Genomic DNA, 43,817 nt, shown 5'->3' on the forward strand with positions numbered 1-43,817 from the left:
GGTCGAACGTTTTGAACTGACTGAATTTGAACGTGATGTTTTATTATTAGGTTTATTACCCCATTTCGATAGCCGTTATCATGCGTTATTTGCCGTTCTAAATGGTAGCAGTAAAAAACAGTGGCCCAGTTTTACTTTAGCCATAGAGTTATTTCTCCAATATCAAGGTGACCGGCAATTACTGCAAAACAGTCTTCTACCGCAAACACCGTTAATCAATAATCAATTATTACGACTCAATAATCACGAAGAATCTATCTGGTTACAAACACAATTTTTAACCCACAGTACTGTCTGGCATTTTTTATCGGGACAACGAACACTTTTACCGCCCCTAATAACCTGTGCTAACTGGCAAACGCCAGCCTCATATAATTGGTATCCACAAACTCTTTATCATGCATTTAAAAAGATATTATTGAATGAAACCAACGAAATACGCCCATTGATAATACTCAGAGGAAAAGAGGGTAGCGCCAGAGAATTAGCAATCAGTAATATTATGGGATCTCATGGCATTAATACCTTAACTCTTGATTTAGCCCTCCTGTCCGATGAAGAAAACATAACCCTAATATCCAGACTGCTCGCAGACGCAATCCGAGAAACCCGGCTACATAGCGCTTGTTTATTAATTCGCAATTTTTCTTTGCTTACAGAGACAAAGAAAACATTACAGCGCAATTTATCTATTTTGCTGAATCAGCCGAAATTACGTGTGGTTTGCTTGGTAGAACCGGGAGATGCATTAGTCTGGATTAAGCACCTGCCAATGGTGCAAATTAATATGCCCGTTGCGACATTGACGGATAAAGAAACCTTGCTGAAAGCAAGCTTACCGGAAAATATCGCGCAAAAAATTAATATTACTCAACTATGTCAACGCTTCTCTTTTACCGCGGAAACATTACCGCTGATTGTTGAAGAAGCTTATCAATATCAAATGATTCGGCAACCAGAAGGCCAACTGGAAGAAACTGATCTGCGTCAAGCATTAAGTTTCCGCGCCCAACAGAATTTTGGCAAACTGGCTCAACGAATTACCCCAAAACGCAGTTTTAACGATTTAGTGGTTTCAGACACATTAGCGCAACAATTAAAAGAAATTATCTCAGCGATTAATTACCGCGACCAAATGCTGAGCGTCGGCTTTGAGGAAAAAATCAATTATGGTACCGGTATTAGCGCCCTATTTTATGGAGAATCAGGTACCGGCAAAACAATGGCTGCTGAGGTGATTGCCGGTTATCTCGATGTTGATCTGATTAAAGTTGATCTCTCTACCGTGGTGAATAAATATATCGGTGAAACGGAAAAAAATATCTCCCGTATTTTCGATCTGGCCGAAGCGGATTCCGGAGTACTGTTTTTCGATGAAGCCGATGCCCTATTTGGCAAACGCAGCGAGACCAAAGATGCGCAAGACAGGCACGCAAATATTGAAGTCTCTTACCTGTTACAACGATTGGAAAATTATCCGGGGTTAGTGATTTTAGCCACCAATAATCGCAGTCATTTAGATAGTGCGTTTAACCGCCGTTTTACCTTTATTACCCGTTTTACTTATCCTGATGAAGAGTTACGTAAAAAAATGTGGCAAGTCATTTGGCCGGAACAATTGACACTATCCAATGAAATTGATTTTGCCCATCTGGCTAAACGAGCTGATTTAACCGGGGCTAATATCAGAAATATTGCTCTATTGTCATCAATATTATCAACAAATGATAACTGTGCACAAATCGAAAATAAACATATAGATCGAGCCGTGATACTTGAATTAAATAAAACTGGCCGATTAGCTTTTTAAATATTCAATAGAATAGGAATATAAACATGGCTACTATAATTGCTTCTGACAATGCGATTATCGAGATTAATCAAGCATTAAATACTATTTTATCTCAATATTTAGACATTTCCGGTCAAAAAATTGATATTCGTTTTGATCTACCCGAAATTAACTCCATTCAATCGGAACCGACAGTCAGTGTATTTCTTTATGAGATACACGAAGATCTACAATTACGATCTGCCGAATCAAGACGTTATAACCCGGCAACTAACACATTATTACCGGGATGGATCAATATCAATTGTAACTATTTAATTACCTACTGGGATGCCAGTAAACCCTCTAGTGACAGCTCCAGCCCAGACAGCCAACCTAATAATCAAGCTGCACAGGTGATGACACGGATTTTAAATGCATTAATCAATAATCGCCAATTAACCGGTATTCCCGGTGCTTATACCCGAGTTATTCCTCAACAGGAAAATTTAAATAGCTTAGGTAATTTTTGGCAAGCCCTGGGTAATCGCCCTCGCCTCTCTTTACTCTATTCCATTACTGTACCAATGAAACTGCAAGATATTAAAGACAATATGACACCAATTAGTCAAATATCCACTTCGATGGTTCAAAAACCCAGTCTGGACAATTCACAAATAAACCAAGCTCTGGCAGATAAATTATGTGCCGATTTAGGTGGTACAGAAGATATTCGCCTTGCCCTGGCTAAAGTGAATCTGATAACCGAACCCACAACAGATAATAATTATAATCAGGAAAATGAACATGTTGTTCTTGAAGTCTCCGGCATGACCCTTTCAACCTATTTACCTAAAATAAAAGATATTCTTTCTATCTGGGTAAATAGCCAAAAAGCCGTGGTTAAAGTAAATGGGATAGGTATTATTATCTCCAAAGAAAATTCTGATGATTTAATTTCAATATAAAATCATTAATAAAGAGAAAATTATACAGATTAATAGATCAAACTAATAACCAAGGATTTATCAACATGCCAAGATATTCTAACTCTCAGAGAATACCCACACAGAATAGTAAGAATAGCCGTAGAACATCTCCATCATCAATCCCCTCAGATGGACATCTTTCACTTTCAAATAATCTGACTAACGACTCCTCAGTTCGCCAAGAAGTTAAGAGACAATTTATCTGGGAGGGCCATATGGAGGCAATTGAAAAAGCGTCCAGACTTGGTAATTTTGCTGTCAGTTTTCGGGCAGCAGGTGAACCAACACTCAGAGCTTTAGGTAAAGGTGCTGCGGCCAAGGGGCATGATATTCTGGAAAAAACCATTAAACCCGGTTCAATTAACAAAGCTTATCCCAAAAATGAAGCCTCGGATGTCATAAAGAAAGTACAAGATGCAGGTATTGAAGGCTATGTAGGCCACTGGAATAAAGAAACGGGGCGTCTCGAAGGTATTTATATGAGCAGCAGTCACGGTTTATCAGATGAACAGGTCAATGGGAAAATTTATCCCATAGATTTAAACAACCTCGAAGCAAGTCTGGCTCCTTTAAAAGAAAAAAAGAACTGGGCCGCACTGCCTTTCACCGGTGATTATGATATGCATGACATGATTAGTTTCACCACTCAACCGCATTCAATGCCATCTAATTCATCAGCAGAAAAGAAAATCATCGACCGCATTAACAAATATATCGCTAAATCTGATTCAAACCGACCATTTGAAGATACAGAACATAATGTTATTAGGCATGGTCCTCAGGTAAGCTACCCTGCTTTTGCGATGGATAAAGAAAAAGAAGAGATAAAGAAACGCGGGGGAATTGTCAAAGCAGTTGCTGAACCCGGCGAATTTCCGGTGGCTATTGTCAGCAAAGGGCAATGGACAATTGCCAATAATATCGATGAACTGAATCAGTTTTATAATAGTATTGGCGCAAAAATGAAAACAAGCTGGAAACCGGGCGCTGGAAATCCCGGATTCGTTTCCAATCCACAAAAACCGGGCATGGCCAGATTTAGCCGGAAATCTCACTAATAATACTGGCAAGAAAGAATGACTAATCTGTATTAGCTCAGACTTATTAACACCGCAAAATGGTGTTCTTTCTATATCTTTAAGAAGCTCGTTAAGTGAATTAACGAGCTTCTTATCATTTTGTTGACTGCACGCGCTCCCCCCAGTCACATAGTTATCTATTCTCCCGGGGATTCACTCCCTTGCCGCTCCGATGCATCTTGGAATCCATAGGGTATAACTACAATATTATATTACTGACTCACAACTTGATCTTTAGGGTTAAATGTAAATACAGCATCTGTTGCCTGTTTTACATTTGTACCTTTAGGTAATTCGATTTGAACAATAGGTAAAAATTTACCTGTTGCATCTTTATAATCACGTTGATCTTTTTGTGCATTAATTAAACCTGCACCGTTTGAATAAAAAAGGGCTTCAATAGGTAATGTTTGTGGCTTATTCTCATCCCAAGGTTGAACCACTATCTCATTATAATTTAAACCATTACCATGATAAGGCATTGCAAGTAATGTTTGATAAAAAGCATCTGCTGGATCTTTAGCCGTCGGTCTAACATCAAATGCACAGACTCCCCATGCAGATTTTCTTACAATAGCTTTATTTAATTGATGAGCGGTGAAAACACCAAAATCTTGGCATGATTTTCCATCTGAGGGTTTAGGCGGTGCGCCACAATAATTTCCCTGACGCCCCCAAGTATTCGCATCAATAACATAGGAGCATAATACAGGAACTTTAATCTTATCCTCAGGGGCCATCTGTTCAGGAAAAAGAATAAAACCATTTACGCTAGCAAATGTATTGCCAAATTTAGCATCTTTTCTTAAATATGAAAAAGAAACTCCATTATTTTTTATAGAAGATGGATTTAACTTCCAAAAATTAAATCCAGGCCGAGTCCCTCTCATCAAAACTCCAGAGCAAAGAAAAGCGGGTGATTGAGCATCACCACAATCTTTGACGGTATTATTATATTGTTGAGTTAATATATTAGCAATATCACTTTGTACATCGGTTTCATTTCCCGTTTGCGTGAAAGCAAAAGTATTTGCTGAAAAAAAGACAATACTAAGGAGCAAACCTATGGCAGGCTTTTTCATAAAATCCTCACTTAATTTAAAGTGCGTTAATTGAAATTAAATTATTCTTCATTCACTTCCTAATGAAGTTTTTCACTGTTTTGCTTATATCACAACTATCAACTTTGATAGCAAAACAAGGCTTCATAATTCTATTTGACCATTCTCAATGGCTTTTATTATGGCTGCACCTCTAGAGTTAACATTAAATTTTTCTCTAATTTTTTTAAAATGAAAATTAATATTTGCTTCTGAGCAATTAAGTATGCGTGATATCTCCCATGTTGTTTTTCCAATTAAATACCAAGAGCAAACTTCTTTTTCTCTTTTACTTAATTTAATGTTGTTTTTTTTGTTTTTTAAAATAATTAAATAGTGTAGTATTATGTCTCTTAATGCTATTAATTGATTGAAATTTTTATTTATTGTCCTTATATAATCATCTTCTTTGCAATAAAAAGATAAAGTTAAAATTCCAAACTCATGATTAATACCATGCATAGGAAAAGATATGCCATGATTTATTCCATAATCTTTAATTTCATGGGAAAAAAGTGATTTTTTTTCTAGTTTATTGCAATCCCATATGAAAGGGATAGTGTTTTTTATGCAATATTCAAAAATTGGATTGTTATTGATATATTTATCTTTTTGATAGTTTAAGGCTAATTGATCATTATTGGTGATGAAATTTGATTCTTTAATATTACTTTTAGTTGAAGAGTAAAAGAGAGAATACCATTCTATATTAGTAATAGATTGAATGGTTTTAATAACAAAATGGAGATCATTAAACTCCTCAACAACACAATCCGAATAAAATTCATATAAGTCAATCATAATTTAACCTGGGTATTGTTAAATATTTCAAAACGTTAATACTAAGATTAGTCCAATAATTGACTAGAACAACTATCAAATCTGATAGTTGTGATATAAGCAAAACAATGAAAAACTTCATTAGGAAGTGAATGAAGAACAATTTAATTTCAATTAACGCACTTTAAATTAAGTGAGGATTTTATGAAAAAGCCTGCCATAGGTTTGCTCCTTAGTATTGTTTTTTTTTCAGAAAATACTTTTGCTTTCACGCAAACGGAAAATGAAATCGATGTACAAAATGATATTGCCAATATATTAACCCAACAATATAATAATACCGTCAAAGATTGTGGTGATGCTCAATCACCTGCTTTTCTTTGCTCTGGAGTTATATTGCGTGGCACCATACATTCAAATGATCATAAGTTTTGGCAACCTAGCCCATCATCTATAAAAAGTGGTGGTGTTTCTTTTTCATATTTAAGGAAAGACGCCAAGTTTAAACGCTTAGCTTATGGATATAAAAATGGATTTATTGTTTTCCCTGAACATATCGCACCTAAAGATAGAGTCGATTTTTCTGTATTATGTGCATTTCCTATTGATGGCTATACAAATGAGAGAGCGAATCAAGGTTGTGGTGAAAATATTACTAAGGCGAAAGGTAAAGGTAAATCTTGCCAAGAACAAAATGTGATGAATTCCGATGATTGGATAAAAAATTATAGGAAAGTAAACTCTCAAGATCTTTTTCAATGTGGATTTAATGTTACTAAAGATGTAAATAATCCAGCTATAGCTTTCTATCAAATGTTAGAAAGTATCAAAAAACTTCCACGTACTCCTAATACTCCACCAAAACAGAATGAAATCAGAATTTCAACCTGGGAAGAAAATGATCCTAACAAATTACCTATTGAAGCCCTTTTTTATTCAGAGAATTCAGGTTTAGCTGATGCCCAAAAAGATCAGCGTGATTATAAAAACGCAACAGGTAAATTTTTGCCTATTGTTAAAATGCTACTACCAAGAACTTTAAATGAGGATGCATTATTCAAATTTAATATTAGAGATCAGGTTATTAAGCCATAAACGATTATTGGATTACTTTAAGCTCTATTTTTCATACTGAGCTTACTGTAATCCACCTTCACTCTTCGTGATGAAACAAAACTCCACTTTAATATCCTCCTCACCCTAAAGAGGGTGTCGCAAAAGGCCAGCAATAAAAATAACCTTATTCATTACCACCGACTTATCATACTTAAAATTGAACAACTAGAGAAAATAGACATCCATTAACAATCTCTGTTATTAATTAATGTTGTATATAAAAATCCCCCGCCCATAATTGTTTTGTTTCATTGGAAATTATTTAAATAACCATTGGTTAAATTTTTAAATATAAACAATAACATCTATAAATCATGTTATTGCGGTAGCTATATTTTTCAATAAAAACCAAGTGATAAACGCTTTTTATATTTTAAATGCAAATAGTAAAGTCACCGAGAAAATAGTGGAGGCAAATATTTCGCAAACTGTAAAAGTATATATTGACGATCTTCTGGTAGATACATTAACCGGTAAAGGGCAAAATAATTTAATGGCGACTAAAGCCTACACATCAGGTACAGGCAAAATCTGTATTGAGATTGAAGGGGATAGCAAACCATGTAAGCTACATTATTTCGATAATATATTTGATGGAAAACCGGGAACAGCTATTATCAGCACTGAAAATGGTACCAATAGTCATTACAATGATAGCGTAGTGTTTTTAAATTGGCCTCTGACATAAACTAAAAATACTTGGTTTCGAATAATTATTGCGCCCTCCGTGGCGCATTTTTTCCCACTCATATGACTACCGTAAAATAAATAGTAGTATTTGGAAGAAATACAGTAATTTTGTCGGACATTTATTCAAGCTCACTCTGGCTCAGACCGGTGATTTTCATCACAGTTTCACGGTCAATTCCACTGTTCAGCAATGCATGAGCAATTTTTAACGTTGCTTCTTGACGTCCTTCTTGACGCCCTTCCTGACGTGCTTTATGTTCCAATCTTTGTGCTATTGTCATCAGTACCTCCTCATACCTCGGGGACTGTTCTGCCAGTCTCCGTAAGATCCTCTTCTCACACGAATCGTTGAATGCTGATTGAGAACTCTCAAGACGAGTTAGTGGCGTATTTGCTCCAGTTCGTTCTGGCTCAGACCGGTGGTTTTCATCACTGTTTCACAATCGATTCCGCTGTTCAGCAATGCATGAGCAATTTTTAACGTTGCTTCTTGACGTCCTTCCTGACGTCCTTCCTGACGCCCTTCCTGACGCCCTTCCTGACGTGCTTTATGTTCCAATCTTTGTGCTATTGTCATCAGTACCTCCTCATACCTCGGGGACTGTTCTGCCAGTCGCCGAATAAAACCCTCTGGATCGGCGGTATCTCCCACCTGTAATAAGTAGTTTAGCACGCTTTTTAGCTGTTCATCCGTATAGTAATCATACGTCAGCAGTATAACCAACTCTTGCAGCAGCTCTGCCATATCTCGCTGCCGGATATGCTTTTGCACCATTTCCAGTAGCGCGACCCGTTTGTGCGTCAAAATTTCATCATCCGGAATTACCGTCACATCTACCAGCGGGAATTTATTGGAATAGATTTCCTCCGCCAGGGCCGGATCATCGAAACAGTCGAGCCAATTGGTGCTCCAAGGATACGGCTGTATTTTACCGTGATAGAACAACACCGGAATGACCAGCGGCAATTTTTCATGTCCCTGCTCCAGATGCCGTTGCATGGCTGAAATACCGTAGCGCATTAATCGAAATGCCATCATTTTGTCCGGAGAACTTTGGTGCTCGATCACACAATACACATAACCGTCACCCTGAGCCGTTTTCAATGAATACAAAATGTCGGAATAATGCGCCCGCAGATTGTCTTCAATAAACGACCCTGATTCCAACCGCAGTGTATCCAGATCACAAACTGCCCGTAATGTCGCAGGCAAATGTATCTCCAAAAAGTCTCTGGCAGTATCAATATGACTTAAAAACTGTTTAAAAACAGCGTCATGTGGCGTTGGGGTATTTTTTCTCTTCATCGGTGAATGGTAGCATACTTTCTTTTATATTGAAGGAATATTAAGCAAGAAACCAAGCGGACTGAGATGTCTTGAATTTTCTTTGACAAAAACTTTGATCGTATCTCAGATACTTTAATTTCCTTCTTAAGCGAAGTTCAGGTTAGTTACCTTTCCTGCAAATTTCCGCTATTTACCTGCTCCAATGATTTAAGTAAATGTTTTGCATTAGCGGATGAACGTAGTAAATAAGCAGTTTCTTCAAGGCTTGCATATTCTGCACTTGAAATAATAACGCAATCGCCACCGTTTTGTCTGGTGATCAATATTGGTGTACAATCCTGAACAACTTGATCCATTATCGAAGCAAGATTTTCCTTTGCAACGCTATACCCTATGGATTTCAAGATGCATCGCGACGGCAAAGGAACGAATCCCCGGGAGCATAGCAAACTATGTGGCCGGGGTGATCGAGTGCAGCCAACAAAGAAGCAACTTGAAAAATGACGGGTATATATGTTGTCTTCCGCATAATATGTCCTTTTCTCGTATCAATAATACCGAATCTTAATAAGCAAAAAATAATGGTACAAATCTTTCAAGCTAAATATCTATTGCGCCATCCATTTTCCTCATTAACCCAGTTTAATCCCCCACTAGGGCGTTATTATTGTGGCAATACAACGAGGCAACTAATTCGCGGATAAATAAATTCGAAATCAATGGTGGCATCGATTTGACGGACCAAATGATTTTTAGGAACCATAAAGGGTTATGAGAAGGGAACCACAGCGGGAATTGTTGCCCACCATGCTAACAGGCTAGACCTGCTGTTAAACGCATTAGATTTAGCAAGCTGCCTGAATGATTTGAGTTTACCGAGTTTTCAACTTCACCCACTTACAGGAGATCGAAAGGGCATTTGGGCGGTAAACGTATCGGATAACTGGAGGTTAACTTTCGAATTTAACGATGGTGATGTTTATACCCTATGGATTTCAAGGTGCATCGCGACGGCAAGGGAGCGAATCCCCGGGAGCATAGCAAACTATGTGACCGGGGTGAGTGAGTGCAGCCAACAAAGAGGCAACTTGAAAGATAACGGGTATATATACTGAACTACGAGGACTATCATTAATGACTAAACGTATGCCACCCCATCCGGGGCGCTACATCTCTGACGAGATGGAGCACTTAAATATTAGTCTTAGAGCGCTTGCACGTGCGCTGGATGTCTCACCGTCAACTATTGGGCGTGTTGTTGAAGGTAGCGCGGCAGTAACGCCAGGAATGGCGGTTCGTTTAGCCAACGTGATCGGCAGTACGCCGGAAATGTGGCTGAGACTCCAGGAAGCGTATAGCTTGGCACAAGTTAAACAGGAAATAGATTTAACTCGTCTAACTCCCCTGTTTACGCCAGCACCTTAAATAGCAGCAAGCTCCGTCTGGTGAACGGAGCTGAATTAAAACAGAGTGCTGGATGAAAAAACCAGCACTTTGTCAATAATCTGTTGCACCATCCGTGGCGCAATCAATATCTTTATTTTTATGACTATCGCAAGCCATCCATTTGATTAAGCAGTAGCATCTGAAATCAATTGGGTTGTCGGCACATCCTGACCAAATCCTCGCAGCCCTACCACATGCACATGTTCGTGGTTTTTAAATACTTTACGCACCAATTTATAAGTGGTCCCTTTTTCAGGACTGATATTTTCCGGGGCAGCGATAATTAACTGCATTTGCAGTCGTTCGCATAGTTCAAATAGAGTGGCAATGGATTTAGCATCCAGACGCGCCGCTTCATCAAGGAATAACAATCGACAAGGGGAAATATCTTTACCACGCAGGCGGCGGGATTCTTCTTCCCAACTCTGCACCACCATCACCAGAATGGACATGCCGGTACCGATCGCTTCACCAGTAGACAACGCACCACTCTCTGCTTTTAACCAACCATCCGATCCACGGTTAACTTCAACATCCAGTTCCAGATAGTTGCGATAATCCAACAACTCTTCACCGATGGTTTGCGGCAAGCGCTGTCCCATATCTACTTGTGGATTTAGGCGCTGATAAAGTTTTGCCATTGCTTCCGAGAAGGTTAATCGCTGGCTGTTAAATAGATCCTGATGCTGTTCTTGCTGTTCAGAAAGCACATCCAGCAATATCGCATGGCTTTCACGCACGTTTACATTCAACCGCACACCACGGACTTGTCCGAAGGAAACAGCTTGCAGCCCTTGGTTTAGCATGCGGATGCGGTTCTGCTCGCGCTGAATGGTTTTGCGGATAATATTCGCCACACTCTTCGAACTGATGGCGAGTTTTTGCTCGCGGGCAGTCAGCTCTTCCGTCAAACGGGCCAGTTCAATTTCCATCTGTTCAATGGCATCAACCGGATCGTCAGTGCGGATAATATCTTGACGAATGCGTTCACGCAGGTGCTGATAAACGGCAATGAAAAACTGAATTTTACGTTCAGGGCGTTTTGGATCTTCGGACAAACGCAGCGCATCGCGTAGATGTTCGTTATCAGCCACTGCTAAACGCAACGCACCCAACGCCTTATCCGACATGGAACGTAATGCGCCACCCTCCATATACGCCAGTTCACGGCGATGCAGACGACGCTCAACGCCATTATCTTTCACCATCCTCATCACTGCACACCAGCCCGCCTTGGCAGAAACCACCTGTTCACGGATTTGATAGTAATCACGTTCCAGCTTACGCAGTTTTTTCTGCAAGCTATCCATTTCCGCTTCGCAAAAAGCGATCTGCTTCTCAAGCTGGTTGACTCTGGAACGGTTAGTGCTGAGTGCTTCATGGAGTCGATCACGGCGCTCGCGGGCGCGCATTTCAGCATTCGCGTCCGCCTGAACACCAATCTCTTTCATCTCTTGGTGCAACTCTTTCAGCATATCCTGTTTGGTTTCGTAAGAGCTTTTTAGCGATGCCAACACTTGGTTAAATTGGGAATACTGCGCTTGCTGTTGACGCAATTGTTCGCGGGCGCGACTGCGGTCCGATTCTGCATGTTCCAGACGCTGACGCAGTTTGTCATTCAGATCCGCATTTTCGTTGAGCATACCGGCAGAATCGCTGTAGCTAAAATGCGCACGGCGCTGTACCACTTCCACCAGCGCAAAAGCCCGCTGTTTAGCCTGATGCTGGCTCTGTTTGGCCGTTTCATAGTCCTGTTGCAACTGTTCATGCTGCTGTGGATCACTTTGCAGAACCGCAACCATCGGCTCCAATTTCGCCAGTGCCGAGCCATGTTGTTGCAGGAAACGGGCTGCTTCTTGCGCTTCATCCAATTCTTCGCGTATCTCTTCTACGCGATCGATTAAGGTTTCATCCAGCAATAACGTGATTTGAGGAAGCAGGCGATTTAATGCCGTCAGGCTCTCTTTAGCCTGAGTATATTGCTGACGCTGCTGTTGAGTCTGTTCTTCAAACCGGGATAGTTCACGCTCCAGTTCCGTGTGACGCTGCCTCAGTTCGCGGATTTCCGCTTCCGGATCGGTATCAAATGCCACAGAGAGGTGTTTACCCACAAACTGGCTGAATGCCTGATGCGCACGCTGAATTTTCTGCACATCAAAAGAGAGCGTGGCATAACGCTCTGCCAAGGTATCGCGCTCCAGATTCAAAGCTTCCAGACGGTTTTCTCTGGCGGCACGACCAAACAACGGCAATTCAGGATAACGGGAATAACGCCATTGACGATCAGACGATTTGACCAGTACCGCATTTGCCTGCTCTTCGGCGTTAAATACGCTGTCATCAAAGGATTGCGGATCACCTTCAATTAAGTAGAGATCTTCCGGGCAATCTTCCAGCGTTTCAAGATGTGGACGCACCAAGGAGAGATCGGGCACCACAATGCCATGTCGCGCAGGCCCATACAAGGCAGAGAAGTACGGTGCATCATCAATGGTGATATCGTCATAAATTTCTGACAGCAAAACCCCACCGAAACGTTCCGCCAGCGCAATCATCCGGCTATCTTCCGCTCCGCTCGGTTGACTGAGGCGCTCGATCTGCTTTTCCAGTTCACGTTTTTGCGCCGCAACTTCATCACGCTCTACCGTGGCTTCACGCTCACGTTCAAGTAGTTGCTGCATATATTCAGTCACGTCATTACTGCTTGTCAGTGTTTCACCGCTCTGTTCGCATAGCTGATGCAGGGTATCCTGCGCAGCTAGCCAAACTGGGGCGCGGGCAGTCAGTGACTGAATTTTCTGTTTCAGTTGTTCAAGCGCCTGGCGCATCTCCATACGGCGTTCACCGCTTTCATTGACACTCAGACTTAACGCATCCTGCCGGGCTTCAAGTTCATTTTGTAATCCTTCCAGCTCTTCGGCCTGATACTGCCGTCCCTGACGTTTGCAAAATTCGCTTAATAAACGTTCCGCATTTTGTTGGTTGTTCAGGCGCTGCTCCAATTCAGCCAACTGCATGCGTAACGGCTGAACTCGATCCGCCAGATGTCGCTGTGACGACCAATCACGCAGCAATTCCCGGGCGCTCTGCCACGCTTCGCTACGGCTGATTTCACCAACCATACTTTTGACTAATTGATACGCTTGTTCGAACTGATTATGTGCCGCATCAGCAACACTTAATTTCTGTTCCAATGCCAACAAGGCTTCTGTCGCCTGCTGCTCTTTAGCCTGAAAAGTTTCCAACCATATTTCTGCATTATCAGCGGCAAGATCCGGTAACCGACAAAGCTCACGAGCACGTTCCAGCGCTTGTAGCGCCTGTTGATACTGAATAGCGCGGGTTTGCTGAACGTCCAGCGCCTGCTGGTAATCCGCCAACTGGCTTTTCAGCTCATCGACTTCCTGCTCTGCCGCTTCCGCTCTGGCTTCATATTCAGACTGAATTTCCGCTGCTTCTTCAACAACCTCAGTCTGCTCTTCCAAACGGTAAGAGAGTTCTTCCAGATCTCCCTGATAACGGTCAATTTTTTCCTGCTGGCGCATGGCGGTTTGCACCAGATTCAGGTGATCACTGGCCGCCTGATGATCAGCTTCTAAATCAACAGAAGCTCCACTCTGTTCCTCCAGTTCCCGCGCCATTTCGACATGGCGATACTGCTCGGTTGCCAGTTGCCTATGGCTGCTAAATAGCTCTCCACGCAATGCCAGTGCTTGATCCAGATGGGTACGCCGTTCATTAGCATGGCGCATATAATCAGCGGAAACGTAAGAAGTTGCTTCGGTGATCAAGTGCTTGAACAGATCGCGATCAGATTGGGTTACCCGGATAGCTTCCAGCGTTATACGGTTTTCACGCAGTGCTGCTTCCATATCCTGAAATGCCTTGCGAACACCACTGTTTTCCGGCAACAGATAATCACGCAGGGAACGGGTAATGGCGCTGGAAATACCGCCGTACAGGGAAGCTTCGATCAGACGATAAAATTTACTGCGATCACTGGCCGAACGCAGGCGTTTGGGTATCACTCCCAAATCAAACATCAGCGCATGATAATCGGTGATGGAGTTAAATTGTTTGAACTGCACGCCTTCCATCTCATCAAGACGATCTTTCAGTTCATTCAGTGGCAATACACGCGCCTGTCTTTCACCCACATTTTCAGTTAATAGCTGCGTAGGTTGAATAGCGGTTGGCAAGCCTTGGATCATAAAGGGTTTGATGTCAACCTTACGGTCACGCCCTGCAACCTGTTGCAGCCTCACCCCAACGATGACACGCTGATGCCGAGAGTTAATCACATCCAGCGTTGAGTAACAGACCCCCGCACGCAATTTACCGTGCAAACCTTTATCACGGGAACCGGAAGTGGCACCGGCTTCGGTGGTGTTACGGAAATGCAACAAGGTTAAATCAGGGATCAGCGCGGTGACAAAAGCCGCCATCGTGGTGGATTTACCCGCACCATTACCGCCTGATAAGGTTGTGACTAATTCATCAAGATCAAATGTTCTGGCAAAAAAGCCATTCCAGTTAACCAGCGTCAGTGAACGAAATTTACCGCGTTCAATCATGGTTGTTCATCTCCCGCATCTTCTGCTGAGTTATCCGGTGTTTCATCATTTTCACTATCATCAAGCGACAAGCCGCCTTCAATCGGCATTGCCTCACCATCACGGATCATCCTCAGTTGTACTTCACGAGGATCGTCGCCACTGCGCACATCCGCACCAAAACGGAATACCGCCTCAGTAATGGTAAATTTGTTGTTGTCATTCGGCAGGATATAGACCATACCCAGACGACGCAGACGGTTCAGTGTCGTGCGCACTTTTTCCTGCAATTTCTGTTTATCTAAATCGGAACCGGAGGAGCGCTGGTTGACAAATTTCATCAACTTGCCCTCATCGGCCAGCGAGATCAGCTCTTCGTACAGCTCTTGAGCAGTAAAAATCCCCTGATTAGCCAGGCGTTCCGGGCTGAGATAGAGATAACAGAGAATTTTTCCTACCATCATATCCAGCTCTGATAATACCGAGCGCGGGATCAAGGTCGTCGAACGGGGACGCAGATAGAAGAAACCTTCTGGCGCACGGATCAGTTCCACATTATAGCGGGCGTAAAATTCCTCCAGTTGCTCCTGAAAATCCATCAGATAAGCATGATTATCAAGATCATCTATCCCGATATGACGACCCGCACGAAGTTGGCTATCCAGTTCCGGGAAAAGTGAATTGGCTAACGCCTGTGCCAGTTTAACTGACATAAATTGTTCAATATGTGTCGATGACATGTGCCTGTACCTTGGCTCCGTAATCATTAATCGCTAACCATTCCGCTGGCAACCCAGAGAAATCCGCTTCTGCCACACCCAATCGTACAGCCTGATCCACCAAAATACGCGCCACATCAAAGTGACGAGAGAGCGGATGCTGAGCGAGGTAATCCCTTAACACTGCACCTAAATCCAGTGGGCGCTGTTCCTGCCGATATATCAACAGCGCTTTTTCAATCATTTCTGCCAGTTGTTCGTTTATTTCACTGAATTCTTCATATTCCAGCGCTAATGGCAGTTCACCGGTCACCTCTTCATTACGTAACGTCAATTCTTCGTCCCGCATATCGAGCAAACGTTCAGCGTTAGCAATGGTGAGAGTCCACGGGTTATCAAAATAGTGTTGAACTGATTGACGTAAACGCTGAGAGAAAATACGGTTTTTATCCATATCAATCGCCGTACGGATAAATTTGTGAACGTGACGATCATAGCCAATCCATAAATCAATCGCCTGCTGACCCCAACTGATAATACGGTCCAGTTTGCTTTGCAGATCAAATACCAGTTTATCAACCAGTTCTGAGCCGCCACTGTCCATGTTGGCTTCTTGAATACGCAGCAAATTAGCCTGTAGTTTATCTCCAGCCGCTTCTAGTGTGTCCTGGAGTTCCCGCAACGTGCCTGATGTTTCGGATAACAGTTGCTCACAGTTGGCAATCGCTGCTTGCCAATCTTGATTCAACAACGCCGCAATATCTTCTTTCACCGAGCTTTGCTGCTCGTCCATTACGCGCTGAGACATGTCGATGCTGTCGAAGATTTCTGCAACAGAATATTTCAGCGGCGCAAAAACATTACGGTGCCAGTGAAATTCATCTCCCCCTTCTTCTGCCGCTTCCGCTGCCCGATGCAACTCACTCGCCACTACCGAAAGTTGCATCGAAAGACGTAAGGTAGAAAATTCCCGCTGACGAATGTAGTAGTCACTGATACCCATCCCAAGCGGGGTTAAGCGATAAATTGCATTGCTCTCGGCCAATTCACTGGTAAAACGATTAAGAATTTTCTGACGCACCATATCATTGATGGCATTGTTGGCCCGCACAGCAACAGATTCTGTGGTCTGCTCAAATCCTTTGCAAACTTCACGAAAGGCATCAACCAGCTCCCCTTCACTCATCTCGCCATCCAGACGCTCGCTGTTCAACACCGCAATTGCCATCAGAAAAGCCAATCTTTCTGCGGGCAAGGAGATGGAAAAATCGTTTTTCCTGGCCCAAGACACCAGTTCCGGGACAGTCTGGGAATATTCACTCATAATTTGTCCTTTAAACTGTTAAAGCGGGTTTGCGTGCCATGACATGAATGTAGCGCCCCAGGCTGATATAAGGTTCCTGTCGGCAATAACGCTGTTCCAATTCCAGCAACGCCGGAAAGTTTTCGCTCTGTAATTGGCGATTTTGCAAATAATCGTGAAAAACACGCACGCCGGTTTTGCCGGTAATCGTCATATTTAATTCATCAAGCCATTGATATACCTGTTCAGGCACCAATGGATTCTGAGGCGATAGTGAACGTTTTCTGCGACGCTGTATATTGGGTGTCGCCAAATGAAAATTTCCTAAAATAGCATTACGCATTACCAAACCATTGGCATTGTAAAACATTAAAGATAGAGCGCCACCCGGATTAATGATATTCATTAGCACTTCTATTACATATTTCTGATCGGTAATCCATTCCAGTACTGCATGAAATAATACCAAATCTACCGGCTGCTCTATATATTGGCTAATTTCCTGTACCGGACTTTGTATAAATTGCATATTTTGGCTGACCCCTTTCTCTTCGGCGGCCAGCCTTGCCCGCTGGATCATCTCTTCTGATAAATCACACAATATCACTTGATGACCCAATTCAGCTAATTGGCATGCCATATTTCCCTCTCCGCCACCCGCATCTAAAATACGCAGTGGACGTTGAGGTAATTGAGCCAGTAATTCGCTGATATCCTGCCAGACAACGGCTTGCCTGATTTTACCTTTGGTTGTGCCGTAAATATTACGAGAGAATTTGTCTGCAATATCATCGAAATTGCGATCCCGCATGAAAAACTGCCTCACTAATGGAATAGATTTGATTTATCTGTTGAGATTTCATTACGCTGGCTGCTATTTTGGCACAGCATTCGTTGATATAACCACTTTTGACAACAAACTGTGAACCACATGGCTATAATTCAACCAAATTAAGGTAAATAAATGCAATTTTTATTTAAAAAGTACCTCGGTGCAATGGTGATGCCTCTGCCATTAATATTGCTAATTTCACTTGCTGCTTTATTACTATTGTGGTTTACCCGTTGGCAAAAAACAGGAAAAACAGTTCTCACATTCAGTTGGCTCACGCTACTTCTGCTAAGTTTACAACCTGTTGCCGATAAGCTGCTGTTACCGGTGGAATCGGTTTATGCTAACAGCGACCAATCTGATCCCAATCACATCAATCCACCGGTTGATTATATCGTCGTTCTTGGTGGTGGCTTCACTTATAACCCAAATTGGGCACCCAGTTCAAACTTACTTAACAACAGTTTGCCACGAGTGACAGAAGGTATTCGCTTATATCGCCTGAACCCCGGCTCTAAAATGGTCTTTACCGGTGGTAAAGGAGCAAATGTTAAAAGCAGCGCCGAAGTCGCCGCTATCGTAGCCCAATCGCTCGGCGTGCCCGCAGAAGATACGATCGCACTGACAAAGCCAATGGATACTGAGCAGGAAGCCAATGAGGTTGAGAAACTGATTGGTAAACAACCCTTTATTTTAGTGACTTCCGCCAATCATATGCAGCGAGCGATAACTTTCTTTCAACAGCATGGGTTGAACCCTATTCCCGGCCCGGCTAACCAATTAGCGATCACTTCACCATTACATCCTTGGGAAAAATATCTGCCCTCGGCTTACTTTCTGTCTCATTCAGAGCGGGTATGGTATGAAACTTTAGGTACCCTCTGGCAACGCATTAAATCATCGAAAGATCCAGAACACCCACAAAAATCAGAGCATCCTCAGCCGCTAAATAATCCTCAAGCGACTTCTTGAAGCAAGATAGATAGAGAAACGAAAGCGCAATAGAAATAAATAGCAATAAATGAAGCGCTTTCGTTAAACCCAAAATAAATTCAAGCTGCTAATCAGTCTCAGTAAACATTTTTCTGACTGCGACCAAATCTTCCGGGGTATCAACGCCTACTCCCGGCGCTTTTAGTGCAATCCCCACGTGAATTTTCTCGCCGTACCAAAGTACCCGTAGTTGTTCCAGCATTTCAATCTGTTCCAACGGACTCGGCTCCCATTGTACATAGCGACGAATAAAACCCGCTCGGTAGGCGTAAATACCAATATGACGCAGGAAATTATCCCCAATCATTTCCCGTGATTGAATAAAGCGGTCACGCTCCCAAGGAATAGTTGCCCTAGAGAAATAGAGCGCATAACCCTGTTTATCCATAACGACTTTCACAGCATTAGGGTTAAAAGCTTCCTCCGCATCATGAATCTGTACGGCCAACGTCGCCATTCCCGCTTTGCAGCCCGCCAAATTCTCTGCAACCTGTTTAATAATCTCTTCGGGAATCAGGGGTTCATCACCCTGAACATTAACGATAATTTCATCATCAGAAAATTGATATTTGTTGATAACCTCAGCTAACCGTTCAGTACCAGAATGGTGATTTTCGTTGGTCAAACAAGCCTCTCCACCGGCAGCCACAACTGCATCAACAACGTCGTGATGATCTGTTGCTACAATGACACGTGCAGCACCTGAACGCTTCGCCCGCTCCATAACACGAACAATCATTGGCTTGCCGTGAATATCAGCCAAAGGTTTACCGGGTAAACGGGTTGAAGCAAAGCGGGCTGGAATAATAACGGTGAACATGCCTTATTTTTCCTCATCCAGAGGTAACTCACGGGCTTCGTGATCTAACAGGACGGGAATACCATCACGCACAGGAAACGCAAGTCGATCCAACTTACAAATGAGTTCAAAATTCTCTTTATCGTAACTGAGTTTTCCGTTACATACAGGACAGGCAATAATTTCAAGTAAACGGTGATCCATACATCCTCCAATTATGGAGCTTTAATTTAGTGCAATTTAATGCGACCCAGAATAACATAAGCTTGGTATCATCGTTAACTCTTGTTATTTGATCTTTCGATCCCTTTCCCAACATCACCCACTGAAAAATCAGGTATCAGGTAAGTTGGTGAAAGTCCAAAACCATCTCGGTAGACGTAATTGGCACAATCCCTAATTGCCAATAAATCATCAATATAGACAATAAACAAAAACCGGAGAGTAAACGCCGTCGTCAAAAATGACTCACTTCGCTACCCTCCGGGTTTTACCAAAGGTACGTTTAAATAAACGATTACCTTTGTTTGCATATGGTTCAATGCTTCCTCTTTACCATTTAAAGAATGGCAATAAAATAGCTTGATTTTGATAGGGTTTTAAAATGCTATCACATCTGCTGCGGTTAAATCATAACCTTTGCGAATAATTGAAAATTCCACATCCTGCCCTTCTGTAAGTGACTTGTTTCTTGTATTCGCAATCGCTTTTCTACTGACGAATATGTCTTGTCCCCCATCCTGTGGAGAAATAAAACCATATCCTTTATGCTCATCAAACCATTTCACTCTACCCATCTTTAATTGTAATGTCATAATAACTCCCCCGTTTGCCCATCTCACAATAATTTAATTTATTGTTTTTGATGTCTTTTTACCCTTTATTCAATTTTCGAATAGAACCTCATCTCAGTTTCAATGCCTTGATCTTGAAATACATTTCATTCGACTAGTGTATTGTTTAAGTAACAGATACGAGCGGATATCCTACCAGAATCGTACATGTCTGCCCCAAAAACACACAATCATTGTTTATCCAGAATGGATAATTTTAATATCAGTCAACAGTAGAGAAAAATCAAATAAATCTGGAAAAATTACTGAAATTGTACGAATTGGTAAGGCGAGAACCACTTTGGTAAGGAGCAGAAGGGCAATCTCCCTGTTGACTATCATCGGCTTACTACCGGCTCACAGCCGCTTTGATTAAAACATAAAATTTACTTAATATTTTTATTCATCTCCAATAACGAACAAATCTTGTTTAGCATTATCTCTCCCTTTTCCTGGGGTAACCGAGCATCTACGGGTAAATACCACCAATTTGGCTGAGCAAAACTAAAACACTTAACCGCATCTTTTTCTGTCATCAGTAAATTCTGGTTGGTATCAGCCAGATAACACAATTGATCTTCGGTGTACGTTTGATGGTCGGCAAATGCATACTCCTTTTGTAGGTCAGCGCCTAACTGTTGCAAGGTCGCAAAAAACCGCGGTGGATGGCCGATTCCAGCCATAGCAACAGCGTGAGGTATCAGATTCACGGCTCGTTTTTCACCGCTCACCATATTCACAGCTAATTCGCCAGCCAATGTCATAGATAATTCTCCTGACTGAGGCGTACCACCGTTGGTGATAATGGCATTAACCCTGTTCAACCGCCCAGATAGTTCACGCATTGGGCCAGCCGGAAGCCACCAACCATTCCCAAAACGGCGCATGCCATCAATAACCGCAATTTCAAAATCCCGCTGCAAAGCATAATGCTGTAAACCATCGTCAGTCACGATGATATCCAACGGCGTGTCTGCCAGTAATGCTTTCACTGCTGCAACCCGTTTTGGCGCAACAGCCACTGGTACGCCAGTACGACGATGAATTAATACCGGTTCATCACCAGCTTGAGCCGTAGTGATATTTTCAGTCACCAACAGAGGATAATTTTCTGCTTTACCCCCATAACCACGGGAAACAACACCAATCCGATAACCTTTTTTCTGCAACTGCTCCACCAGCCAAATAACCACCGGCGTTTTACCATTACCACCGGCAGTTAGATTACCCACTACCACAACAGGTACAGGCGCTTTCCAGGATTGCCTCAACCCTGCTTTATAACTCAACCACCGTAAGCCACTTATCAGCCCATAAAGGGCTGAAAAAGGTAATAACAGTAAATAAAGCCATGAGCGGCCTGACCATATGCGCTCAATCATTGTCCAAATTGCATCCGATGTAATTGTGAGTAGACACCATTTTGCTCCAGCAGAGAGAGATGATTACCTCGTTCAACAATATGCCCATCTTCAATAACCAGAATTTCATCCGCTTTTTCAATGGTTGAAAGACGGTGCGCAATAACCAGCGAGGTTCTGTTTTTCTGCAATTCATCCAGTGCTGCCTGAATTGCCCGTTCAGATTCCGTATCCAACGCCGAGGTTGCCTCATCAAGAATCAGAACCGGAGAATCACGCAATAAGGCACGCGCGATAGCAATACGCTGACGCTGACCACCAGAAAGCAGTACACCATTTTCACCGATCACGGTATCCAGGCCGTTATCCAGCTTCCTGATAAAATCCATTGCATAAGCCATCTCAGCCGCCCTCTCAATCTCTTCACGGCTATATTGGTTTTCACTGGCGTAAGCAATATTGTTCGCTACCGTGTCATTAAATAAATGCACATTCTGCGATACCAGAGCAACCTGTCCACGCAAAGAGGAGAGCGTATATTCCCGTAAATCATGGTTATCAAGCAGAATACTGCCTTCATTGACATCATAAAAACGGGTCAGCAAATTCGCTATTGTGGATTTACCCGAGCCAGAACGCCCAACTAAAGCAACTATTTTCCCCGCCGGGATATGCATGGAAATATTTTGTAGCGCCGACAGTTCCTTGGTCGGGTAGCAAAAAGTTACATTACGGAATTCAATGTTACCGTCCGCTTTTTTAAGCTCCAATTTGCCGTCATCTTTTTCCTGTTCCATATCCAGAATAGCAAACAAAGTCTGACAGGCCGCCATACCACGCTGGAATTGCGCGTTAACATTAGTCAAAGATTTTAACGGGCGCATTAGCGCAATCATTGATGAGAATACCACGGTAATTTTACCCGCGGTCAGTGTGTCCATAATCTCCGGAAAACTTGCTGCATAGAGAACAAAAGCTAAAGCAAATGAAGCAATAAGCTGAATAATTGGATCAGAAATTGAGGACGCAGAAACCATTTTCATGCCTTGCTGACGCATATGGTTACTAACTTTATTAAAGCGCTCAGTTTCTACTTTCTGCCCACCGAAAATCAGCACCTCCTTGTGACCTTTCAGCATCTGCTCCGCGCTGGAAGTAACCTGCCCCATGCTGTTTTGCATATTTTTACTGATATCACGAAATCGCTTCGATACCATACGAATCACTAATGACACGATCGGCGCAATCACAATCAGGATCAGAGATAATTGCCAGCTATAGTAGAACATCAAAACAAACAGGCCGATAATTGACGCCCCTTCCCTGACAACAGTAATCAGTGCGCTGGAAGAGGAAGAGGCCACCTGTTCAGAATCATAAGTAATACGGGAAAGCAGAGTCCCTGTAGATTGCTGATCAAAAAATGATACCGGCATCCCCATCATATGGCTGAACAGACGACGACGCATCTGCATTACCACTTTACCGGAGACCCAAGAGATACAATAACTTGATACAAACCCGGATAGCCCTCGCATAATCATCAAAGCAATCACAATCAGTGGCATCCATTTCAGTACATCACTGCTTGCTTTGCCGAAACCTTCATCAAGTAAAGGCTTAAGCAATGAAAGCATTAACGTATCACCGGCAGCATTAAGGATCAGTGCAACCGCCGCAACTATTAGCCCAATCCTAAACGGAGAGATAATTGGCCATAGTCGGCAAAACGTCTGCCAGGTAGAAAGGTCTTTATCATTCATTATTGAGTTACCAACACCAAAAGAAATAGCGGGTTATTCTACTCATGATCACCACGAATACCAAACCACTGATGATACCAACGTGACATAATTTGTTGCCTATAGCTCATCATTTCAACATGATCGCCATAAAAATAACCCGTTATCTGCCCGGATACTGCGGTGCTACGCCATTCTGCCCCAGTTTTGCGATAACGTCGCTTCACTTTAACCGAAGGGAGTCGCCACGGGCTATAACGTGCAACAGAGGCCAATGCATATTGTGGTGAAACGGTATGAATAAAAGCGGCTGTAGATGACGTATTACTACCATGATGTGGAACTTGCAATATGGTCGATCTTAAATTCTCTTTTTCTATTCCCAATAGCTTATATTCCCCTTGCTTTTCCAGATCTCCGGTTAAAAGCAAGCTATATTTGCCATCATCTACCCGAATGACACAGGATTCGTCATTGCCTGCGTGTAATGATCTTACCGGCGGCCATAATACACGGAAGCTCAACCCTTGCCAGCGCCATTGTTCACCGCGTATACATGGAAGATGTTGCTGATTGATCAAAGAACTTCTCACAGCAATACCCGGATATTTCCGCTGTAAGAATTCTAATCCGCCTGTATGATCAAGATGATCATGACTGATAATAATCTGTTCTGGCATTAATCGATGCCAACGCAAATAAGGGATAATCACCCTTTCAGCCATACTGCCGGTTTCCCAACGATTGCCGGTATCAAAAATCAGCGCCTTGCCCTCTTTTTCAATGATAATCGCAAGCCCATGCCCAACATCTAGCATAGAAAATCTCCACAGATATTCTTCGTTGCGCCTCATATAGCAGAGCATTATCCCTAAAAAAATAGTAATCAGTAATTTATATGATTGCCACCAAGCGAATCGCCAAATAATGACAACAAACCAACCAATAAACGTTATTAAAAAGGGAAAACGGCCAGTTTCACTCCATGACTGTTGCAAAACTGGCAAAGGGATTAGAGAAAAGGTTACAGAGTAATCGACTAATTGCCATAATAAATCGTGAATAAAAGAACAAAAATAGCTTATTAATGCCAGCATAATCAACGGAACAGTAACAAAAGAGATGATTGGCACGGCCCAGAAGTTAGCAAATAAAGCGGCAAAATTGACACCATGAAATAATAATAGCTGGAGGGGAATAAGCATCAACATCATACCCATTTGCATATATAACCCACGCAGCCATAGCCATTTCCAACCATAACGAAATGGCTCGATTAATGGTGCCCAAAAGAACCAGAACATTAACGCCATTACAGCAAAGAAAGAGAGCCAGAAGCTGTCAGAAAGCACAGTCAGGGGATCAAATAAGAGAATCATTGCGGCTGTCCACAATGCCCACTGCCAGGGGAAACAGAGAATATTTCTGTAACGTAAATATAGCCAGAGCGTTAAACCCAGTAATGCACGAATAGCCGGAATGCCCCAACCCGATAACCAGACATAATTTATTGCCACTACCCAACCAGTAATCAGTGGGAATCTGTGCCCTATCCAATGCACGGGAAAGAAGAGCTGTAATAATCTTGCCATCCACCAACCAAACATACTGGCAACAGTAATATGCAACCCAGAAATAGCCATAAGGTGAGCCGTACCTGTTTGTTGCAATAATAAATTATCCTCCTGACTTAACCACCGACGCTCACCGAATGCTAACGCCATCGCAATGCCACTATGCTTCAATTCACGAATATCCGGTGCAATATGACTGACCAATCGCTGACGTAAATTACATTTTCCGTCAATTAATTCAGCGTGAATGACTTTCCCTGTTAAAGGTTGGCGGATAGCTAATGCCCTACGCTGGCTATCATATCCCCCCTGATTTAGCTGACTATGAACTGGCCGTAATTTCATTTTCAGTAACCATTTTTGACCAGCACACAGAGATTCAGGCGAAATATCCCAAGAAACGGAAACATACAGTGGCGGAAAAACAACTTTGTTTTCATTCTCAATAATACGCAGGGTAACCCTGCCTTTCTCTTCATTATCTAATGATAAACTTTCAATAATAACCCGTGATAAATGCACTTTCTCACTAAAATAGATTATCTGTTCCAGCAGATGATTTCCCTGCCAGCACCCAATAAGAAATGCTAGTAACGAAATTGAAACCATCCGGCAAAGACAAAATGGTAAGAATAAGCAAAATAGAGCCAGTAGTAGCAATGTAATAATCTGCCATTTCCGTGGTAACTCCGGTAGAAAAAGCAAGGGTAAAATACCGATAATAATAGCTATTGCAGCCTGATTCACGCTAATGATTGGTATAGGTTGTTTCCAATTTGTCGTTATCTTGTTTATCAAAACTGAAAACCACATCCTTATTCATCCTTACCCTTTTATTTTTCCAACAGAGTATTCCTTATTTTTTACAATGCAGCCAGAAGCACAAGAAAAATCATCAAACACCTTCGCAAATTAACTCCAGATTAACAATCATTTCAAAAATATATGCGAACAGCTTCGCAAATATAGAAATTACCACCTGATAATTACTCAACAAATGTTATATTGGTGACAAATCCAATATTGCCACACTGATATCAAATGAAATATTCCGTAAGGTTTTGTCTGTATCCTCATTACAGACATAAATAAACATTCTCAGCCATCATGAATTCACAAGAAGTTACATTATCCACTTATTATTATAATTAAATATTAAATTCATTTTTGAGATTATTAATCAAGCCTATAAATTAATAGAGAAATCAATCCAACTATATGTAAAACAATAAAAATCATTATTATCAGACATTATCTCAGTTATTGAACATTAAATTAGCAAAACTACTTAAATGACTGTTTACTTTTTGTTTTGTGATTAAGATCGCATTGATTAAATTTAAATAATATTAAATTAATATTTCCATTCTATTTTTATATGGAAAATAATCAAAAAATCATGTTAAATACAATAAGGTGGTTTTTATGAAAAACAAAATAATTGTATCTGACTCTCTGCAAGAACATCATCTTACTAAATTATTTAATGATGAAGTGTTAGCAATCCATATAAAGAAATATGTTGATATCCCTCTTGCAAACAAGCTCTCTGATTTTTTCCTCTCCCACGAAAATCTAGAATGTCACCCTCATGATTTGAAAAAAGGAGATGAAGTTGTTTTAGTTGATTATGGTGTTGATAGAATTGGTCCGTCTTACAACACAACGTTTGGCAAATCCAAAGATAGCGATAGCTATAAAAAATATTTTGAAAATGCGTTACCTGCCATCAGAAACGTCAGAAATTTCTGTGCTCCAATGCTAGCCCCTTTCGATAAATTTCGTTTGGAACTGGATGAAATATGGTCCGCTGGAGCCAGTATCGCCAACTTTGAAGGTAAAAAGATGCATGCGGGTATTGCCAGAGTGATGAACAGGCCAGAACGATCTTTCATGGTTGAAAAGCAACCTCATTTTGATGGCCTTCAACAACAATCGGTCAATTTGTTGGGGCAATTCTCGGTGAATATCTATATAAAAATGCCTGCAACTGGAGGAGAGCTAGAGCTGTGGGATGTTCCTGAAATCCCTATCACCAAATTAATCGAAGATAATGCAGAAAATGATTGGCGAGGCACACTTCCGCCATCTGTCCTTATTAAACCAGAACAAGGAGATTTAATCATAATAAACACCAGAAAACCCCATGCGATTCGTAGTTTTCCCGAGGGATGCAGAATATCATTACAAAGCTTCATTGGATTATCACTAAATAAACATCTCATGTTATGGAATTAATTATATGGTTGATGTAATCAGTACATTAGGAACATTTTTTCTTTTAGGATTGGGAGCTGCGGCTCCCGTTGGCCCTATAAATATTGAAATTATGCGTAGACACTTGAATATCAGTTGTCTTCACGCAGTAGTTTTTGGTTTAGGTGCCTGTTTTGCCGATATAATTTATTTATTACTTTTAGGTTTTGGTATATTGCAATTGTTTTCCAATACTATTTTCATGCCTATTTTAGGTTTTTTAGGGGCATTAATGGTCATTTGGTTTGGTATTACCAGCTTCATAAATAAGAAAAACGAGGAAAATATCAATATCATCGCCAAACCCTATCATAGGCAATTTTTTGATGGTGTATTGTTAACACTATTAAATCCATACAATGTTATTTTCTGGCTGTCTGTCAGCGCACAACTCAACAATATTGCATCAGGTAAATATAGTTTAGCTATTGGTGCAACAGGAACAATTATTGGCGTTATTGTTTGGGTTGCCTTTATTAATATTGTGATATTCTTCTCCAGGAAAATGCTCAGTCACCGTGTTATCAAGTTTATTAATTATACCAGCGGTGTTGTTCTTATTATGCTTGGAATCTATTTCTTCTCATATTCAATAACATTATTCAATATGAAATTTCCTTAAGTCAGGAAATGCTATGCCTAAGGGTCGAACCACGTTCTTAATCAAACGAAATTTCGTCGATATCCTTAGGCATTACTGCTAAAACTTGTTGGTAAAGCCTTGGTAGATCGCTGTGGATCGTTTTCCAGACAATCTCAAAATCCACCTTAAAGTAGCCATGAGACAAAGCATTACGCATCTGGTAAGCGAATGACAATGGCAATTCAGGGTTAACAACAGAGAAATTGGGATAATGCTTCCCAATGTTATTACTGGCCTCGCCGATGATTTCGAAATTACGGATCACAGCTCATACAGGCACCGCCTCAGCAAGAACGGTCGCCCTGAATTTCTCTGGTAATGCTTTCGGGGTCAGCACATCTACTGGTACACCGAGCAGTTGTAACAACTCGTGCCGGATTGCGCCAATGTCAAAGAGGGTAGTTTCCGGCGTCTGGTCAATCAGGATATCCAAGTCACTATCCTCGGTGTCATCACCGTGTATAACAGACCCGAAAACACGGGCATTACAAGCACGATGAGACTCCACTACGCGACGGATGGCCTCCCGATTGGCCGCTAAGGCTACTGATGGTTTCATGCCATTAACTCCACAAAAAAATCTGGTTTTATAATATGGTGGCACTAATAGGAAAGCAACATTGACAGCTCCCCGCCGTAAAAAACGGCGAGGCTTCCCACTTTTCAGGCCGCCACAAGTTGTTTTATCACCAACCAGCAGGAAATATCCTATTGCCATCTATTCACTTCCCCATTGATTTATATACCCGTTATCTTTCAAGTTGCCTCTTTGTTGGCTGCACTCTCTCACCCCGGTCACATAGTTTCCTATGCTCCCGAGGATTCGCTCTCTTGTCGTCGCGATGCATCTTGAAATCTATAAGGTATAGCATGAAGAGTGGTTCTAACTGAAATCATCATGTTTTCACCACTTATGGATTAATAAGCGTTCAATGATGCAATGAATTTAACTTAAAAATACATAGGAATATTCCGAAATTTATCGAAATTAAGTTGCTTAAGGCCGGTATTACCTCATGTTTTGTAACAATTTTGATGTAATTTTTTATCAAAAGCGAATATCACGAATAAATTTGAAACCAATGACGATATTGGTTTTGCATGCAAATGATTTCTGGGGACACAGGAGACACAACGTCAGATTGACAAAATTATGGAAAAGGTTTTATCAGTATAAAAATTTAGCTCTTTTTATATGAGCCTTGATTAGATCAAAAAAGTGCTGACCCAAAGGCCAGCACTTTATTATGAATCTAAAACAGCATCGAAACACCGTTTAGAATAAGTAATAACTTGTTATCTTCAAACTTAATCGTAGATATTCACGCGATCACGCAACTCTTTGCCAGGTTTAAAATGGGGAACATATTTACCTTCCAGCTCCACTTTATCACCGGTTTTAGGGTTACGGCCTACGCGCGGAGCACGGTAGTGAAGAGAAAAACTGCCGAATCCGCGCACCTCTATACGTTCACCATCTGCCAATGTTATTGTCATATGGTCGAGTATTTCTTTCACTGCATCTTCAACGGTTTTGGCCGAAATATGAGATTGCTGGCCAGCAAGTCTTTCAATTAATTCAGACTTGGTCATGAGTACCCCCCTAAACTACCGCACCTGGATAACACTTACGTGTTATCCACCGTTATTCACTTGAATTATTCGCCTTTCGCTGCTTTGAAAGCTTCAGCCATCGCATTGTTTGCAAAGTTTGCGTCTTCTTGTTTGTTCACAGAAGCGATAGCGTCTTTTTCGTCAGCTTCGTCTTTGGCGCGAACAGACAGGTTGATAACGCGGTTTTTGCGATCAACACCAGTATATTTAGCTTCAACTGCATCACCCACGTTCAGAACCAGTGTTGCATCTTCAACACGGTCACGAGAAGCTTCTGATGCACGCAGGTAACCTTCAACGCCGTCGGCCAGTTCTACTATCGCACCTTTAGCATCAACTGCGGTAACTTTACCATTAACAATAGCACCTTTCTTGTTCACAGACAGGTAGTTATTGAATGGATCTTCTGCCAGTTGTTTAATGCCCAGAGAGATACGCTCACGCTCTGCATCTACTTGCAGAACAACAGCCGCGATTTCATCGCCTTTTTTGTATTCACGAACTGCTTCTTCTCCAGCAACGTTCCAGGAGATGTCAGACAGGTGAACCAGGCCATCAATGCCGCCATCCAGACCAATGAAGATACCGAAGTCAGTAATAGACTTGATCTTACCTTCAACACGGTCATTTTTGTTGTGAGTTTCAGCAAATAGCTGCCAAGGGTTAGCTTTACACTGTTTCAGACCCAGAGAGATACGACGACGTTCTTCGTCGATATCCAGAACCATAACTTCCACAACGTCACCAACGTTAACCACTTTGGATGGGTGAATGTTTTTGTTGGTCCAATCCATTTCTGAAACGTGTACCAGACCTTCAACGCCTTCTTCGATTTCTACGAAGCAGCCGTAATCAGTCAGATTAGTTACGCGACCAGTCAGTTTAGTGCTTTCTGGATAACGCTTAGCGATTGCCACCCAAGGATCTTCGCCCAGTTGTTTCAGGCCCAGAGATACACGGGTACGCTCGCGGTCAAATTTCAGTACTTTAACTGCGATTTCATCGCCCACATTGACGATTTCACTTGGATGTTTAACACGTTTCCAAGCCATATCAGTAATGTGCAGCAAGCCATCAACGCCGCCCAAATCAACAAATGCACCGTAGTCAGTCAGGTTCTTAACGATACCTTTAACTTCCATACCTTCTTGCAGGTTTTCCAGCAGTTGATCACGTTCTGCACTATTTTCAGATTCGATAACAGCACGACGAGAAACTACGACATTGTTGCGTTTCTGATCCAGTTTGATGACTTTAAACTCAAGCTCTTTACCTTCCAGGTGAGTTGTATCACGAACTGGACGAACATCAACCAGAGAACCAGGCAGGAATGCACGGATACCGTTCAGTTCAACAGTAAAGCCGCCTTTAACTTTGCCGTTGATGATGCCGGTAACAGTTTCTGCATCTTCGTAAGCTTTTTCCAGCATCAGCCACGCTTCATGGCGTTTTGCTTTCTCACGAGACAGAACAGTTTCACCGAAACCATCTTCAACAGCGTCTAGCGCAACATCAATTTCATCACCAACCTGGATTTCCAGCTCACCCTGAACATTTTTAAACTGTTCTACAGGGATAGCGGATTCTGATTTCAGACCTGCATCCACCAATACAACGTCTTTATCAATAGCAACAACGATGCCGCGAACAATGGCACCTGGACGAGTTTCAATAGATTGCAGGGATTCTTCAAAGAGTTGAGCAAAAGATTCTGTCATGTTAATGATCTTCAAGATTTTAATTTAACGTCCATTTAGCTTCCCGCCGAATGGGGTTGTTTTACATGCCCCGCTACGATTCCTGTAACAGGGTTATTTAGTTTGCGGAAAAATTCTCTACCCGCGTACCCAATTTTTAGTACATCGTCACCAATTATAAGCTAAAAACTTAAAATCGTTCAGGTAATTGAGAGAATTTTTTTCGCATAATTTAGCGCCTTGTCGATAACTTCCTCGATAGACATACTGGTTGAATCCAATATTAATGCATCTTCAGCCGGCGCTAATGGTGCAACTGCCCGGTTACGATCGCGGTAATCACGCTCCTGTATCTCGGACAAAAGACATTCAAAGTTAACACTAAAGCCTTTTTCCTGCAACTGTAGCATACGTCTGTGCGCACGTTCTTCTGCGCTGGCATCAAGGAATATTTTCACCGGAGCATCAGAAAACACCACGGTTCCCATATCACGGCCATCAGCAATCAAGCCCGGTGCAACCCGAAAAGCACGCTGACGCCGTAACAACGCTTCACGAACCCGAGGGAAAGCAGCCGCTTGCGAGGCAGTATTACCGACTGTTTCAGTACGGATCTCGTTACTGACATCCTCGCCTTCAAGCATCACACTTAGCTTCCCTTTGCCAGGGACAAAACGTACATCAAGATTAGCAGCCAGAGGAACTAACGCGTCTTCAGACTGGATATCCACCTGATGATGAATCGCGGCCAGTGCCAATACTCGATAAATAGCGCCTGAATCAAGCAGTTGCCAGCCTAAAGCCTCTGCCAGTGCCTGGCATAACGTTCCTTTACCTGCGCCGCTTGGCCCATCAACAGTTATTACTGGGGCTATCGCCACCATTATTGTTCTCCTTTAGCATGGCAAGTTAACACTTCACCAGATGCTGAATATTTACTCAATGAAATAATCAATATCTGCCGTTTATTATATGCACTCACAGAGTGAACGAAATAAGCGCATGCCATGTATACCCATTATCTTTCAAGTTGCCTCTTTGTTGGCTGCACTCGCTCACCCCAGTCACATAGTTCTCTATGCTCTCGGGGATTCACTCCCTTGCCGTCGCGATCCATCTTGAAATCCATAGGGTATAGATAGATTTTAATCAAAGAAATACGCTTTATTAGATCATAATAATCGATAATTATGACTTTCGCTGGCTTAATCTCTCCAATTGATTGAAATAATCAGGGAAGGTCTTTGCTGTACAACCTGGATCAAGAATGATAACCGGTGTATCGGACAACGCCACCAACGAAAAACACATCGCCATTCGATGATCATTATAAGTGCCAATTTCAGCAGGTAATAATCTTGGTGGCGGTGTGATGCGAATATAATCAACCCCCTCTTCCACCTCTGCGCCAACTTTACGTAATTCAGTTGCCATCGCACGGAGCCGATCCGTCTCTTTTACCCGCCAGTTGTATATATTGCGAATGACGGTCTCCCCTGCCGCAAACAACGCAGTAGTTGCAATGGTCATAGCCGCGTCAGGGATCTCATTCATATCCATATCAATGCCAATGAGGGTGCCGCGCTCACATTCAACAAAGTCGTCACCCCAACGGATTTTCGCCCCCATTTTCTCCAGTACATTGGCAAATTTGGTGTCCCCTTGCAGGCTATGTTTACCAATTCCAGTCACCCGCACAGTGCCGCCTTTAATTGCCGCGGCCGCCAGAAAATAGGAAGCAGAAGAGGCATCACCTTCAACCAAATAGTGACCAGGAGAAACGTATTGCTGCCGGCCTTTAATATGGAAAATCTGATATTGATCATGATCTACGGTAATACCAAAACTTTTCATCAATGCCAGAGTGATATCAATATAAGGTTTGGAAACCAATTCTCCTTGAATATGAATCTCAGAATCATTTTCTGCCAATGGCGCAGCCATCAGCAATGCGGTCAGAAATTGGCTGGAAACACGGCCATCTACCGTCACTTTGCCGCCAACAAAACCCCCTTTGATGTGTAACGGTGGATAATTTTCCTGCTCCAGATAATCAATTTCCGCCCCCCCCTGACGCAAAGCATCCACCAGATGACCAATCGGACGCTCTTTCATCCTAGGTTCGCCGGTAAGAACGACGTTATTTTCACCCAAGCATAACGCGGCAGTTAAGGGGCGCATTGCCGTACCGGCATTACCCAGAAACAGTTCTAGCGGGCTTTTATAGGTAATCAACCCACCAATACCGTCAACTTCACAACGGGTACGATCATCAGATAAACGATAACTGACACCCAACGCAGCCAAGGCATTGAGCATATGGCGAATATCATCACTATCCAACAAATTAGTTAAGCAGGTAGTACCTTTGGCAAAAGCCGCCAGTAATAGCGCACGGTTAGAAACACTTTTTGACCCTGGCAGATTAATAGTTCCACTAATGAAGGAAATAGGTTGTAGCATCAAGGATTGCATAAATAACAGGCTCTCCGATTCTCGATTAGATTATTTTAATTATTGAGTCATTTTTGCGTTTGAGGAAATATTTTTTACCTTGAATAAGCCGGGAACCGTTGTTCCCGGTAATGGTTAGCAAATTAGCCGTTACGACGCTCAAAATCAGCCATAAAATCAACTAAAGCCTGAACCCCTTCTATCGGCATCGCATTATAAATAGAAGCACGCATACCGCCGGAAATCCGGTGTCCTTTCAGTGCCTGCAACCCTCGTGCATCAGCTTCTGCCAGAAATTTGCTGTCCAGTGAGGCATCTGCCATCTGGAACGGTACATTCATCAGAGAACGATTTTCAGGTGCGACCTGATTGCGATAAAAATCACTCTTATCAATCGCACGATAAAGCAGTTCAGCCTTAGTCCGATTACGTTTTGCCATCTCTTGTACCCCGCCTTGCTCTTTCAGCCATTTAAAGACCAAGCCAGAGAGATACCAGGCAAACGTCGGCGGTGTGTTGAACATAGAGTCATTCTCTGCCAAAACCGCATAGTCAAAAATAGACGGAGTTTCTTTACGGGCTTTGCCTAATAAATCTTCACGTACAATAACCAATGTGATACCCGCCGGACCAATATTTTTCTGCGCTCCCGCATAAATCATACCGTAACGGCTCACATCCAATGGCCCGGAAAGAATAGAAGAAGAGTAGTCGGCAATAATAACTTTATTATCATCAAAATCTGGCTGTTCATGAATTGCGATACCATCAATAGTTTCATTCGGGCAATAATGAACATAAGCCGCATCATCGCTCAATGACCATTCACGCATTGGCTTAACGCTTTTCAAACCATGAACTTCGGTTTTGATATTAATCACATTTGGCGTGCAATATTTTGTGGCCTCTTTAACTGCACATGCCGCCCAATAACCGCCATCAATATAATCGGCTTTAACATTGTTACCCAGTAAGTTCATTGGGATAGCGGCAAATTGACCGCGGGCACCGCCATGACAGAACAATACTTTATAGTTTTCAGGCACTGATAATAAATCCCGCAGATCATTTTCAGCTTCCTTTGCTACCGCGACGAATTCCTTACCGCGGTGACTGACCTCCATAATTGACGTCCCAATACCATGCCAATTACAAAGCTCCTGTTCAGCTCTACGCAATACTTCAACCGGTAACATCGCGGGACCTGAACTAAAATTATATACCTGATTCATTTACCTCACCTTATCCTGACGAAATAACAATGATTGATAACAATAAATAATCTGATATATCGGTTGTACCATTCCCATTTCATTGCTGCAATGGTTATTCAAACGTTGAACAAAACTATCGCAAAAATAGCCAATAAACTTGTTCATTCAGCGCTATTACAGGTGAGCCGCTTATTTTTTACCTTTTTTATCTACAGCCATGAGAGGAAGGAATAATGTGAATGGCGAATCGGGTAAAGCAATAAAACCATGATGTCGGTAAAACCGCACTGCATTATCATCTTTTGCGTCAACAAGCAGCGCATAAGATGCAATTTCGGCACGAATGGTCCTCTCAATAGCATCAGCTAACAATGCTCCACCGAGTCCCTGATTTCTAAATGCCTGATCAACGGCCAACCTCCCCATCCGTACTGCCGGCACTGTTGGGTATCGTGGCAATCTCTTAATAGTAGCCGTCGGGAGGTTGGTCAACTGAATACCGGCAGCAGCCAGAGTATAATATCCCGCTACACGGTGATCATGAAGCGCAACAAAACAAGCTGCTACGCGGCACCTAACATCCTGACCAACCTGTCTCTGAAAGTAACCATCTAGAAATTCTGAACCACTGTATACCCGTCATCTTTCAAGTTGCCTCTTTGTTGGCTGCACTCTCTCACCCCGGTCACATAGTTATCTATACTCCCGGGGATTCGCTCCCTTGCCGCCGCGATGCATCTTGAAATCAATAGGATATAGAACGAATCACGATCGTGTTCTTCGTTAAGTTGTATAACATCAAACATCGTGGAACTCATTCTGATCGTAACAAAGAGCAGTGCCGTGCGAATGCACGTTCAAGCGCTGGAGTCGATTCCGGTGGATTCAGCAATGCCTGCGCAAAACATTGCTGATCGGCCAGAGACAAACGGAATACTTCTGACTGCTCAATCGCGCGTTGCGCCGCATCCTGTGCAGAAGACACAACAAAATCAGTCATAGTACGTCCTTGAATTTCAGCGGCCCGTTTAATCAGGGCATGTAGTTCAGGATTCATACGCACCTCAAAACGCGCGGTGGAAGTAGCCATAATAGACCTCGACTAAAATTATCCGGCAAATTTCCGTACAAATAATATCCAGACTGCTTTTTGAGCACAACACCACTTTCAACGGCTAGTTTTAATCAGCACGTTCCCTCGCTATAGCGCGCGGAACTCCGTCACCCGCGCGCCCTATTTGTTATCTCTAAATCACGAATCAATATTTCACAAACATCTCGTGAATTTTTACCGGATCATGCGTTTCAGTCAGCGCTAATTGTAAAAGTACTCTGGCCTTTTGCGGGTTCAGTCGTTCAGAAGCGACAAAGCCGTGCTTACTATCATCCACCTCCGCATCCTGAGTGACATATCCTACCGGCACACGGCTTGATCTGACGACCACAACCCCATCTTTAGCCGCCTGAGCCAAAGTATCGAAAATCGCCTTATACATATTACCGTTGCCCACACCGGCGCTGACAATACCTTGATAACCATCTTTCAGCAGAGCTTTCGCCGGTAGATCAGACGCATTGGCGTAGTTGTAAACAATACCGACTTTCGGCAGTTTATCGAGTTTACTGACATCAAAAATAGCTTTGTTGGCTCTCGGCTTCGCGTCAGCGTAATAATTGACTTTGCCATTATGAACAAAGCCCTCAGCACCCGCATTAATTGACTGGAATGCCTGAACTTCAGTGGTGCTCATTTTCACCACGGTGCGCCCACTGATAACCGCATCATTCATTGCCATCAACACACCACGTTTGGCTGATGCTGTATCACCGGCAACAACCACAGCGTTATACAGATTTAACGGGCCATCGGCACCAAGCGCCGTAGATGGGCGCATCGCACCAACCATGACAATCGGTTTCTGACAGTGGGTAGTGAGATCGAGGAAGTAAGCAGTTTCTTCCATCGTGTCAGTACCGTGGGTGATAACAAAACCATCGGTCTTGTCACAATCAGCGTTAATTCTTTTCGCTAGCGTCAACCACACTTGATCATTCATATCCTGCGAACCAATACTAACTACCTGCTCGCCTTTCAGGTTGGCGATATTTTTGATCTCAGGAACAGCATTGACTAATTCATCAATAGCAACTCTTCCAGCAACATAGCTGGATTGGATTGCAGACTTCCCGCCTCCAGCAATCGTCCCTCCCGTCGCCAAAAGTGTAATATTTGGTAAAGCAAAAGCAGAACCACTAATTAATGCCAATAAACTGGCTAAAGCTGTGTGTTTCATCTTTTTCATGCTTCTTCCTTAATAAAAAATATCCTGTTAGATTATGGATGATGATAACAATAAATCTGTGATAGATACCAGACTTTAGCTACTGAAAAAAAACTCGTATGATGAGCGCCCCATAACAAGCACTCATAAGTGAATACCATGACGCAAACCTTTATCCCCGGCAAAGACGCCGCACTGGAAGACTCAATCAACTGTTTTCAGCAAAAACTGCAACACCTTGGTTTTAATATCGAAGAAGCTTCATGGCTGAATCCGGTTCCCCATGTCTGGTCAGTTCATATCCGTGATCGCGATTGTCCTCTCTGTTTTACCAATGGCAAAGGTGCCAGCAAGAAAGCCGCTTTAGCCTCTGCTTTAGGGGAGTATTTTGAACGCCTGTCAACTAACTATTTTTTTGCTGACTTCTATTTAGGAGAAGCTATCGCTAGCGGCGATTTTGTCCATTATCCCAATGAAAAATGGTTTGCTTTACCGGACGATGATTCTCTACCGGAAGGTATTCTGGATGACCGGTTACACCAATTTTACAATCCTGAAAATGAGTTATGTGCCAGCCAGTTAGTCGATTTGCAATCAGGTAATGAAGAGCGTGGTATCTGCTCACTGCCGTTTACTCGTCAATCTGATCATCATACCGTCTATATTCCTATGAATATTATTGGCAACCTTTATGTTTCTAATGGTATGTCAGCCGGCAACACAATGAATGAAGCCAGAGTTCAGGGATTATCCGAAGTTTTTGAACGTTATGTGAAGAATCGTATTATCGCCGAAGGCATTAGCCTACCAGAAATTCCCCAGCAAGTGATGAATCGTTATCCCGGCGTTGCCGCCGCAGTCAGCAAATTACAGGATGAAGGTTTCCCACTCTATTGTTATGACGCCTCCCTCGGTGGGCAGTTTCCGGTTATTTGTGTGGTGTTGTTTAATCCTAATAACGGAACTTGTTTCGCCTCTTTTGGCGCACATCCTGAATTTGGTGTGGCACTGGAGCGTACTGTTACCGAATTATTACAGGGCCGCAGTTTGAAAGATCTGGATGTGTTCAATGCGCCCACTTTCGATAATGAAGAAGTGGCAGAACATACCAATCTGGAGACTCACTTTATTGATTCAAGCGGTTTAATCAGTTGGGATTTGTTTAAACAAGATGCCGATTATACGTTCACTGACTGGAATTTCAGCGGCACGACCGAAGAAGAGTTCGCCACTTTGATGGCCATCTTCAAGCAATTAGATGCCGAAGTTTATATTGCTGACTATGAGCACCTCGGTGTTTATGCCTGCCGTATTCTGGTTCCGGGGATGTCTGATATTTATCCTGTGGAAGATTTACATCTTGCTAATAACACGATGGGAACCCATTTGCGGGAAACTTTATTAGCATTACCGGATAGCCAATGGCCAGCCGAAGAATATCTGGCGCTGATTGAGCAATTAGATGAAGAAGGTTTAGATGATTTTACCCGCGTCCGTGAATTGCAGGGCATTGCTGTAGGTAAAAATAATGGCTGGAGCAACTTACGTATTGGTGAATTGAAATCCATGTTGGCACTGGCTGGTGGTGATTTGGAACAGGCTTTAATTTGGGTAGAATGGACCCAAGATTTTAACGCCTCAGTCTTTACCACCGAACGCGCTAATTATTATCGCTGTTTGCAAACACTGCTTTTACTTGCTCTGGAAGAGGATAAAGAGCCTGCACAATATTATCAAGCATTCGTAAAAATGTACGGGCAAGATGCTGTTGAAGCAGCGTCAGCAGCTATTTCTGGTGAACACTGTTTTTATGGCCTGTGGTCAGTTGATTCAGATTTAAAATCACTGCCTGCTCATCAGGCTTTATTAGCCGCTTATGAAAAGCTGCAAAAAGCAAAACGTGATTTCTGGAACGCAAAATAAAATTGTAGAAAAGACAATTTCATAATTAAAAGTAAAATTCAGGTTAAATTAAATTTATTCTCAAAACAAATAAACAACAATTCAGCCTGTAATTTTACTTATCAAACTTTCTACTTGTGGGTAGAATAAAAAAATATCATAATTTTTAAAATTTTTTTATCTTATTAAAATCAATAAATTAGATGTAATTTAAACCATTCTCCTTCGCTAAAACAGTGTCTACTCTCAGAGGATTATGATCTATATCAAATTTTCCTCTTTAAGCCTTTGCTACTATCGTTACGTACCGTAACTTATTAATGATAAAGAGAATGTTGGTATGAAAGCTGACACCCCCTTTAACCTATTACCACCTGCGGTAATGACACAAATCGCCAATGACATTGGTGTTTATAAAACCACTAAACCTGTCGCCATTACTTATCTGTCAGCAATAACTGCCGGGGTTTTTATTTCCATTGCATTTGTCTTTTATATTACCGCGACTACAGGCACCACATCTGTCTCTTATGGGCTGGTTAAATTAGTTGGCGGCATCTGTTTCTCCCTTGGATTAATGTTAGTTGTTGTGTGTGGCGCAGATTTATTTACTTCCACTGTGCTAACGATTATTTCCAAAGCCACCGGGCATATAACCTGGTATCAAATGATTAAAAACTGGATTAACGTCTATTTTGGTAATTTAATTGGCGCACTATTTTTCGTCGTCATTATCTGGTTTGCCGGTCAATATCGTGTTGCCGACGGACTGTGGGGCTTGAATGTCTTGCAAACAGCAAACCATAAAATACACCACTCTTTTATTGAAGCGCTATTTTTAGGCATTCTCGCCAATTTAATGGTTTGTCTCGCGGTTTGGATGAGTTATGCCGGACGTAGTTTAATGGACAAAATATTTGCCATGATTTTGCCAGTAAGTATGTTTGTTGCCAGCGGATTTGAGCACAGTATTGCAAATATGTTTTTAATCCCGCTTGGCATTGTTATTAAACACTTCGCCCCAACCGAATTCTGGATTAATGTGGGTGCGACGCCTGAACAATTTTCTCAACTCACCATTTCACACTTTATTACTGACAATTTAATTCCGGTCACTATTGGTAACATTATCGGTGGTGCCGTTTTGGTGGGTTTAACTTATTGGTCAATTTATCTGCGTAGTGAGCAAAAACATTAATTCGTTCCCTTATTTAGTTTCTCAAAAGTTCGATTATTATAAAGGTAGAAGTATCATGGCTGAATTAAATAAAAAATTCTCTATAGCATGGCAAAGTTTTAACCAGGGGGATTGGCAGAATGAAGTCAACGTTCGTGACTTCATCCAAAAAAACTATATTCCATATGAGGGTGATGAATCTTTCCTGGCAAGTTCGACCAAAGCGACCGATACCTTATGGGAAAAAGTCATGGAAGGCATCAAAATCGAAAACCGCACTCACGCACCGGTTGATTTTGATACTGATGTTGCCGCTACGATTACCTCCCACGATGCAGGTTATATCGAAAAAAATCTGGAAACTATCGTTGGCCTGCAAACGGAAGCCCCATTAAAGCGTGCGCTGATCCCATTTGGCGGCATCAAAATGGTGGAAGGCTCATGTAAAGTTTATGGTCGTGAACTCGATCCTAAATTAAAACAAATTTTTACTGAATACCGCAAAACGCATAATCAGGGTGTTTTCGATGTTTACACGCCAGATATTCTGAAATGCCGAAAATCCGGGGTTCTGACCGGTCTACCTGATGCCTATGGCCGTGGTCGCATTATTGGTGATTACCGTCGCGTTGCAGTATACGGCATCGATTTCTTGCGTGAGGATAAATTAGCTCAGTTCAATTCATTGCAGGAAAAGCTGGAAAACGGTGAAGATCTGGCAATGACGATTCAATTGCGTGAAGAGATCGCTGAACAGCACCGCGCTCTGGACCAGATTAAAGAGATGGCGGCTAAATACGGCTATGATATTTCTGGCCCCGCCACTGACGCTAAAGAAGCGATACAGTGGACTTACTTCGCTTATCTGGCGGCAGTTAAGTCTCAAAATGGTGCTGCGATGTCCTTCGGTCGCGTATCCAGTTTCCTGGATATCTACATCGAACGAGACCTGAAAGCAGGTAAACTCACAGAAGTTGAAGCACAGGAGTTGATTGACCATCTGGTGATGAAACTACGTATGGTTCGTTTCCTGCGTACCCCTGAATATGACGAACTGTTCTCCGGCGACCCAATCTGGGCAACAGAATCGCTGGCAGGTATGGGGCTAGATGGCCGCACACTGGTGACTAAAAACAGCTTCCGTTTCCTAAATACCCTATATACGATGGGCCCATCACCAGAACCCAACATGACCATCCTGTGGTCCGAAAAACTGCCGATAAATTTCAAAAAATTCGCGGCAAAAGTTTCCATCGACACCTCATCTCTACAGTATGAGAACGATGATCTGATGCGCCCTGATTTCAACAACGATGACTACGCTATTGCTTGTTGTGTCAGCCCGATGATTGTGGGTAAACAGATGCAATTCTTCGGTGCCCGCGCGAATCTAGCTAAAACGATGCTGTACGCCATTAACGGCGGTGTAGATGAAAAGCTGAAAATGCAGGTTGGCCCGAAAGAAGAGCCCATGAAAGACGCAGTGCTGGATTACGACAAGGTTATGGCCCGCATGGACCACTTCATGGATTGGCTGGCAAAACAATATGTTACTGCACTCAACATCATTCACTATATGCATGATAAATATAGCTATGAAGCTGCACTGATGGCACTGCACGACCGAGATGTTTACCGTACTATGGCCTGTGGCATTGCCGGTTTGTCTGTCGCCGCTGACTCGTTGTCTGCCATCAAATATGCCAAAGTGACACCGATCCGTGATGCAGATGGTTTAGCGATTGACTTCAAGATTGAAGGTGAATATCCACAATTTGGCAACAACGACTCACGCGTCGATGATATCGCCTGTGATCTTGTTGAGCGTTTCATGAAAAAAATCCAGAAACTGAATACTTATCGCAACTCAGTACCGACGCAATCCGTTCTGACTATCACTTCTAACGTGGTATATGGTAAAAAAACTGGCAACACTCCTGACGGACGTCGTGCTGGCGCACCATTTGGACCCGGTGCTAATCCAATGCATGGTCGCGATCAAAAAGGTGCCGTCGCCTCTTTAACCTCTGTGGCTAAACTGCCTTTTGCCTATGCAAAAGATGGCATCTCTTATACCTTTTCTATCGTACCGAACGCATTAGGCAAGGATGATGAAACACGTAAAACTAACCTGGCTGGTTTGCTGGATGGTTATTTCCACCATGAAACAGAAATTGAAGGTGGTCAGCATCTGAACGTCAATGTGATGAATCGTGACATGCTGCTCGATGCTATGGAAGACCCTGAGAAATATCCTCAACTCACCATCCGGGTATCGGGTTATGCTGTGCGTTTCAACTCACTGACTAAAGAGCAACAACAGGATGTAATTACCCGTACCTTCACCCAATCTATGTAATAATTTGTTAGCAAAGGCTCTGAATTCTGGGGCCTTTATTCGTTTATCCTGCCAGTTTTGGAGCAAACCTGTTATGTCGGTACTTGGTCGTATCCACTCCTTCGAATCCTGTGGCACCGTTGATGGCCCCGGTATCCGGTTTATTGTTTTCTTTCAAGGCTGCCTGATGCGCTGCCTCTATTGCCATAACCGCGACACATGGGATACCTACGGCGGCAAAGACGTGACGGTTGAAGAATTAATAAAAGAAGCGACAACCTATCGTCATTTTATGAACGCTTCCGGTGGGGGAGTTACTGCATCGGGTGGCGAAGCCGTTCTTCAAGCAGAATTTGTACGTGACTGGTTCCGAGCCTGTCGTGCCGAAGGTATTCATACTTGTCTGGATACTAATGGATTTGTCCGCCGTTATGGTCCGGTTATTGATGAATTGATGGATGCCACAGATCTCGTTATGCTCGATTTGAAGCAACTTAATGATGAAATCCATCAAAAATTAGTCGGTGTTTCCAATCATCGTACTTTGGAGTTTGCCCGCTATCTGGCTAAACGTAACCAGAAAACCTGGATCCGTTACGTTGTGGTTCCCGGTTGGTCCGATGATAATGAATCCGCTCATAAGCTAGGTGAATTTACCAAAGATATGCAAAATATTGAAAAAATCGAGCTTCTGCCTTATCACGAACTCGGCAAACATAAATGGATGACTATGGGCAAGGAATATCAACTAGAAGGTGTGAAACCACCTGCAAAAGAGACAATGGAGAGAGTGAAAAGCATTTTGGAAAGTTATGGTCATAAGGTTATCTATTAATTAAATTATTTAACTTTTATCTCTGAAATAAAGTCGCAATAACACCTTTAGAATATCAAGGCTTTTAATCATTGCATTATGTGGCAAGTTCCCCGGTACTAGAATTTTTAAGCTTTGATACCTTACAACAAAGGGGTTCATGAACTCTGTTCGGATGCCAAAATCAGTAATAAAAGGTCACATCAGGCGCATGAACATTGAGGTTTTGACGAAACAGAACGAGTCATTTGTTTCCACAAACAACTCGAGGGCGTTCAGAATTCTGTGTCACGTTAATTTAGCGGTTACAACGTTATCACATTATCCAAACGCCCTTCAAAGTAAATATAGAGTTGCGACAGCGTTAGATTCCAGCTCTGTATTGGCATTGTCCATTTTTCCTGTGCATTGAGAAGCCCCAGATAAAGCAGTTTCATCAGACTGTTTTCGTTCGGGAA

General features: G+C 42.4%; 37 protein-coding genes and 3 pseudogenes (1 of these 40 cut by a window edge). 14 read left to right on the forward strand and 26 right to left on the reverse strand.

Translation table 11 applies throughout. The features are described 5' to 3' along the window. From EAE91_RS04200 to EAE91_RS04210, 3 genes are all read left to right on the forward strand, one after another. Positions 1-1,810: the 3' portion of an ATP-binding protein gene (locus EAE91_RS04200; RefSeq protein ID WP_214087386.1), read on the forward strand. 275 nt of this gene lie to the left of the window's left edge; only the last 1,810 of its 2,085 coding nucleotides appear in the window; the start codon falls outside the window, past its left edge; it ends in the stop codon at positions 1,808-1,810. A 26-nt stretch (positions 1,811-1,836) separates the two neighbouring features. Continuing rightward, positions 1,837-2,739 carry a Pvc16 family protein gene (locus EAE91_RS04205; protein WP_214087387.1) on the forward strand — a complete coding sequence of 301 codons (903 nt, stop codon included), beginning with the start codon at positions 1,837-1,839 and terminating at the stop codon, positions 2,737-2,739. A gap of 236 nt (positions 2,740-2,975) precedes the next feature. Then, positions 2,976-3,818: an Insecticial toxin gene (locus EAE91_RS04210; protein ID WP_244868656.1), complete on the forward strand. Its 843-nt coding sequence runs from the start codon at positions 2,976-2,978 to the stop codon at positions 3,816-3,818. 233 nt (positions 3,819-4,051) lie between these two features. Here EAE91_RS04210 and EAE91_RS04220 read toward each other — a convergent pair whose 3' ends face one another. Continuing rightward, positions 4,052-4,921, reverse strand: coding sequence for a hypothetical protein (locus EAE91_RS04220; RefSeq protein ID WP_214087389.1), 870 nt, complete (start codon positions 4,919-4,921; stop codon positions 4,052-4,054). A 123-nt stretch (positions 4,922-5,044) separates the two neighbouring features. Next, on the reverse strand, positions 5,045-5,740 hold the full coding sequence (locus EAE91_RS04225; RefSeq protein WP_214087390.1) for a helix-turn-helix transcriptional regulator: 696 nt from the start codon (positions 5,738-5,740) through the stop codon (positions 5,045-5,047). Positions 5,741-5,923: 183 nt separating this feature from the next. Between EAE91_RS04225 and EAE91_RS04230 the strand changes: the two genes are divergently transcribed. Further along, positions 5,924-6,814 (forward strand): N-acyl homoserine lactonase, encoded by an 891-nt coding sequence (locus EAE91_RS04230; RefSeq protein ID WP_244868657.1) that lies wholly within the window; start codon positions 5,924-5,926, stop codon positions 6,812-6,814. A 436-nt stretch (positions 6,815-7,250) separates the two neighbouring features. Next, positions 7,251-7,523: pseudogene (locus tag EAE91_RS04235) on the forward strand (fucose-binding lectin II); the annotation flags it as partial. Positions 7,524-7,644: 121 nt separating this feature from the next. Here EAE91_RS04235 and EAE91_RS04240 read toward each other — a convergent pair. The 3 genes from EAE91_RS04240 to EAE91_RS04250 all read right to left on the reverse strand — a co-directional run bounded on the left by EAE91_RS04240 (position 7,645) and on the right by EAE91_RS04250 (position 9,217). Further along, a complete protein-coding gene (locus EAE91_RS04240) occupies positions 7,645-7,854 on the reverse strand; it encodes an Rpn family recombination-promoting nuclease/putative transposase (protein ID WP_376744763.1) in 210 nt (69 codons plus the stop codon). Positions 7,855-7,904: 50 nt separating this feature from the next. Then, positions 7,905-8,831, reverse strand: coding sequence for an Rpn family recombination-promoting nuclease/putative transposase (locus EAE91_RS04245; protein WP_214087391.1), 927 nt, complete (start codon positions 8,829-8,831; stop codon positions 7,905-7,907). A 146-nt stretch (positions 8,832-8,977) separates the two neighbouring features. After that, a complete protein-coding gene (locus EAE91_RS04250) occupies positions 8,978-9,217 on the reverse strand; it encodes a type II toxin-antitoxin system prevent-host-death family antitoxin (protein WP_214087392.1) in 240 nt (79 codons plus the stop codon). 357 nt (positions 9,218-9,574) lie between these two features. On the opposite strand from EAE91_RS04250, the gene EAE91_RS24905 reads away from it, so the two are divergent. Both EAE91_RS24905 and EAE91_RS04260 read left to right on the forward strand, forming a co-directional pair. After that, positions 9,575-9,928: a type II toxin-antitoxin system RelE/ParE family toxin gene (locus tag EAE91_RS24905; RefSeq protein WP_376744764.1), complete on the forward strand. Its 354-nt coding sequence runs from the start codon at positions 9,575-9,577 to the stop codon at positions 9,926-9,928. 19 nt (positions 9,929-9,947) lie between these two features. Beyond that, positions 9,948-10,238, forward strand: a complete 291-nt coding sequence (locus EAE91_RS04260) for a HigA family addiction module antitoxin (protein WP_214087393.1) — start codon at positions 9,948-9,950, stop codon at positions 10,236-10,238. A 146-nt stretch (positions 10,239-10,384) separates the two neighbouring features. On the opposite strand, the gene mukB is transcribed toward EAE91_RS04260, so the two are convergent. From mukB to cmoM, 4 genes are read right to left on the reverse strand one after another with little or no spacing between them, the layout of a single operon-like run. Further along, entirely contained in the window at positions 10,385-14,833 is a 4,449-nt protein-coding gene (mukB, locus tag EAE91_RS04265; protein ID WP_214087394.1) for a chromosome partition protein MukB, read from the reverse strand. Continuing rightward, on the reverse strand, positions 14,830-15,552 hold the full coding sequence (gene mukE, locus EAE91_RS04270) for a chromosome partition protein MukE (RefSeq protein WP_214087395.1): 723 nt from the start codon (positions 15,550-15,552) through the stop codon (positions 14,830-14,832). Before mukE ends, mukB begins: the two co-directional genes overlap by 4 nt. After that, on the reverse strand, positions 15,533-16,855 hold the full coding sequence (mukF, locus tag EAE91_RS04275) for a chromosome partition protein MukF (protein WP_036806809.1): 1,323 nt from the start codon (positions 16,853-16,855) through the stop codon (positions 15,533-15,535). Before mukF ends, mukE begins: the two co-directional genes overlap by 20 nt. Positions 16,856-16,865: 10 nt before the next feature. Further along, positions 16,866-17,645 (reverse strand): tRNA uridine 5-oxyacetic acid(34) methyltransferase CmoM, encoded by a 780-nt coding sequence (gene cmoM, locus EAE91_RS04280; protein WP_214087396.1) that lies wholly within the window; start codon positions 17,643-17,645, stop codon positions 16,866-16,868. A gap of 153 nt (positions 17,646-17,798) precedes the next feature. On the opposite strand from cmoM, the gene elyC reads away from it, so the two are divergent. Then, a complete protein-coding gene (elyC, locus tag EAE91_RS04285) occupies positions 17,799-18,638 on the forward strand; it encodes an envelope biogenesis factor ElyC (protein WP_214087397.1) in 840 nt (279 codons plus the stop codon). Between the two features lie 88 nt (positions 18,639-18,726). Here elyC and kdsB read toward each other — a convergent pair whose 3' ends face one another. From kdsB to EAE91_RS04315, 6 genes are all read right to left on the reverse strand, one after another. Next, entirely contained in the window at positions 18,727-19,479 is a 753-nt protein-coding gene (gene kdsB, locus EAE91_RS04290; protein WP_214087398.1) for a 3-deoxy-manno-octulosonate cytidylyltransferase, read from the reverse strand. 3 nt (positions 19,480-19,482) lie between these two features. Beyond that, the gene (locus EAE91_RS04295) at positions 19,483-19,662 is read right to left on the reverse strand and encodes a Trm112 family protein (RefSeq protein ID WP_049585246.1); all 180 of its coding nucleotides are present in this window, start codon (positions 19,660-19,662) and stop codon (positions 19,483-19,485) included. Positions 19,663-20,057: 395 nt separating this feature from the next. Next, positions 20,058-20,273, reverse strand: a complete 216-nt coding sequence (locus EAE91_RS04300; protein WP_214087399.1) for a cold-shock protein — start codon at positions 20,271-20,273, stop codon at positions 20,058-20,060. Positions 20,274-20,677: 404 nt separating this feature from the next. Then, positions 20,678-21,673, reverse strand: a complete 996-nt coding sequence (gene lpxK / locus EAE91_RS04305) for a tetraacyldisaccharide 4'-kinase (RefSeq protein WP_214087400.1) — start codon at positions 21,671-21,673, stop codon at positions 20,678-20,680. Continuing rightward, complete coding sequence (gene msbA / locus EAE91_RS04310; protein WP_214087424.1) at positions 21,670-23,418, reverse strand: lipid A ABC transporter ATP-binding protein/permease MsbA; 1,749 nt, start codon at positions 23,416-23,418, stop codon at positions 21,670-21,672. Before msbA ends, lpxK begins: the two co-directional genes overlap by 4 nt. Before the next feature lie 35 nt (positions 23,419-23,453). Beyond that, positions 23,454-25,781 carry a ComEC family protein gene (locus EAE91_RS04315; RefSeq protein WP_214087401.1) on the reverse strand — a complete coding sequence of 776 codons (2,328 nt, stop codon included), beginning with the start codon at positions 25,779-25,781 and terminating at the stop codon, positions 23,454-23,456. Between the two features lie 612 nt (positions 25,782-26,393). Here EAE91_RS04315 and EAE91_RS04320 point away from each other — a divergent pair. Then, positions 26,394-27,206, forward strand: coding sequence for a 2OG-Fe(II) oxygenase (locus EAE91_RS04320; RefSeq protein WP_214087402.1), 813 nt, complete (start codon positions 26,394-26,396; stop codon positions 27,204-27,206). A gap of 4 nt (positions 27,207-27,210) precedes the next feature. Beyond that, positions 27,211-27,846: a LysE family translocator gene (locus EAE91_RS04325; RefSeq protein ID WP_214087403.1), complete on the forward strand. Its 636-nt coding sequence runs from the start codon at positions 27,211-27,213 to the stop codon at positions 27,844-27,846. Between the two features lie 37 nt (positions 27,847-27,883). Here EAE91_RS04325 and EAE91_RS04330 read toward each other — a convergent pair whose 3' ends face one another. The 10 genes and pseudogenes from EAE91_RS04330 to ansB form a co-directional block, all read right to left on the reverse strand. Further along, positions 27,884-28,132, reverse strand: a complete 249-nt coding sequence (locus EAE91_RS04330) for a HepT-like ribonuclease domain-containing protein (protein ID WP_214087404.1) — start codon at positions 28,130-28,132, stop codon at positions 27,884-27,886. A 3-nt stretch (positions 28,133-28,135) separates the two neighbouring features. Beyond that, the gene (locus EAE91_RS24040) at positions 28,136-28,585 is read right to left on the reverse strand and encodes a nucleotidyltransferase family protein (protein WP_244868659.1); all 450 of its coding nucleotides are present in this window, start codon (positions 28,583-28,585) and stop codon (positions 28,136-28,138) included. Positions 28,586-29,175: 590 nt separating this feature from the next. Next, entirely contained in the window at positions 29,176-29,460 is a 285-nt protein-coding gene (gene ihfB, locus EAE91_RS04340; RefSeq protein ID WP_214054883.1) for an integration host factor subunit beta, read from the reverse strand. A 65-nt stretch (positions 29,461-29,525) separates the two neighbouring features. Next, complete coding sequence (rpsA, locus tag EAE91_RS04345; protein WP_214087405.1) at positions 29,526-31,199, reverse strand: 30S ribosomal protein S1; 1,674 nt, start codon at positions 31,197-31,199, stop codon at positions 29,526-29,528. Between the two features lie 179 nt (positions 31,200-31,378). After that, positions 31,379-32,062 carry a (d)CMP kinase gene (gene cmk / locus EAE91_RS04350; RefSeq protein WP_214087406.1) on the reverse strand — a complete coding sequence of 228 codons (684 nt, stop codon included), beginning with the start codon at positions 32,060-32,062 and terminating at the stop codon, positions 31,379-31,381. Between the two features lie 304 nt (positions 32,063-32,366). Then, positions 32,367-33,653, reverse strand: a complete 1,287-nt coding sequence (gene aroA / locus EAE91_RS04355; RefSeq protein ID WP_214087407.1) for a 3-phosphoshikimate 1-carboxyvinyltransferase — start codon at positions 33,651-33,653, stop codon at positions 32,367-32,369. A 122-nt stretch (positions 33,654-33,775) separates the two neighbouring features. Further along, on the reverse strand, positions 33,776-34,864 hold the full coding sequence (gene serC / locus EAE91_RS04360) for a 3-phosphoserine/phosphohydroxythreonine transaminase (RefSeq protein WP_214087408.1): 1,089 nt from the start codon (positions 34,862-34,864) through the stop codon (positions 33,776-33,778). A gap of 171 nt (positions 34,865-35,035) precedes the next feature. Continuing rightward, positions 35,036-35,395 (reverse strand): annotated as a pseudogene (locus EAE91_RS04365) (GNAT family N-acetyltransferase); the annotation flags it as partial. Between the two features lie 265 nt (positions 35,396-35,660). Then, the gene (locus EAE91_RS04370; protein ID WP_214087409.1) at positions 35,661-35,936 is read right to left on the reverse strand and encodes a type II toxin-antitoxin system TacA family antitoxin; all 276 of its coding nucleotides are present in this window, start codon (positions 35,934-35,936) and stop codon (positions 35,661-35,663) included. A gap of 169 nt (positions 35,937-36,105) precedes the next feature. Then, positions 36,106-37,149 carry an L-asparaginase 2 gene (gene ansB / locus EAE91_RS04375; protein ID WP_214087410.1) on the reverse strand — a complete coding sequence of 348 codons (1,044 nt, stop codon included), beginning with the start codon at positions 37,147-37,149 and terminating at the stop codon, positions 36,106-36,108. 138 nt (positions 37,150-37,287) lie between these two features. On the opposite strand from ansB, the gene ycaO reads away from it, so the two are divergent. From ycaO to pflA, 4 genes are all read left to right on the forward strand, one after another. Next, a complete protein-coding gene (ycaO, locus tag EAE91_RS04380) occupies positions 37,288-39,051 on the forward strand; it encodes a 30S ribosomal protein S12 methylthiotransferase accessory factor YcaO (protein WP_214087411.1) in 1,764 nt (587 codons plus the stop codon). A 319-nt stretch (positions 39,052-39,370) separates the two neighbouring features. After that, the gene (gene focA, locus EAE91_RS04385; protein WP_214087412.1) at positions 39,371-40,228 is read left to right on the forward strand and encodes a formate transporter FocA; all 858 of its coding nucleotides are present in this window, start codon (positions 39,371-39,373) and stop codon (positions 40,226-40,228) included. A gap of 55 nt (positions 40,229-40,283) precedes the next feature. Further along, entirely contained in the window at positions 40,284-42,566 is a 2,283-nt protein-coding gene (gene pflB / locus EAE91_RS04390; protein ID WP_214087413.1) for a formate C-acetyltransferase, read from the forward strand. 73 nt (positions 42,567-42,639) lie between these two features. Then, positions 42,640-43,380 carry a pyruvate formate lyase 1-activating protein gene (gene pflA / locus EAE91_RS04395; RefSeq protein WP_214087414.1) on the forward strand — a complete coding sequence of 247 codons (741 nt, stop codon included), beginning with the start codon at positions 42,640-42,642 and terminating at the stop codon, positions 43,378-43,380. A gap of 284 nt (positions 43,381-43,664) precedes the next feature. Here pflA and EAE91_RS04400 read toward each other — a convergent pair. Then, positions 43,665-43,817, reverse strand: a pseudogene (locus tag EAE91_RS04400) (IS256 family transposase); the annotation flags it as partial.

The sequence above is a fragment of the Photorhabdus noenieputensis genome, assembly GCF_018448935.1.
Lineage (GTDB): Bacteria > Pseudomonadota > Gammaproteobacteria > Enterobacterales > Enterobacteriaceae > Photorhabdus > Photorhabdus noenieputensis.

What these genes read in the sequence shown, in the direction of transcription:
- EAE91_RS04260 (WP_214087393.1), top strand. Translation starts at nt 9,948, where the DNA reads ATGACTAAACGTATGCCACCCCATCCGGGGCGCTACATCTCTGACGAG.
- EAE91_RS04230 (WP_244868657.1), top strand. Translation starts at nt 5,924, where the DNA reads ATGAAAAAGCCTGCCATAGGTTTGCTCCTTAGTATTGTTTTTTTTTCA.
- pflA (WP_214087414.1), top strand. Translation starts at nt 42,640, where the DNA reads ATGTCGGTACTTGGTCGTATCCACTCCTTCGAATCCTGTGGCACCGTT.
- EAE91_RS04300 (WP_214087399.1), bottom strand. Translation starts at nt 20,273, where the DNA reads ATGACATTACAATTAAAGATGGGTAGAGTGAAATGGTTTGATGAGCAT.
- pflB (WP_214087413.1), top strand. Translation starts at nt 40,284, where the DNA reads ATGGCTGAATTAAATAAAAAATTCTCTATAGCATGGCAAAGTTTTAAC.
- EAE91_RS04320 (WP_214087402.1), top strand. Translation starts at nt 26,394, where the DNA reads ATGAAAAACAAAATAATTGTATCTGACTCTCTGCAAGAACATCATCTT.
- ihfB (WP_214054883.1), bottom strand. Translation starts at nt 29,460, where the DNA reads ATGACCAAGTCTGAATTAATTGAAAGACTTGCTGGCCAGCAATCTCAT.
- rpsA (WP_214087405.1), bottom strand. Translation starts at nt 31,199, where the DNA reads ATGACAGAATCTTTTGCTCAACTCTTTGAAGAATCCCTGCAATCTATT.
- cmoM (WP_214087396.1), bottom strand. Translation starts at nt 17,645, where the DNA reads ATGCGGGATCGCAATTTCGATGATATTGCAGACAAATTCTCTCGTAAT.
- EAE91_RS04315 (WP_214087401.1), bottom strand. Translation starts at nt 25,781, where the DNA reads ATGTGGTTTTCAGTTTTGATAAACAAGATAACGACAAATTGGAAACAA.
- serC (WP_214087408.1), bottom strand. Translation starts at nt 34,864, where the DNA reads ATGAATCAGGTATATAATTTTAGTTCAGGTCCCGCGATGTTACCGGTT.
- EAE91_RS04295 (WP_049585246.1), bottom strand. Translation starts at nt 19,662, where the DNA reads ATGGATCACCGTTTACTTGAAATTATTGCCTGTCCTGTATGTAACGGA.
- mukE (WP_214087395.1), bottom strand. Translation starts at nt 15,552, where the DNA reads ATGTCATCGACACATATTGAACAATTTATGTCAGTTAAACTGGCACAG.
- cmk (WP_214087406.1), bottom strand. Translation starts at nt 32,062, where the DNA reads ATGGTGGCGATAGCCCCAGTAATAACTGTTGATGGGCCAAGCGGCGCA.
- EAE91_RS04225 (WP_214087390.1), bottom strand. Translation starts at nt 5,740, where the DNA reads ATGATTGACTTATATGAATTTTATTCGGATTGTGTTGTTGAGGAGTTT.
- EAE91_RS04325 (WP_214087403.1), top strand. Translation starts at nt 27,211, where the DNA reads ATGGTTGATGTAATCAGTACATTAGGAACATTTTTTCTTTTAGGATTG.
- EAE91_RS04220 (WP_214087389.1), bottom strand. Translation starts at nt 4,921, where the DNA reads ATGAAAAAGCCTGCCATAGGTTTGCTCCTTAGTATTGTCTTTTTTTCA.
- ycaO (WP_214087411.1), top strand. Translation starts at nt 37,288, where the DNA reads ATGACGCAAACCTTTATCCCCGGCAAAGACGCCGCACTGGAAGACTCA.
- lpxK (WP_214087400.1), bottom strand. Translation starts at nt 21,673, where the DNA reads ATGATTGAGCGCATATGGTCAGGCCGCTCATGGCTTTATTTACTGTTA.
- elyC (WP_214087397.1), top strand. Translation starts at nt 17,799, where the DNA reads ATGCAATTTTTATTTAAAAAGTACCTCGGTGCAATGGTGATGCCTCTG.
- focA (WP_214087412.1), top strand. Translation starts at nt 39,371, where the DNA reads ATGAAAGCTGACACCCCCTTTAACCTATTACCACCTGCGGTAATGACA.
- kdsB (WP_214087398.1), bottom strand. Translation starts at nt 19,479, where the DNA reads ATGTTCACCGTTATTATTCCAGCCCGCTTTGCTTCAACCCGTTTACCC.
- EAE91_RS04210 (WP_244868656.1), top strand. Translation starts at nt 2,976, where the DNA reads ATGGAGGCAATTGAAAAAGCGTCCAGACTTGGTAATTTTGCTGTCAGT.
- EAE91_RS04370 (WP_214087409.1), bottom strand. Translation starts at nt 35,936, where the DNA reads ATGGCTACTTCCACCGCGCGTTTTGAGGTGCGTATGAATCCTGAACTA.
- EAE91_RS24040 (WP_244868659.1), bottom strand. Translation starts at nt 28,585, where the DNA reads ATGGCAATAGGATATTTCCTGCTGGTTGGTGATAAAACAACTTGTGGC.
- ansB (WP_214087410.1), bottom strand. Translation starts at nt 37,149, where the DNA reads ATGAAAAAGATGAAACACACAGCTTTAGCCAGTTTATTGGCATTAATT.
- aroA (WP_214087407.1), bottom strand. Translation starts at nt 33,653, where the DNA reads ATGCAATCCTTGATGCTACAACCTATTTCCTTCATTAGTGGAACTATT.
- mukB (WP_214087394.1), bottom strand. Translation starts at nt 14,833, where the DNA reads ATGATTGAACGCGGTAAATTTCGTTCACTGACGCTGGTTAACTGGAAT.
- EAE91_RS04245 (WP_214087391.1), bottom strand. Translation starts at nt 8,831, where the DNA reads ATGAAGAGAAAAAATACCCCAACGCCACATGACGCTGTTTTTAAACAG.
- EAE91_RS04205 (WP_214087387.1), top strand. Translation starts at nt 1,837, where the DNA reads ATGGCTACTATAATTGCTTCTGACAATGCGATTATCGAGATTAATCAA.
- mukF (WP_036806809.1), bottom strand. Translation starts at nt 16,855, where the DNA reads ATGAGTGAATATTCCCAGACTGTCCCGGAACTGGTGTCTTGGGCCAGG.